This is a genomic window from Rhodobacter sp. P2_H5 (assembly GCF_056403335.1).
Genome location: NZ_JBFUFS010000002.1, coordinates 110012 through 166376 on the forward strand (window position 1 = coordinate 110012; position 56365 = coordinate 166376).

A 56365-nucleotide genomic window follows, 5' to 3' on the forward strand; every position below is an offset into this window, starting at 1 on the left:
GCATGGCGGAAGACGACAAGGGCCATGTCCTCGGATCGCAAATAGCGCGGCTGGTCTGATGCGAAAATCTTGGCGCAAAAGGCCTGGAAATTGTCGCGCCCGCCGGTGAAGCCGGCCTGTTCAAGGGTCTGCAAGGCGGAGATGTTCAAAACCTCGGGCAAGGGGCGCTCCTTGAGTCAGGGAAGGGCTGGCGGGTCAAAGGGCGGGACCGGAAGGCCCCGCCCAAGGTGCTTCACTCGCCGATCGAAATCTCGGCCAGCGGGGTGTTGCAGCAGACGCTGAAGCGCACGCCCGTCACACCCTTGCGATAGGCGAGGATCAGGTCGGGGTTGATCATCGGCAGGAAGATCCCGGTGTTGTCGATGATATCGGCCGCTTCGAACCACTTCTTGGCGGCGGCTTCGGCGGTCGGCGCCGACAGGGCCGCATCCATGATCCCGCGCATGTCGTTGTTCAGGATCGAGGGGTCACGCTCGCCCCCGGCGCGCTTGGCCCAGGTCGAGCCGGGCGCGAGGCCGAAGTAGTCGATGAACTGCGAGGTGCCGTAGAAGTCGGGCGCGTAGAAGACAGCGGTAAGCGGGATGCCGTCGCTGTTGATCACATCGCGCCAGTTCGACAGCGGCATCGGCGCCAGGGTGACCTTGATGCCGACCTTGGACAGATCCTGCTGCACCTTCTGCATCATCAGGCCGAAGTCGACGCCATAGACGTTCATGTCGGGATAGATCGATTCAATCTCGAACCCATCCGGATGCCCGGCCTCGGCCAGCAGCTTCTTGGCCAGTTCGACGTTATATTCCGGCACCTTGTGACCATCCGCCCCCGGGAAGCCCGGGGCCACCGGCACCGCGATCTCATGGCCGGCACCGCCCACCACCAGATCGATCAGCGACTTGCGGTCAATCGCGGCCGAGATCGCCGCGCGGACCTTGGCATCCAGCGGCACCTTGTTGTTCTTGGCCCCGGGCGAAAGCGCCAGATAGACGAAGTTCAACGAGGGCAGGTTTTCGACCACCACGTCAGAGCCGGTCAGGCTTTTCGCCGTTTCGGCATCGATCTGCTGGGCGATGTCGACCGAGCCCGATTGCAGGGCCTGCGCCTGGGCCACGGCATCCTTGATCTGGCGGAACACCACTTCCGGCACCTTGGCCGGGTTGGGGCCCCAGTAAGCGTCGTTCTTCTTCAGGCGCAGTTCGGCGTTCGGCTCGTAGCTGCCCAGAACGAAGGGCGCGGAGCCAGCGGAATGGGTCAGGAACCAGGCCTCTGCCGTGTCCTTGTCAACCGCCGTCGCATCGGCCAGCCCGCCATTCGCGGCCACAAGGTCGCTGTTCAGGACCGCCATGTAGGACGACGCGAGGATCTGCAGATATTCCGAGTTCGGTGCGGCCAGCTTCAGGATCACGGTCGCTGCATCAGGCGTCTCGATCGAGGCGATCGGATCGACCATGAAGGTGGTGTTGGTCTTGAGGTTCTTCAGCCGCTCGAAGGTCCATTTCACGTCCTTGGATTCGACCGGCGAGCCATCGGCGAATTTCGCCGCCGGGTCGAGGTGCAAGGTGATCTGGGTCTGCTCGGGATTGACCTCCCAGGCCTTGGCCAGCAGCGGCTGCAGCTTGTTGTCCTTGTCCAGCGTCACGAGGGATTCATAGGCCGAGGAGTTGAAGATCTGGCAGGTGTCGCACCAGGCGTGCTGCGGGTCGAGCGAGTTGATATCCATGTCGCGCGCGATCACCAGGGTGCGGGCCTCGGCGAAGGCGGTGCCGGACAGGGCCGCGGCAAGGGCCGCCGACAGCACGAGGCTGCGCGGCTGGAACAGTCTGGGTAGTCTCATCATCTGGTCTCTCCACTGTTGCGATTGGCGGGATTCTTTGGCCCGTTCTCTGATCCGGACCCGGCATCGCCATGCGTTCTTCCTGCCGGGGTAACGAGACGTCAAAGCGACTCGACTTTAATATGGAACTTAATTTCACATTTAATCAATCTTTCTCTTGTCGCGCGGTTCATTTCGGCAGGTGGGGTCGCGGGCTTGGTGAAACTGGCATCGTCGGGAAGGGCACGACGGGGGCAGGACGGCCTTGGCGCCCTGCGTCATGGCAATTTTGCTATAGGCGCGGATTCCTTGCGTCAATCGTCCCAAAGGATGGGTTTTGGCCGGATCGTGGCGCTATGCGCTGAATGGCCCGCAGATCGGGGGATGCGCGGATGAAATCCGCCGCGCTGGCGGGTTCAGCCCGCCGATCCTGGGCGGATTTTCGTTGTTTCGATATATGATTTGCGCCACTCTGACCGACAAGGCGAGCGGCAAAAGGGGCGCCACATCCTCCCTGTCGCCGGTCCGCTCCAGAGGTGCACCATGGCATTCGCCCCGCGCGACCTGGGTCGCGACGACACAAGATCGCTCCGCGAGCTTCTGCATTTCGCGATGCAGGCCACCCAGATCTCTTGCGCGACCTTTTACTGGATTGATGAGCGCCAGCAGATCCAGTTCGCCGCCAGCGAAGGCATCCCGGAGGACCGGCTCTCGCTTTATCGGGCGAAGTTCCAGGCCCATGATCCCTGCCGGCCCGCGCGGCTGATTGCCAGGGGCCAGCAGCTCCAGACCCTGACGGGCGCCTGCCTTGCGGCGCAAGAAGACGAGATCGCGCGTTATCGCCCCTATATGGCGCTGAGCGGCATCAAGGATGCGATGGATCTGCTCTTCTGGCACGAGGGCCGCCCGATTGGCGGCCTTGGTGTCATCTCGAAGGGCGATGACAGGGCCTTTGCGCCCGAGACGGTCCTTCTGGCGCAAAGCCTGCGCCGCTACGTCGAGGCAAGCCTCGCCTTCCATCCCCATGTCCAGCGCAGCACGGCGCGGCTGCGGCTGGAGGCGCGCTATGCCCTGTCACGGCGCGAGCTGGCGGTGGCGGAGCGGATAGGGCAGGGTCTGACCAACCAGGAAATCGCCGAAGATCTGACGATTGCGCTGCCCACCGTGAAAACCCATGTGCAAAGCCTGTTCCGCAAGGTCGGGGTGACCAACCGGACGTCTTTGACAGCCGAACTGCAGGGGCCGTCGCCGCTCAGTCCCCCATGAAGAGCCGGCCGTACCCATGGCGCGGCACTGTCGGCGGATTCGGCAGCGCAAGTCTTGCTTGATACCGCCCCGCCCGCCCGCCATGATCCGCCAAGGTCAGGGAGGCCAGAATGGATTTCAAATGGCTCGAGGATTTCCTGAGCCTTGCCGGCACCCACAGCTTTTCGCGGGCCTCCGAACTGCGCGGGGTGACGCAAAGCGCCTTCAGCCGCCGCATCCGCGCGCTGGAGGAGTGGCTGGGCGCCACGCTGGTCAACCGCGACAGCCATCCGGTGACGCTGACCGAGGAGGGCAAGCTGTTCCGCGAAACGGCGGAGGAGACGGTGCGGATGCTGACCGCCCGCCGTGCCGAGTTTCGCCACAGCGCGCAAAGCGGCGGGCCGCAGATCTCGCTCACCGCGCTGCACAGCCTGACGGTGACCTTCCTGCCCGGCTGGCTGATGCGGCTGCAGGGCATCGTCGGGCCGGTGGCCAGCCGCGTGATGCCCGACAACTTCAACCACTGCATCACCGCCCTGACCGAAGGCGGCTATGACTTCTTTCTGACCTACCACCACCCCGGCGTCGAAATCCCGCTCGGCCGCGGCTTTCCGCATCTGGTGGTGGGGCAGGACAGCCTCGCCGCCGTCGCCCGCCCCGGCTGGCCCGAGGCCTGGGGCCGGGTCGGCATGCCCCTGATGCAATACTCGCATGGGTCTTTCCTGGGGGCTCTGGCACAGATCGCCCAGGCCCAGCCCGGCGCGCCGCGGGTCTATGTCGCCCATATCAACGAAGCCTCAATGGCCGAAGCGATGAAGTCGATGGCGCTGGAAGGGCATGGCGTGGTCTGGCTGCCGCGCAGCCTGATCGCCGCCGAAATCGCGGCCGGAAAGCTGGAGGTCGTGGCCCCCGAACTGCCGATGGAAATCCGGCTCTACCGCAATGCCGCGCGCACCCGGGCGCTGTCGGCGCGGGTCTGGGCCGCTGCCGAGAAACTCGCGCAGGATTATGCAAAAACGGAATGACTGAGCCGATCTGGGCATTGGCCAAGATGCGAAATCGGGCGTAAAACGCTCGATATAGGCCCTTTGGCCGCAAACGATCCCTGAACATCCCAGACCATAATCGCATGGCCCCGGCGCTTCGCCGGTTTTGGCCCTATCCGAGGACTGCCCCATGACCCGTCCCATCACCGGCCCGATCACCCGCACCGACCACGACCTGCTTGGCTACCGCGAGGTGCCGGCCGAGGCCTATTGGGGCGTTCACACCCTGCGCGCGGTGGAGAACTTCCCGATCTCGGGGCAAAGCATTGGCCTTGTGCCCGACCTGATCAACGCGCTGGCCGCCATCAAACAGGCCGCAGCCGAAGCGAATGCCGATCTGGGCCTGCTGACCCCCGCCCGCCGTGCCGCCATCGTCGCCGCCTGCGAGGAAATCCGCGCCGGCCGTCTGCATGACCAGTTCGTCGTGGACCAGATCCAGGGCGGGGCCGGCACCTCGACCAACATGAACGCCAACGAGGTCATCGCCAACCGCGCGCTGGAGATCATGGGCCACCCGAAGGGTGCCTACAATTTCCTGCACCCGAACGAGCATGTGAATCAAAGCCAGAGCACCAATGACGTCTATCCCACCGCCCTGCGCCTTGCCGCCTGGCTGGGCATCCACCGCCTGATCGCGGCCATGGCCTCGCTGCGGGGGGCTTTCGAAGAGAAGGCGGCCGAATTTGCCGATGTCCTGAAGATGGGCCGCACCCAGCTGCAGGAAGCCGTGCCGATGACGCTGGGGCAAGAGTTCAACACCTTCGCCATCATGCTTGGCGAGGACGAGGCGCGTCTGGCCGAAGCCGCCAATCTGATCCTGGAGATCAATCTCGGCGGTACCGCCATCGGCACCGGGATCACCACCCACCCGGCTTATGCCGCCAAGGCCTGCGCCCAACTGGCGCGGGTCACCGGGATTCCGGTGGTCGCCGCCGCCGATCTGATCGAGGCGACGCAGGACTGCGGTGCCTTCGTCCAGCTGTCGGGCGTGCTGAAACGGGTTGCCGTCAAACTGTCGAAAACCTGCAACGATCTGCGGCTTCTCTCCTCCGGCCCCCGCGCCGGCTTTAACGAGATCAACCTCCCGGCGATGCAGGCGGGGTCGTCGATCATGCCGGGCAAGGTCAATCCGGTGATTCCGGAAGTGGTCAACCAGGTCGCCTTCGAGGTGATCGGCAACGACGTCACCATCACCTTCGCCGCCGAAGGGGGCCAGTTGCAGCTGAACGCTTTCGAGCCGATCATCGCCTATAGCCTGTTCCGCTCGGTCAGCCATCTGGAGGCCGCCTGCCGCACGCTGGAGACGCGCTGCATCCGGGGCATCACCGCCAACCGTGCCCTTCTGCGCGCCAGCATCGAAAACTCGATCGGCCTCGTGACGGCGCTGAACCCCTATATCGGCTATGATGCCGCGACCAAGGTGGCGCTGGAGGCGCATCACACCGGGCGCGGGGTTTATGAGCTGGTGCTGGAAAGCGGCCTGATGACCAAGGCGCAGCTGGACCAGGTGCTGAGCCCGGAGGCCCTGACCCGCCCGCAACAGCGCATCTGAACAGGGCAGATCGCCTCAGGCAAAGGCGATCTGCGCTTTCATGGCCTGGCTGCGGTCCGAGGCGAGGCGGAACGCCTCCTCGGCCCGCTCCAGGGGCAGGGTCTGGGTGATCAGCGGTTTCACGTCGATCAGGCCCTGCTGCATCAACTGCACCCCGGTTGCGAATTCGGGGTGAAAGCGGAAGCTGCCGCGCAGATCAAGCTCCTTGGCGGTGATCATCATCATCGGCAAGGTCATGTCGCCGCCAAGGCCCAGCTGCAGGATCACCCCGCGTGGCCGCAGCGCCGCGATGCCGCTGGAAAGGGCCGAAGCGACGCCGGTGCATTCGTAAAGCACGTCGAAATAGCCCTTGCCGGTGGCATAATCCGCCAAGGCCCCGGGCGCGCTGCCGGAGTTGACCCCCCGGTCCGCCCCCACCCGCGCCGCGATGGCAAGGGTGAAATCCGACAGGTCCACCGCGACGATCTCCGCCGCCCCGGCCCTGCGGGCCGCAAGGATCGCCAGAACCCCGATGGGTCCACAGCCGGTGACCAGCACCCGCTTGCCCAGCATCTCGCCCGCGCGGCGTGTGGCGTGAAGCGTCACGGCCAGGGGTTCCGCCATCGCGGCCTCGCCGGCGCTCAGGCCTGTGGCATCGACACATTGGCTGGCATCGGCGACCAGAACCTCACGAAAGGCGCCCTGCACATGGGGGAAAGGCATGGCGCTGCCATAAAACCGCATGTTCAGACAATGGTTCGGCAGGCCCTCGCGGCAATAAGTGCAGGTCCCGCAGGGGCGCGAGGGCGACACCGCCACCAGCTGCCCGAGGGTGAAGCCGGTCACCTCCGGCCCGATCGCTTCGACATGGGCCGAAACCTCATGCCCGAGGATCATCGGCTCGCGCAGGCGCACGGTGCCAAAGCCGCCATGGTTGTAATAATGCAGATCCGACCCGCAGACCCCGCCCGTGGCCAGCCGCAGCTTGAGCTGACCAGGGCCAGGGGCTTCCTCCGGGCGCTCCTCGACCCGCAGATCGTGGGCGGCGTGAATGACAATCGCCCGCATGTTCGCGCGCCCCTTCGTGCTTGACGTAAGATGTTAACGATAACATAACCGTCAAAACGGATTTCTGTCGAGAGAAAACGCGGCATTTGCGGCGGGGGGCATCATGGCGCTTACAATATTCGATCTGACCGGCAAGCGAGCACTGGTGACGGGGTCATCGCAGGGCATCGGCTTTGCCCTGGCCAAGGGGCTTGCGGCGGCAGGGGCGCAGGTCGTGCTGAACGGTCGTGATGCGGGCAAGCTGGCACAGGCGGTGGCCGCAATTCCAGGGGCTGAAAGCCTGGCCTTCGACGCCACCGACCATGTGGGCGTGCGCGGGGCGGTGGATGACTTTGAATCCCGGGTCGGCGCCATCGACATTCTGGTCAACAACGCCGGCATGCAGCACCGTGCCCCGCTGGAGGATTTCCCGGCCGAGGCTTTCGAGCGCCTGCTGCAGACCAATATCGCCAGCGTTTTCCATGTGGGCCAGGCCTGCGCCCGCCACATGATCGCGCGGGGGCGGGGCAAGATCATCAATATCGCCAGCGTGCAGACCGCCCTCGCCCGGCCCTCGATCGCGCCCTATACGGCGACCAAGGGCGCGGTGGGCAACCTGACCAAGGGCATGGCCACCGACTGGGCGCGGCATGGGCTGAACTGCAACGCCATAGCACCCGGCTATTTCGACACGCCGCTGAATGCTGCGCTGGTGGCCGACCCGGCCTTTTCCGGGTGGCTCGAAAAGCGCACCCCCGCCGGGCGCTGGGGCAAGGTCGAGGAACTGGTCGGCGCCTGCGTCTTCCTCGCTTCGGAAGCGTCGAGTTTCGTCAATGGCCACATCCTTTATGTCGACGGCGGCATCACGGCGTCGCTGTGATGTTGCGGGCGGTGTTCATGGGCGTGTCGGGCTGCGGCAAGTCCAGCATCGGCGCCGCCGTCTCGGCGCTGATCGGGGTGCCTTATGTCGATGGCGATGACCTGCACCCTGCGGCCAATGTCGAAAAAATGTCCGCCGGCATCCCCCTGACCGACGACGACCGATGGCCCTGGCTCGACCGCGTGGCCGCGACCCTGCAGGACCAAGCGCCGGTGCTTGTGGGATGTTCGGCCCTGAAGCGGATCTACCGCGACCGGATCCGCGCAGGCGCGGGCGGGCCGGTGCGTTTTGTCCATCTGGCGGGCAGCCGTGACCTGATCGCCGCCCGCATGGCCCGGCGCGAGGGGCATTACATGCCGACCTCACTGCTCGACAGCCAGTTCGCCGCCCTGGAACCGCCCGGCCCGGAGGAGGCTTTGACCGTCGACATCGCCCAAAGCACCGATGCTCTGGCGCGGGCAATCGCGGACGACCTCGCCCGCTGGGCCCAAGGCTGAGCGGAAACCGCCATGCAACCGCCCCGCAGACCACCGACCATGAGCGACATCGCCCGCGTGGTCGGCGTCTCGCCCATGACGGTGAGCCGTGCCTTCCGGCAGGACAGCGCGGTCACCGCACGGACCCGCGCGGCGGTGCTGACGGCGGCCGAGGCGCTGGGCTATGTCTTTGACAGCACCGCCGCGACCCTGCGCCTGCAAAGGACGGGCTTTGTCGCCGTCACCATCCCCTCGCTCAACAATGCCAATTTCGCCGACACGCTGGCCGCGCTGACCGAGGGGTTGAAGGATCAGGGCCTGCAGATCCTGCTCGGCTATACCGATTACGATCTGCTGAAAGAGGAAGAGCTGATCGAACAGCTGCTGCGCCGCAGGCCCGAGGCGATCATCGTCACCGGGGGCAGCCATACGGCACGGGCGCGGCGGCTGCTCGCCGGGGCGGGTATCCCGGTCGTCGAGATCTGGGATCTGCCCGAGGCGCCGATTGGCCATGTCGTGGGCTTTTCCAATGCGGCGGCGATGACCGGGCTGGTCGATCTTTGCGTGGCGGCGGGGCGGACCCGCGTCGCCTTTATCGGCGGCGATGCCGAGGGCGACAGCCGGGGTGGCGACCGCCGGCGCGGGTTCGTCGCGGCCATGCAAGCCCACGGGCTGGACCCCTCGCGCCTGATCGACATCGGCCCGCCACGGGCCTCGATGCGGCAGGGCGCCGAGGCCATGGCGGGGCTCTTGGACGGAATGCCTGATACTGAGGCGGTGATCTGCGTCTCGGACCTCGCGGCCTTTGGCGCGCTCAGCACCTGTCAGCGCAGGGGCATCGCGGTGCCCGGGCAGGTCTGGATCGCAGGCTTCGGCGATTACGAGATTGCCGGGGTCTGCGTGCCGGCGCTGACCACCGTTGATCCCTTGCCGCAGCAGATCGGGACCAGCGCCGCCGACCTGATCCGCCGCGCGCTGGGCGGGCAGCTGGACGACGCGCAAAGCATCGCCATCGCGCCGCGCCTGATCTTGCGGCAGTCGACCGGTTAAACCGTCACCTCGGCCACCGCCCGCAGGGGGGCGCCGCTGCCGCCCTCGATCTTCAGGGGCAGGGTGGTGAGCTGGCAGAAGGGCGGCAAGCGGCCCAGATTGGCAAAATTCTCGCCGATCAGCACGCCTGCGGCCAGAAGGCTGTAATGGGCGGGGAACGTCGTGCTGCCGAAGCGGTCGATCGACATGGCGTCGGTGGCCACGATCCGCACGCCCCGCGCGACCAGCAGATCGGCGGTCGCGGCGGACAGGCCGGGCCAGTCGCGGAACACCCGGGCGTCATCGCCCTGCCAGAAGGCATCCCAGCCGAAGTGAAAAGCCACAGCGTCGCCGGGCAGGATCGGGCCATGTGCAGCCTCGAACCCGGTGATCAGCTCGGGCCCCGCCTCGCTCTCCGGCGGCAGATGCGCCTTGATCGTTGCAAGCCGGCCAAAGAAGCGCTCCACCGGGATGGCGTCGATGGTGGTGCCGCCGGCGATGAAATGGGCGGGGGCGTCGAAATGGGTGCCGGAGTGTTCCGACATCTCCAGCGCGTGGTTGCAGGAGATGTCGCCCGCCGCAATCTGCGAGACGGGGCGCTGGGTAAAGACCGGATGGTCGGGCCAGACCGGCATGCCATTGCGCATCGGATGGGTCAGATCAATCAGCATGCCGCGTCTCCTTCTTGGGCAGCGCCCGGAACCGGCGCCAGCATGCGGCCCGGCTGGCCCAAAAACAAGGCGGCGCCCGCACTCAGCCCCGCCAATAGGACCGCGACCAGCGCCGCGCCTTGGAGGAAGACCGCCACGGCGTCAGCAGGTATTCGGTGACCACCACCAGAAGGAAGGCCAGGATGCCAAGCGCCGCCAGAAAGGCGATGGCCGAAAAGGTGCCCGCCGTGTTCAGCCGCGAATTGGCCTGCAACAGATAGGCCCCGATCCCGCCGCTGGTCGATGCAGTCCATTCGGCGATCACAGCACCGGTGACGCTGAAGGTCGCCGACAGCTTCAGCGCGGAAAACAGAGGCGAATATGTCGCGGGCAGCTTCACATGGCGGAAGATGTTCAGCCGCGACGCCCCCATCGAGCGCACCAGATTGAGCACATCGCCATCGACCGAGGCCAGCCCGTCCAGCACATTGACCACCACCGGGAAGAACACGACCAAGGCCACGATCACCAGTTTCGGCGCCAGACCAAAGCCCAGCCAGATCGTCAGCGCGGCCGAGATGGCGATGATCGGGATGGCCTGGCTCAGGATCAGGATCGGATAGAGGATGCCGCGCACCGTTTTCGACAGGTCCATCAGCACCGCCAGCACAAAACCCGTGCCCGCGCCAAGGACAAAGCCCAGCAGGAACTCGATGAAGGTGACGTAAAAGCCGGTGACCAGGGGCTGCCAATCCTCGACGATATGCTGGCCCACATCCATCGGCGAAGGCATCACATAGCGCGGGATCTGGTACCAGGACACCAGCGCCGCCCAGGCCGCGATCACCAGAACCAGGGCGCAGATCGGGTAAAGGATCTTGAGGAACAGCGCCTTGCCTTGCGGGGTTTCAGACATGGTCAAGCGCCTCCTCGGCATCCGAAGTCGTGGTTTGGTAGATCGTGGCAAGGATGCGCTGTTTCAGGGCGACGAACTCCGGGTCGATCAGGCTTGAGACCGGGCGCGGGCGCGGGATCGGGACCGAGATCACCTCGTGGATGCGGCCGGGGCGCGGCGTCATCACCACGACGCGGTCGGCGAGGAAGATCGCCTCGTCGATGTCATGGGTGACAAAGATGATGGTGCGCTTTTCGCGGCGCCAGACCGACAGCAGCCATTGCTGCATCGCAAGCCGGGTCTGCGAATCCAGCGCGCCGAAGGGTTCGTCCAGCAGCATCACGTCACGGTGCATGGCCAGCGTCCGCATCAGGGCCACGCGCTGGCGCATGCCGCCCGACAGCGCCGCCGGATAATGGTTGATGAAATCGCCCAGGCCATAGCGGGTGGCCAGCGCCACGCCCTCGGCCCGTTCCGCCTTGCTGGCACCGCCTTTCAGCAGCGCGCCCAGCACGATGTTGTCCAGCACGGTGCGCCAAGGGAGCAGGAGGTCCTTTTGCAGCATGTAGCCGACATGGCCCGACTTGCCGGTAACATCCTGACCGTCGATCAGAACCCGTCCGCCGCTCGGCGCCAGCACGCCGGCGATGATGTTGAACATCGTGCTCTTGCCGCAGCCCGAGGGGCCCACCACCGAGACGAACTCCCCCTTCGCAACTTCAAGATCCGTGGGCGACAGCGCCAGCACGTCCTTGAAATTGCGCGAGACGGCTTTGAGAGACAGTTTGGCAGGCTTGTCCATGCAGCGGATTCCAGCGTTTTAAAGGGTGAAGCAGCGTTCGCGGCCGAACCAGACGAGGTCCTCGACCTTGACGGCGATGCCACCCCGCGCGGCAAAGGGCTCGATCGCCCAGGCGCCCCACATCGGCGTGGCATTGCCCGCGTCGATGAACTGGTGGAGGTAGGCGGCCCCTGGCGTCAGCGAATGGCCGATGTTGCCGAGTTGATCGAGGAGGATGAACCCCTCGGCGGTCAGCCTCGCGTGACTGAGGCCGAAAAGCTCGTTCGCGGGCATGCCGGGGCGGCATTGGGCGATCGTCTCGTAATGTAGCGCCTCCAGATCGGCGAGCGCCTTTTTCGCCTCCGGATAGTCGCCGATCACCGCACAGCGCGTGCAATCGCCCCAGAAGCCGCTTGCCGTGATCGGGTGGACATCGACCATCAGCACATCCTTCGCGGCGGCCTTCAGCGCGGTCGGCGGGTTGGTGGGAAAACAGATCAGGGTGTTTTCCCCCAAGCCGACGTTGGTGATGGTCCAGACATGGTCGATCTCGTTGGCGATCAGGCTGGCGCTGATTGCAAGCTCAACCTCCTGTTCGCTGACCCCTTCGGCTGCGACGGCAAGCCCGGCCGCCGCAGCCTCCTTGGCGATCCGTTGCGCCTGGACCAGCCCGGGTGGCGGCAGGTCTGCGACATCGGGGCCGGGACGGTAGGTCCAGGCGGGAACAATGCGGCGCAAGGGGCGGGTCGCGGTCATCGGGGCCTCCTGATCTTTACTTGGTCAGATAGTCGTTGGTGAAATAGGCCGTGGGCGCCTCGACCGCCTTGACGACTTCGAACTTGGTCAGCGCGGCGAGGAGCGTGGTCCAGTCGGCCTCGCTGCTGGCCATCAGGTCGGCGTCCATCGCGCCGAACAGCGGAATGGTGTCCTTCCACTGCTGCGAGATGAAGGTGCCGTCATAGGCCTTGGCATAGGTCTCGGCAAAGGCGGCAATGGCCTCGTCGGGGTTGGCCACGGCATATTCGATGCTTTTGCGGGTGGCGCGCAGGAAGGCCTTGGCGAGGTCGGGGTTCGCCTTCAGCCAGGGCTCGTTGGCGGCCAGCATGAAGATCGGCGTGTTGGGCACGCCGTGGTCGGTGGCGGCCATGAATTCGGGTTTCTGATTGCCGGCGGTGACCATCTCGGTCCCTTCGGCATTGGTAATGCCGGTGATCGCATCGACCTTGCCTTGCAAGAGCAGGGGCACGGTGTCATCGGCGGCGGCCACGGTCTGCACATCGTCCAGCGTCAACCCGCCATCGGCGAGCATCATCGACAGCTGCGCCTTGGTCCAGGCGTCGTTGTAGATGCCGATGGTCTTGCCCTTCAGCTCGGCAATCTTCAGCGGCTTGCCCTCGGCGCTGATGATGCCCCAGTTGTTGCCGCGGCCATAACGCCCGATGGCCACGACCGGCGCCTGCTCGCCGCGCGCGAAGATCACGTCCATCACGGTGGTGAAGGCCAGCTGCGCCCGCCCGGTGCCGAGGAATTTCATCGTGTCGGCCACGGTGGGCGGGGTCACCACCTCCAGCTCGATGCCTTCTTCGGCATAGAAGCCCTTCTTGCTGCCCAGGATCCACGGAATCCAGAAGCCATCGGGCACCGGCCATTCCTGAATGAAGGTCAGCTTGGTCAAATCCGCCGCAAATGCCGGGCGGAAGGCGGCGGCGCTGGCGGCGAGGGCGAGGGCGCCAAAGGAGCGGCGGGTCAGGGTCGGGCTCATGGGGATATTCCTCTGTGTTGGGGGGATTATTCGGTCTTGAGGGAGGCTACGGCCGTCTGCGCGGCCTTGGGTTCGGGGAAGGTGAGCGGGCCGCCGGACATGCCGATGGCCCGCAGGGTGGCGTGCAGCAGGACCTCGGCGCCGAGTGCCACATGGTCCGGGGTGACATATTCGCTTTCATTATGGCTGATCCCGTCGCGGCAGGGCACGAAGATCATCGCCGCCGGGGCCACGCGGCCGAGAAACAGCGCGTCATGAAAGGCGCCCGAAACGATGCGCCGGTGTTTGACGCCGCAATCCCGCGCGGCCCCTTCGATGGCCTGCAGCATCGGCTCGGCGAATTTCGCCGGCGCCATGTCGAAGAGCTGGCCCACGGTCATGGTGCAGTCATGGGCCACGGCTGCGGCGCCCAGTACCGCCCGGACCTGCGCCTCGATGGCGTCGATCTTGGCAAGGGCCGGGTGGCGAATATCGACCGTGAAGCGGACGGCAGCGGGGATCGCGTTGATGCTGCCCGGCTCTGCCGCGATCCGGCCGACGGTCATCCGGGCATCGGGGTCTGCGGGCATCACCTGCGTGAAAAGGGCTGCGAGGCCTGCGACCGTGGCCATCATCGGGTCGCGCCGCGCCGCAAAAGGCGTGGTGCCGGCATGTCCGGCCTGCCCGGTGATCACCACCTCCAGCCAGCGGGTGCCCTGCACGGCGGTGACGACGCCGATCGGGATGTTCTCGCGCTCCAGGATCGGGCCCTGTTCGATATGCAATTCCAGATAGCCGCTGATCGGCTGGCCGAGCGGTCGCCTGCGGGCCGAGGGCAGGGCGCGCAGGGTGGCGGCAAGTTCCCTGGCAAGGGTCGCGCCATCGGCGGGGCTGACGGCGGCCAGCGTCGCGGCCGGGATGGTGCGCGACACGAAAGCCTGCGAGCCCATGCTGCCGGGGGCGAACCGGCTGCCCTCCTCGTTGGTCCAGGCCACAAGCTCGATGGCGGCCTCGGTCTGCAGCCCCGCATCTTCCAGGCTTTCAAGCACTTCAATAGCGGCCAGAGTGCCAAGCGCCCCGTCAAAGCGGCCGCCGTTCGGCTGGGTGTCGAGATGGCTGCCGATCAGGAATGGCGGCAGGTCGGGCTTGCGACCCTTGCGGCGGATGAAAAGGTTGGCGATGTCATCCTGATAAACCTCAAACCCGCGGGCTTTGGCCAGACCGGCCAGCATCCCCCGCGCCTCGCGGTCCAGCGCGGTCAAGGCCTGGCGATTGACGCCCCCCGCCGGCGTCGCCCCAATGGCAGCGAAAGCTGCCATGCGGGCGAGAAATCTGGTCCGGTTGGTCTTTGGCATCAGGGGCATGACAGCGGGAGGTTTCCCTTTTCCGGCAGCGCGCCGGCGTGGATTTTCAGGTCAGGTGGCTACATATTCAAGTAACTTGAAAATCTGTCAACACATATTGCATTCCGTTCGGTTTTCCTGAAAACTGCGGCAGGCCGGTTGGCGCGACGCGCGGCCCCCGCGTGCCGCGCCTGTTGAAGCATGGATGAAGATGAAGAGCAGTGACCTGCGGCCAAGCGCCGAACCCGACCATCATCCCAATGCCGCCGTCCTGGGCATGCGGCTGCGGCTGGCGCGACAGACGCGCGGCCTGACGCTGAAGGCGCTGGCCGAGGGGGCCAACTGCTCGGAAAGCCTGCTGTCGAAGATCGAGAACGGCAAGGCCACGCCCTCGCTGCCGATGCTGCACCGGCTGGTCAAGGTTCTGGGCACCAATATTGGCTGGATGTTTGAGGAAACCGATGCCGAAGAGGGCATTGTGTTCCGCAACGGCACGCGGCCCCTGATCACGCTGGACCCCTTGCGCCGGGGCGAGGGGATCTCGCTGGAGCGGATCATTCCCTATTCGCCGGGGCACCTGCTGCAGTGCAACATCCACCACATCGAAGAGGGTGGCGCCAGCGCCGGGCCCATCGAACATGCCGGCGAAGAGGTCGGCTATATCCTGGCCGGCGAGATCGAGCTGATCGTGGAGGACAAGATCTTCCAGATGAAACCGGGCGATGCCTTCGTGTTCAAATCCGATCTGCCGCACCATTACCGCAACATCGGAACCGACCGCGCCAGCATCTTTTGGGTCAACACCCCGCCGACTTTCTGATCCGAAGCCGGGGCAAGGTGATTAAAATTCAAGTGACTTGACAGAAGGGCTGTCGATTTGCATTGATGGCCCATCCCCGGTTCGCGCCCATCCGCGCGCCCCCTGATTTCGGAGAGTTGCATGTCTAAATACAAGGTTCTGCTGGCCGGGGAATCCTGGGTGACCACGGGGATCCACACCAAGGGGTTCGACCAGTTCGCGACCGCCACCTACCACACCGGCGCCGATGAGCTGCTGGCCGCCTTCAAGGACGGCCCGCTGGACGTGCGCTTCATGCCCTCGCACGAGGCGCAGGCGCAGTTTCCGCAATCGCTGGAGGCATTGCGCGCCTATGACGCGATCGTGCTGTCCGACATCGGGGCCAATACGCTGCTTCTGCATCCCGACACATGGCTGCGGTCCAAGCCGACGCCGAACCGCCTGCGCCTGTTGCGCGACTATGTGCAGGAGGGTGGGGCCTTGCTGATGTACGGCGGCTATTATAGCTTTCAGGGCATCAACGGCGGCGCGCGCTATCACAAGACCCCGGTCGAGGAGGTGCTGCCGGTGACCTGCCTGCCCTTCGACGACCGGGTGGAGGTGCCCGAATCCTTCAAGCCCGTCGTCAGCGGCAATCCCGCGCACCCGATCCTCGCCGGGCTTGGCACCGATTGGCCGGTGCTTCTGGGCTTCAACGAGGTGGTGGTCAAGGCGGGGGCCGAGGTGCTGGCGACCGTCTCCACCGACTATGGCGCGCTGCCTTTGCTGGTCTGCGGCACCTATGGCAAGGGGCGAACCGTGGTCTGGACCTCGGATGTCGGGCCGCATTGGCTGCCGCAGGATTTCATCGCCTGGAAGGGCTACAAGACGCTCTTCGAACAGCAGGTGCTTTGGGCGATCGGCCGCGACTGAGCGGGGCATGACAGGGGAACGGCGCGCATGACGAAACGTGGACAGGAAGCCGGGGTGACGGTCGCAAGCCTCCAGATGGAGCCGCTTTTCGGGCAGACCGCGAGAAACGTCGCCCATTCGATCACGCTGATCGAGCAGGCGGCGGCCAAGGGGGCGAAACTCGTCGTCCTGCCGGAGCTGTGCAACACCGGCTACGTCTTCCAAAGCCGGGCCGAACTGCGCAACCTGGCCGAGGTGATCCCCGAGGGCCCCTCGACCCAGGCCTGGATCGAGGCGGCGGCCCGGCTCGACCTTTACATTGTGGCCGGAATTACCGAGCGCGATGGCGAGCGCTTCTACAACTCCGCCGTTCTCATCGGTCCCTCTGGCCTGATCGGCCGCTACCGCAAGATCCACCTCTGGGGCGAGGAGGCGCTGTTCTTCACGCCGGGTGATCTGGGCATTCCGGTGTTTGACACCGCGCTTGGCCGGATCAGCTGCATCATCTGCTATGACTGCTGGTTCCCCGAGACCTTCCGTCTGGCCGCGCTGCAGGGGGCGGAGCTGATGTGCGTGCCGACCAACTGGGTCCCGATCCCGGGGCAGGACCCCAAGCGCGAGGCGATGGCGAATATCCTCGTCATGGCGGCGGCGCACAGCAACTCGCTGTTCATCATCGCCGCCGACCGGGTTGGCACCGAACGCGGCCAGCCCTTCATCGGCCAAAGCCTGATTGTGGGCCACGCTGGCTGGCCGATGGCCGGACCGGCCAGTTATGACAAAGAAGAGGTTCTGCTGGCCGAGATCAACCTCGCCGATGCGCGGCGCAAGCGGAACTGGAACGACTTCAACCAGGTGTTGCGCGACCGGCGGACCGATGTCTACGACCGGATGCTGGGGACCGATTACAAGCCCGGCTGGTATTGAGGCCTCTGACTCTCAAATGACAAAGGGCGCGGTCCGCAAGACCGCGCCCTTTATCCGGTGTGGAAAGCCTTACTGGCCGCGCAGTTCCAGCCGCTTGGCGAAGTGCAGGGCGATCATGGTGCCGATGGCGCCGGACAGCAGGTAAAAGCCCGAGGCGAACAGGCCCAGTCCCGCCGCCAGGGTCAGCGCGGCCAGCGGTGCAAAGCCGGCGCCAAACAGCCAGGCGAGGTCCGACACCAGCGCCGAAGCGGTGTAGCGATGGACGCTGGCGAACAGCGAGGCGACGGCGCCCGAGGATTGGCCAAAGCTGAAGCCGAGGATGGCAAAGCCGTAGAACATGAAGATCGCCTCGCCGATCTGACCGGCGCCCAGCAGCACCGGGGCCAAGAGGCTGAAGGTCGCAATCGCGAAAGCGCCCCAGAACAACAGGCTGCGCCGCCCGATCTTGTCGGACACGAGGCCCGACAGGAAGGTCGCCACGATGCCGACGACCGCGCCCATCGACTCGATCAGAAGGAAACCGACCGGCGACTGGTCGGTGTAAAGGAACACCCAGGAGAGCGGGAACACCGTGACCATGTGGAACAGCGCAAAGCTGGCCAGCGGCACGAAGGCGCCGGTCAGGATGCCGCGGCCCTCGGCTTTGACGGTGGCGCGCACCGTGGTCGGCTGCAGGTCGCGGGTCTCGAACAGGCGCTGGTATTCCGGGGTCACCACCATGCGCAGGCGGGCGAACAGCGCCACCACGTTGATCGCAAAGGCCACGAAGAAGGGATAGCGCCAGCCCCATTCCAACAGATCGGCGGCAGAAAGCGCGGTCAGCAGATAGGCAAACAGCAGGCTTGCGACGATCAGCCCGACCGGCGCGCCCAGCTGCGGCACCATCGCGTAAAACCCGCGCCGCCCCTCCGGCGCGTTCAGGGCCAGAAGCGAGGCGAGACCGTCCCACGACCCGCCCAGGGCCAGACCCTGACCGATGCGCAACGCGCCCAGCAGCACGATCGCCCAGCCGCCCAGCACGTCATAGGCCGGCAACAACCCGACCGCCACGGTCGAGGTGCCCATCAGAAGCAAGGCGCCAATCAGCTTGGCGTTCTTGCCGAAGCGGCGATCAACGGCGGTGAAGATCACCGTGCCGAAGGGCCGCGCCAGAAACGCCAGCGCGAACAGCGCGAAGGACCAGAGCGTGCCCTCCAGGGGCGAGGCGAAGGGGAAGAACTGCTTCGGGAAGATCAGCACCGAGGCAATCGCATAGACGAAGAAGTCGAAGAATTCCGAGCTGCGCCCGATGATCACGCCAACGGCGATGTCCGAGGGCGAGACGTGTTCGCCATCATGGGCGGTATGTTCTGCAAGGGCCGGGCTTTGCATCGAAGGGAGGCTCCACTGAAGACAGGGCAAGGCTGAAGACAGGGCAAGGCCCACGCGTGGACCGATCCCTAAGCCTTGCTGCGCTGCAGCGGCATTGGACAAATTGTCCAATCCCCTCTGCGGCGCAAACCTTTAGACAGAGCAGCGTGGCGACGGCGGCCCCGCGGACGGAGACCGGAAAAAATGAGCAAATCCCTAAAGTTGCAGGCATCCTTCGCGATGATTCTGCTGTTGTCTGCCTGCAAGTTCGACGTGCTGGCCCCGGCTGGCGACGTTGCTGCAAAGCAGCGTGATTTGCTGGTCATCTCGACCGGGCTCATGCTGCTCATCATCGTGCCGGTGATGGTGCTGACCGTGGTCTTCGCCTGGCGCTACCGCGCGCAGAACGACAAGTCGAACTACCAGCCGGAGTGGAACCACTCGACCAAGCTGGAGCTGGTGATCTGGGCCGCGCCCTTGCTGATCGTGATCTGCCTTGGCGCGCTGACCTGGGTCGGCACCCATCTTCTGGACCCTTACCGCCCGCTCGACATGGCGGGCGGCGTCAAAGCCGAGACGCGCCAGGCGCCCCTGCGGGTCGAGGTTGTGGCGCTCGACTGGAAATGGCTCTTCATTTACCCCGACCAGGGCGTGGCCTCGATCAATGATCTGGCGGTTCCGGTGGACCGCGAGGTGGAATTCACCCTGACCTCGTCCACCGTGATGAACGCCTTCTACATCCCCTCGATGGCCGGGATGATCTATGCGATGCCCGCGATGGAGACCAAGTTGCACGGCGTCTTCAACGTGAAGGGCGATTATCAGGGCCTGTCCTCGCATTACTCGGGCGCCGGGTTCTCGGGGATGCGGTTCAAGGCCCATGCGGTGGACGACGCGGGCTTTGCTGCCTGGGTCGATGCCGCCAAGTCGAGCGGCCAGTCGCTGGACCGCGCCCGCTATCTGACGCTGGCCGTGCCGAGCGAGAATGACAAGCCCGCCTTCTTCTCCGCCGTCGAGCCTGACCTGTACGACCGTGTCGTCAACCTTTGTGTCGAAGAGGGCAAGATGTGCATGGCCGAAATGGCGGCTTTGGATGCCAAGGGCGGCACCGGTCTGGCCGGCGCCTACAACATCGCGGCCCTGACCTATCAGCCGGGTAGCCGGGTGCGCATTCCGGCGCTGGGGGGCCTGCCCTTCATGGTGACACAGATCTGCTCGCCGCAGGAGGCCGCGAAGATGTTCGGCACCGATCCCGTCACCCGCGCCGCTGCAGCCCCCGACATGTCCCCGCTGATGGGACACGGCCTGCCGCAGCCCACGGGCCTCATGAGCCTCATTCCGCCCCATATGTCGATCGCTGCGGCGCAGCCTGTCGCCCCGTCTGATCTTTAAGGAACCTCGCCATGGCAACTGACCTGCCCGCCACCTCTTTCCTTCTGGGGCGCCTGACCTGGGAGGCGATCCCGACCGAGCCGATCGTCATGGCCACCTTCGCCGTCGTGGTGCTGGGCGGCATCGCATTGGTCGGCGCGCTCACGTATTTCCGGCTTTGGGGTTATCTCTGGACCCAATGGTTCACCTCGGTCGACCACAAGAAGATCGGCATCATGTATATGGTGCTGGGGTTGGTCATGCTGGTGCGCGGCTTTGCCGATGCGGTGATGATGCGCCTGCAGCAGGTGATGGCCTTTGGCGGCTCGGACGGTTACCTGAACGCCCATCACTATGACCAGATCTTCACCGCCCATGGCGTGATCATGATCTTCTTCGTGGCGATGCCCTTCGTGACCGGCCTGATGAACTTTGTCGTGCCGCTGCAGATCGGCGCGCGCGACGTGTCTTTCCCCTTCCTCAACAACTTCTCGTTCTGGATGACGGTGGGCGGCGCGGTGATCGTCATGGCCTCCTTGTTCGTGGGCGAGTTCGCGCAGACCGGCTGGCTGGCCTTCCCGCCGCTGTCGGGGATTGCGGCGAGCCCCTATGTCGGCGTCGATTATTACATCTGGGGTCTGCAGGTTGCGGGCGTCGGGACTACGCTGTCCGGCATCAACCTGATGGTGACCATCATCAAGATGCGCGCCCCGGGGATGACCCTGATGAAGATGCCGGTCTTCGTCTGGACCTCGCTTTGCACCAACATCCTGATCGTGGCGTCGTTCCCGGTGCTGACCATGACGCTGATCCTGCTGACGCTGGATCGCTATGTCGGCACCAACTTCTTCACCAATGACCTTGGTGGCAACCCGATGATGTATGTGAACCTGATCTGGATCTGGGGCCACCCGGAGGTTTACATCCTGATCTTGCCGCTGTTCGGGGTCTATTCCGAAGTCACGGCGACCTTCGCGGGCAAGCGGCTGTTCGGCTACACCTCGATGGTCTATGCCACCGTCTGCATCACGGTGCTGAGCTACCTTGTCTGGCTGCACCACTTCTTCACGATGGGGTCGGGGGCGAGCGTCAACTCGTTCTTCGGGATCACCACGATGATCATCTCGATCCCGACCGGGGCGAAGATCTTCAACTGGCTGTTCACCATCTACCGCGGAAGGCTGCGCTTTGAGCTACCGATCCTGTGGACCCTCGCCTTCATGCTGACCTTCACCGTGGGCGGCATGACCGGTGTGCTTCTGGCCGTGCCGCCGGCGGACTTCGTGCTGCACAACTCCTTGTTCCTGATCGCGCACTTCCACAACGTCATCATCGGCGGCGTGCTGTTCGGGATCTTTGCCGCGATCAGCTACTGGTGGCCCAAGGCTTTCGGCTTCACCCTGAACCGCTTCTGGGGGCTGGTGTCCTTCTGGCTTTGGGTGGTCGGCTTCTGGTTCGCCTTCATGCCGCTTTACATTCTGGGCCTGATGGGCGTCACCCGCCGGGTGCGGGTGTTCGACGACCCGAGCCTGCAGATCTGGTTCGCCATCGCGGCCTTCGGCGCCCTGCTGATCGCGGGCGGGATCGGCGCCTTCTTCCTGCAGATCGCCGTGTCGATCAAGGACCGCGCCAAGAACCGCGACCTGACGGGCGACCCGTGGAATGGCCGCACGCTGGAATGGGCGACCTCCTCGCCGCCGGCCGAGTACAACTTTGCCTTCACGCCGGTGGTCCATGACCTCGACGCCTGGTGGCAGATGAAATCGGCGGGTGCGACCCAGCCGCAGACCGGCTTCCTTGCGATCCACATGCCGAAAAGCACCGGCGCCGGTGTGATCCTCGCAGGCTTGGCCACGGTCTTCGGCATGGCGATGATCTGGTATGTCTGGTGGCTGGCCGCGCTGTCCTTTGCCGCACTGGTGGTCGGGGCCATCGTCCACACCTTCAACTACAACCGCGATTATCACATTGCCGCCGACACGGTGGCATCGGTGGAAACCGCGCGCCAGACCAGCCTGACAGGAGCCATGTGATGTCCGCTTCGACCAATACCTTCTGGGAGACCGAGCCGCATGACCACCCCGAGGGGGCGTCGACCGCGCTGGGCTTCTGGATCTACCTGATGAGCGACTGCCTGATGTTCGCCGTCCTCTTCGCCGCTTACGGAGTGTTGGGCGGCAATCTGGCGGCGGGGCCGGGGCCGAAGGATCTGTTCGATCTGGACCTCGTGGCAGTCAACACCGCCATGCTTCTTCTGTCGTCGATCACCTATGGCTTTGCGCTGCTGGCCGCCTATGCCGGCAAGAAAGGCGCCACGCTGGTCTGGCTGCTGGTCACCCTCGGCTTTGGCCTCGCCTTCCTCAGCATCGAATTGTTCGAGTTCCACCACCTGATCGAGGAAGGCGCCGGCCCGCAGCGCTCGGCTTTCCTCTCGGCCTTCTTCTCGCTGGTCGGCACCCATGGGTTGCACGTCGCCTTCGGCTCGATCTGGCTGGTGACGCTGATGGTGCAGGTGATGCGCAAGGGCCTGGTCGGGGCCAACCTGCGGCGCCTGATGTGCCTGTCGATGTTCTGGCACTTTCTGGACGTGGTCTGGATCGGCGTCTTCACTTTTGTCTACCTTGTCAGGATGATCTGAGCCATGCAGCAAAGCCAATCGCACAGCCCGAATTCTGGCCACACCGCTGACGCAGCACATGGCGACATGGGCCATGACCATGGCAGCCACGCCTCCTATGCCAAGGGGTTCCTCCTTTCGGTGATCCTGACAGCGATCCCCTTCGGCATCGTGATGATGGGCGGCTTTGCCAGCCCGGTCGTTACGGCCCTGATCGTGGTGGCCTTTGCCATCGTGCAGATCGTCGTGCATATGGTCTATTTCCTCCACATGACCTCGCGCGCCGAGGAGGGGTGGTCGATGCTGGCCATGATCTTCACCGTGGTTGTGGTGGTGATCATGCTGTCGGGGTCGATCTGGGTCATGTACCACCTGACCACGAACATGATGCCGCAGATGAGCCACGATCTGGAATCCGCGCCGTGACACGCCGCTTGGCCCTGACGGTTGCGATCGCCCTTGCGGTGATGGCACTGGTGGGTCTGGGCATCTGGCAGGTCGAACGGCTGGCCTGGAAGAATGCGCTGATCGCCGAGGTCAACGCGCGGCTGGCGGCGGCGCCGGTGGCGGCCCCCGGCCCGCAGGCGGGCGCGCTGTCCGCCTATACAAGGGTCACGGCGACCGGCAACTTTGATTTCGCCCATGAGGTTCTGGTTCAGGCCGTGACCGCACGCGGCGCGGGCTTCTGGGTGCTGACCCCCCTGACCACCGCCGAGGGTTGGCGCCTGCTGGTCAACCGCGGCTTCGTGCCAGGCGACCAGCGCGACCCGGCGCAGCGCCAGAACCCGGAAGGCCCGCAAACCGTGACCGGTCTTTTGCGCCCGACCGAACCCGGCGGCGCCTTTCTGCGCGCCAATGATCCCAAGGCCGGCCGCTGGTATTCCCGCGATACCGCAGCCATTGCCGCCGCACAGGACATTGGCCCGGTTGCGCCCTATTTCATCGACGCCGCCGCAGGCCCTGACCCGCAGGCCCTGCCGGTCGGCGGCCTGACCGTGGTCAGCTTCCGCAACGCCCATCTGGTTTACGCGCTGACCTGGTTCAGCCTCGCGCTGGTGCTGGCTGTGACCGGTTTCCTTGCCCTGCGGCCGAAACGCTGACCCCGCACCCGGCCCCCGATACCGGTCCACTTTGCAATCGGGCCAAATCGGCCTAGATTGACGGGGAGGCCTGTGCCCCGGAACCGCGCGATGAACCTGCCTTTGCCCCAACAGGCCGCCACCGGCCTGTCCCTGCTGATTGTCGAGGACGATCCGCGTCTGGCCGCCACGCTTGCGGCCAGCTTCACGGCGCGTGGCTATCGCGTCACGCGGGCGTCCGGGGTGGAGGAAGCCGGCGCCTATCTCGCCGGTCAGAATATCCCCGACCGCGCTTTGGTGGATCTGAAACTGGCAGACGGCAGCGGGCTCGATGTGGTGACCGCCCTTGCCAGGCTCGACCCGCCGCCGCAGGTGGTGGTGCTGACCGGCTATGCCTCGATCGCCACGACGGTCGAGGCGATCAAGCTTGGCGCGACGCAATACCTCGCCAAACCCGCCACGGCCCGCCAGATCGAGGCCGCCTTCAGCCATGAGGCGGGGCGCGATGTGCCGGAGCTTGTCGCCCCCCGGGTTTCCTCCTTGCGCACGCAGGAGTGGGAGACGATCCAGCGCGTTCTGGCCGAGACCGAGTTCAACATCTCGGAAGCGGCGCGGCGGCTCGGGATGCACCGCCGCACGCTGGCGCGCAAGCTGGCCAAGCAGCCGGTCAAATGATCAGCCGATAAAGGGCAGAAGCAGGGTCGCCCGCGCGCCGCCAGTGTCGAGGTTGGACAGGCTCAGATCGCCGCCCATCCGGCGCAGCACCGATTGCACCAGAAACAACCCCAACCCGCGCGAGGGGCCAAGGCTCGTCACCGGATTGCCGCTTTGGAACGGCGCAGGGCCAGAGGCGAGCAGAGCCGCAGGAAACCCCGGGCCATTGTCGCAGATCGAGATCTTGACCCTGAGCCCGGCCGAGCGGATCGCGATGCTGATCTCCTCCGCCCCGACCTCGGCGGCGTTGTCCAGAAGGTTGTCCAGCGCCTTGCGCAACAGGACATCCGCCACGATCCGACACGGACGACTGCGCAGATCGGCGATGCTGACCCGGACCCTTGCGTGCCCGACCTGCCAGCCCGCCACCACCTGTTCGACAAAGGCGGCCACGTCCTGCGGCACCGCCTCGTCCAGCCGGGCGGCGCCTGCGGCCTGCAACATGCCCGAAATGGTGACACGGCAGGTCTGCACCGCCTCTTGCATCAGCTCGACCTGGCGCCGGGTTTCATCAGGGGCGGGCATCCCCAGATCGACCCAGTCGTCCAGAATGACAGCGAGGTTCGTCAAGGGCGTGCCCAGATCATGCGCCGCAGTCGAGGCGAGAAGCCCGATCCGCAGGATCATCGCCTCTTCGGTGATCTGGCTTTCCGCGCGGGCCAGTTCCTCGTTGCGCCGGTTGAGAATGGCGCGGATGCCCATGATGAACCAGGCGGCCAGCAGGGTGCAGATCACGAAGCTGAGGTAGGTGCCGACCAGAAACAGATCGTCAAAGCCTGGCCCGTCTTCGCTGCGGCGGGGCAGGTGCAGGGGTTGGCCGTATTGCAGCAGGAACAACCCGGCGAGGATGGTGGAGCCGATCACCAGCCCCGCCTGCGCCGGCGGCAGCAGGACGATGGCGACGATGCCCTGCAGGATCAGCAGGCTGGTGAAAGGATTGGTCGCCCCGCCCGACAGGTACAGCAACAGCGTCAGTGCCAGCACGTCGATCAGGATCTCGATGGTCAGCAGCCCGCCCTTGATCCGCTCCGGCGTTTTGCTGCGCGCCCGGGCCAGAAGGTTGATGCAGGCCAGAAAGGACAAGATTGCCAGCATGTTGAACAAGGGCATGGCGATGCCAAAGCCGAAATGCGTGGCCAGAATGGCCAGGGCCTGTCCGGCAATCGCCACCCAGCGCAGCCGCACCAGCAGGGCGAGGTTCTGGCCATCCGTACGCGAGAACTTTCCGGCAGGGCGTGACATGGCGCGGTGACCTCTGGGCTTTCGGCCTTTTTGACCGGTCAGGCCGGAAAGGTCCAGTCCAGCGCGGCCGAGGCCCCCGCTAGAGCCCCTCGTTCAGGAGAAGACCCTCGATGAAGGCCAGCTTTTCCGCCCCGAGTTCCGCGCTGACGCCAATCTGCTCCAAAAGCTCGAAGCCTTGCGAGGCGGCGATCAGGCGCAGGGCGGCCTTGCGGGTTTCGGTGCCCGGCGGAAAGAGGCCAGCTTCCATGCCCTGCTCCAGCGCACAGATGATTTCACTGTGCAACTTGGTCATCCCCTCGCTGAGGGCGGCGCGCACGGCGGGGTCCTGGCGGATGTCCCAGGCCTCGTGCCAGAGCCGTTCGGCCAGGTCCATCACCGGATCAAGCGCGCCGAGCGAGCGCAGCTTGCAGCCGGCCAGCATCGACAAAAGCCGCTCGCGCGGGGGGAGGCGGCGCAGCGCCTCCAGCATCTGGGGTTCGATGCGGCGCCAGACCTCACGCACCGCTTCGGCGCGCAGCGCCTCGGCCGAGGCGAAGTGGTGGTGGATCTGGCCGGGCGAACACTCCAGTGTCTGGGCGATGCGCCGCACGGTCGCGGCCGACAGCCCTTCGCGCGAGACGATGTCGATGACCGCGTTCATGATCTGCTCGCGTCTTGCGTCGCGTGCCAAATATGCCACGTCCTTGCCCCCCGGATTCGCATTCTGTGGTCTGTAACACAAAAATCCCGGGAATAAAACTGGACGCGCGACCAAGTTGGTCATATGCCCAGATTTGACCTGTGATACCGCAACCACCCTTCTTGCAACGGATTGCCCATGACCCTGCTGTTTCGGCGCTTCACCCTCTCTGCGGCGATGGCGCTGCTGGCTTTGTCCACCGGTGCGACCTTTGCACAGGGGATGCCCCCTTCGGGAGTGGGCGTGATCGTGCTGCAGCCCGAGACGATTCCGGTGATCTCGGAACTGCCGGGCCGCGTCAGCGCCACCCAGATCGCCGAAGTGCGGCCGCGGGTCGGCGGCATCATCGAGAAGCGGCTCTTCGAACAGGGCTCCCTGGTCAAAGAGGGGGACGTTCTGTTCCAGCTCGACAAGGCCAGTTACGAGATTGCGGCCGAAGCGGCGCGCGCCAATGTCGCCCGCGCCGAGGCTGTCTTGCTGGAGGCGCAGCAAAACGCCGGGCGGCTTGCCGCGCTGAATGCGCGCAACATCACCAGCAAATCCGATTTCGAGACCGCCACCGCCACGCGCCTGCAGGCCGAGGCGGGCCTCGCCGAAGCCCGCGCCCAGGTGCGTGCCGCTGAGCTGAACCTCAGCTACGCCGACATCAAGGCGCCGATCTCGGGCCGCATCGGCCGCGCGCTGATCACCGAAGGCGCCCTGGTTGCGGCGCAGGGCGATGTGCTGACCACGATCCAGCAGCTGGACACGGTCTACGTCGACATGCAGCAGCCGGTCTCGGAACTTTTGCGCCTGCGGGCCGCGCTGGCCAAGGGCGAGCTGGTGATGGTGGAACCCGATGTGGCGCGGGTCGTGCTGCATCTCGATGACGGCTCACAATATCAGCACCCCGGCAGGTTGCTGTTCGCCGAGGCCTTCGTGGAACGCTCCAGCGGCCAGGTCACCCTGCGCGCCCAGTTCCCGAATGCCGAAGGGGTGCTTTTGCCCGGCATGTATGTCCGCGTGATGGTCGAACAGGCGACCGAGGCCAATGCCCTCGCCATCCCGGCGCAGGCGGTGCAGCGCGACGCTTCGGGGGCGGCCTTGGTCTATGTCGTCACCGACAAGCAGGCCGCCGACCTGCGACCGGTGACGCTGGGTCGCAGCGTCGGCAACCGGGTCATCGTCCTGTCGGGGCTGGCGGCAGATGACATGGTGATCGTGGACGGCTTCCAGAAGATCGGCCCCGGCGCGCCGGTGTCCCCGGTCTGCTGGTTCGACCCGTCGCAGGCACAGGCTTCGGCGCCCGAGGTCTGCACCAAGCGCCTGCCCCCTGCGGCACCTGCCGCAGACCCTGCGAAGAATTGAGACCGGCACAATGGCAAAGTTCTTCATCAACAACCCGGTGCTGGCCTGGGTCATCGCCATCTTCATCGTGCTGGCCGGTGCCCTGTCCTTGCCCCGCCTGCCGGTGTCGCAATATCCCGATGTCGCACCGCCCCAGGTGACGATCTCGACCCTGTTCGCCGGGGCATCGCCCGAGGATCTGTACCGCCAGGTCACCCAGCCGATCGAAGAAGAGCTGAACGGGTTGCCGGGGCTGTTGTACTTCGAATCCACCTCCGAGGCGACGGGGTCGGTCACGATCAACGTGACCTTCAAGGCGGGTACCAAGATCGCGCAAGCGGTGGTGGACACGCAGAACCGTCTGCGCCGGGTTGAAGCTGCCCTGCCGCAGCAGGTGCAGCAGCAGGGTGTGCTGGTCGAGGAGGCCTCTTCCAGCTTTCTGATGTTCATCGCTTTGACCGCCACGCCCGACTCCGGGCTCGACGCGGTGGACCTTGGCGATTTCGTCTCGCGCAACGTGATCAACGAGGTGCGCCGGGTGCCCGGGGTGGGACGGGGCCAGCTTTTCGCCACCCAGCGCGCGCTGCGGGTCTGGATCGACCCGGCCAAGCTGGTCGGGCTCGATCTGTCGGTCACCGACGTCACCGCCGCGATTGCCGAACAGAACGCGCAGGTGGCGGCTGGCTCGATCGGGGCGGACCCGGCGCTGCCCGGCCAGCAGGTGCAGGCCTCGCTTCTGGTCACCGGCCAATTGGGCACGCCCGAGGAGTTTGGCAATATCGTGCTGCGCGCCAAGGATGACGGGGCCTTGGTCCGCCTGTCCGATGTCGCAAGGATCGAGATTGATGCCGAGCTTTATTCCTTCAAATCCTTCCTGAACGGGCAGGAAACCGCCGCCATTGGCGTCCAGCTGTCGCCGACCGGCAATGCGCTGGACACCGCCAAGGGCGTCCGCGCGGTGATGGAGCGGTTGTCGCCGCTGTTCCCCAAGGGGGTCACCTACACGATCCCCTATGACACGACGCCTTTCGTTTCCGCCTCGATCGAAAAGGTGCTCCACACGCTTCTGGAGGCCGTGGCGCTGGTCTTTGTCGTGATGTTCCTCTTTTTGCAGAACTTCCGCTACACGATCATCCCGACGCTGGTGGTTCCCATCGCCCTGTCGGGCACCATGGCGGTGATGCTGGCGGCGGGCTATTCGATCAACGTGCTGACGATGTTCGCGATGATCCTGGCCATCGGCATCCTGGTCGATGACGCGATCGTCGTGGTCGAAAACGTCGAGCGGATCATGTCGCAGGAGGGGCTTTCCCCCAAGGCCGCCGCGAAAAAGGCCATGGGGCAGATCTCGGGCGCGATTGTCGGCATCACGCTGGCACTGATCGCCGTCTTTGTGCCGCTTGCCTTCTTTCCGGGCTCGGTCGGGATCATCTATCAGCAGTTTTCGCTGACCATGGTGGTGTCGATCGCCTTCTCGGCCTTCCTCGCGCTGTCCCTGACACCGGCGCTGTGCGCCACGCTGCTAAAGCCGGTGCCGAAGGGCCATGCCCATGGCAAGAAGGGGATGTTCGGCTGGTTCAACCGCAACTTTGACCGCGCTTCGAAGGGCTATTCGGGGCTGGTCGGCGGGTTGGTCCGGCGCGCGGGGCGGATGATGGTGGTCTATCTTGCGCTCGTGGTGGGGCTCGGCTGGGTCTATATCCAGATCCCGGCGGCCTTCCTGCCGCAGGAAGATCAGGGCTTCCTTCTGGCCAATCTCCAGGCCCCGCCCGGCGCCACCAGTTTCCGCCTGCGCGAGGTTACCAAACAGGCCGAAGCGGCGGCACTGGCGATGCCGGGGGTGGACAGCATGGTCACGATCCAGGGCTTCTCCTTCTCCGGTCAGGGGCCGAACTCGGGTCTGGCCTTCGTGACGCTGAAGGATTGGGAGGAGCGGCGGACGCCGGACCTTTCGGCCACGGCGCTGGCGGGGCAGCTCTCGGGCAAGATCTTTGCGATCCGCGATTCCGTCGCCTTCGCCCTGTCGCCGCCGCCGATTGCGGGGCTGGGCACCAGTTCGGGCTTTGCCTTCCGGCTGCAGGACCGCGCCAACCTGGGCAATGCGGCGCTGCAGGCGGCGAGCCAGCAGCTGATGGGGGCCGCCGCCGCCAGCAAGGTCCTGGGCCAGATGTATACCGAGGGCCTGCCCCCCGGGCCCGAACTGGCCCTGAAGATCGACCGCGAGAAGGCCAACGCCTTTGGCGTCACCTTTGGTGAGATCAACCGCACCATCTCGGTCGCGCTGGGGTCCGGCTATGTGAACGACTTCCCCAACAATGGCCGGATGCAGCGCGTCATGGTGCAGGCCGAGGCTTCGGCGCGGATGAACATCGAAGACGTGATGAAGCTGAACGTGCGCAATGTGCAGGGCGGCATGGTGCCATTGTCCGCCTTCGCCTCGGCGGAATGGGGCTTTGGGCCGACGCAGATCGTGGGCTACAACGGCTATTCGTCCGTCCGCATCAACGGCGCCGCGGCGCCGGGCCACTCCTCCGGCGAGGCGATTGCCGAGATGGAGCGGTTGGCCGGCCAGCTGCCGCCGGGCTTTGCCTTTGAATGGACCGGCCAATCCTTGCAGGAGATTGACAGCGGATCACAGGCGCCGATCCTGATTGGCTTGTCGGTGCTGTTCGTATTCCTGTGCCTTGCAGGTCTCTACGGCAGCTGGTCGATCCCCCTGTCCGTGATGCTGATCGTGCCGATGGGGGCGATCGGGTCGGCCTTGGCGGTCAAGTTCGCGGGCCTGTCCAATGACGTGTTCTTCACGGTGGGCCTGATCACCATCGTCGGCCTTTCGGCCAAGAACGCAATCCTGATCGTCGAGGTCGCAAAGGACATGATCGCCGAAGGCGCGGAGCTGATCCCCGCCACCATCCAGGCCTGCCGCCTGCGGTTCAGGCCCATCCTGATGACTTCCCTCGCCTTCACCATGGGCGTGCTGCCGATGGCCATGGCGCATGGACCTTCCGCCGCCAGCCAGAATGCCATCGGCGTCAACGTGGTGGGCGGCATGATCTCGGCCACCGTGCTGGGCCTGTTGTTCGCACCGGTGTTCTTCGTCTTCGTGATGAAGCTGACCGGCACCCACCTCAAACTCGGGCAGGGGGAGGAGGCGACGCCCTCGATCCCTGCCGCGACCCCTCCGGCGGCTTAGGCCGCCCGACCACAGCAAGACCGCAAAAGAGAAAACCATGAGCAGACCCTTCTCCCTCGACATGCATGGGCGCCTGGCCCTGACCCTGCCGCTTTTGGCCCTGCTGCTGGCGGGATGCATGGCCATGCCCACCACGCAGCCCTTTACGGCGCCGAAGGCCGACCTCGCCGCGAGCTTTGCTTCCCCGGCCCCCCAACGCAGCGCCGGCGGCGCCTGGTGGGCCAGTTTCGGCGACAAGAGCCTGAACCAGCTGATCGCCCAGGGGCAGGCGCGCAACCTGACGATCCAGCAGGCGCTTGCCGCGATTGACGAGGCCGAGGCCGGCTCTCGCCTCGCAGGCGCCGCTTCCTTGCCGTCGCTGCAGGCCGGGGCAGGGGCCACGCGCGGCGATGCGCAGGGCACGGGCATGTCGCAAAGCACCTCCGCCTCGCTGTCGGGAACCTGGCTGATCGACCTGTTCGGGGCCAACAGCGCGGAACGCACCGCGACCCTTGCCGAGCTGGATGCCGCCAAACTGTCGGCCGAAGCCTCGCGCCGGGCCGTCTCCGGGGCCATTGCTACCGCCTATATCGACATGCGCGGCTATCAGGAAAGCATCGCTCTGACGCGCAAGAGCATCGACAGCCGGCGCGAGACGCTGGAGCTTATTCGCTGGATGAAGGATGCGGGGCAGGTCAACCAGCTGGATGTCTTGCAGGCCGAACAGGCGGTGGCCCAGGCCGAGGCGGGGATGCCGGCCCTGCAGATCGGCTTTGACCAATCGATCAACCGGCTGGCGACGCTGACGGCGCTGCGCACCGCAGACCTGCGCAGCCAGCTGCAGAAGGGCAGCGCGCAGCCCGTCGCCCGCTTCCGCCCCAGCGTGGGCATCCCGGCCGACGTGATTCGCGCCCGCCCCGACGTGCAGATCGCCGAACGCAAGCTGGCCGCCGCCACCGCGCGCATCGGCGTGGCCGAGGCCGCCTTCTGGCCCTCGGTCACGCTGTCGGGTTCGATCACGCCGACCAACATCCACCGGGGCGGGGCGCCGACGCTCTGGGGCTTCGGGCCGCAGATCAACCTGCCGCTCTTTACCGGCGGCGCGAACAAGGCGCGGTTGAGCGCCGCCGAAAGCCGCGCTGTCCAGGCCGAGGCCGCCTGGCGCGCCAGCGTTCTGGACGCGGTGCAGGACGTGGAAGACGGCCTCAGCGCCTATAACCGGGGCGCCTCCAACGTGGCGGCGCAGCGCAAGCTGGTGTCGCTTGCCGAACAGACCGTCACGCTGGCGCGGGAATCGATGCGCGGCGGGCAGGCCGATATCCTGACCGTGCTGGAGGCGGAACGCTCGCTTCTGACCGCCCGCATCGCCTATGCCTCTTCCGTGCGCGACTATGCGACGAGCTATGTCAACGTGAGCCTCGCCGCCGCCGCCCCGCTGCAATAACACGCGGTGCCGCGCGCGACCGCCTTGCGCGCGGCACGAATTGGCAGGTGGCGCCAAACCATCCATTGGAGGCGCGCCCCGGCTGTGGCAAGAACGGGGCTGCAGCAGGGAAAGGATCGCGCGTGACGGGCCTGAGGAAGATTGAACGCGGCAACCTCTCAGAACAGGTCTACGCGGCCATTCGCGACACGCTGATCGAGGGGAAATACGAACCCGGCGCGCGGCTTCGGATCAACCCCCTGGCCGAAGAGCTGGGTGTCTCGATCACCCCGGTCCGTGAGGCGATCTTCCGGCTGGTCAGCGAACACGCGCTGGAGATGAAGGCCGCCACCGCCATCCATGTCCGCAACCTGACCGCCGATGAGTTGCGCGAGATCCTTCTGATGCGGCACCTTTTGGAGGGCGAGGCTGCGGCGCTGGCCGCCGGGCGGATGACCCCCGCCGAGGTGCAGGCGCTGGAGGATCTGCAGGAGCAGTTCCGCAAGGCCGCCGCCGTCGACCCGCAGCAGGCCGCCTCCCTGAACCGCCAGTTTCATTTCGGTCTGGTGGCCGGCGCGCGGATGCCGCTGATCTTTGCCACGGTCGAGACCATGTGGGTGCTGATGGGCCCCTTGCTGCGGACCTTTCACATGACGGTGCCGGTGCGCGACCTTACCAGCGGCACGCATCAGCATTACGCGGTCCTGCGCGCCCTGAAAGCGCAGGACGGCCCCGCCGCCAAGGCCGCCATTCAGGCCGATATCGCCTGGAGCCAGGTTCTGGTCGACTGGCTTGCCGCCAAGGCGCTATAGGCTCTCGGTCACGATCCGCCGCAGATCCTCGCGCGCGGCGGGGCGCTGCGAACAGGCGATGTCAAAGCCGTAGTTGGTCTCGGCCACGTCGAGCAGCCGCTCAACCTCATCCCGCCGCAGACCCAGGGCACCAAAGCCGCCGGTCAGACCGATGCTGGCGCAAAACTGCGCAAGCGCCTCGGGCAGGGCCTGCGCCTGCGCCACTTGTGACAGGGCGGCAAGCTCGGGGCGGAAGATCGTGGCGACCCTGGCCAGACGGTCCTGCGCATGGGGCATGGTCCAGCGGACGGTCGGGATCAAGCAGGCGGCACAGCTTTCGCCATGCGGCGTGTCCTTCAAGGCGCCCATCGCCTGACCCAGGGCATGGGGGATGCCGACGCCAATCGTGCCCAGCGTGATCCCCGCCATATAGCAGGCCTCCGCCATCCTCGTCCGCGCTTCCAGATCGCCCGGGTTGTCGCAAGCTGCGGGCAGATGCGCCGCCACCAGCTCCATCGCGCGGATCGAGAAGAGGTCGGTCCAGGTGTTGGGTCTGGTCCCGATGAAGCCTTCAAAGGCGTGCAGGAAGGTGTCCACCCCGGTCGAGGCGGTCAGCCGGCGCGGCTTGGTCAAGTGCAAGGCGGGGTCCACGATGGCCAGATCGGGGAAGCAGAAGGGGTGGATGATCGTCGCCTTCAGCTTGAGGTCCGGGTTGGAAAGGACGGCAAAGGGCGTGACCTCCGCCCCGGTCCCGGCATTGGTCGGGATGGCGATCAGCGGCCGGCCGCGCTTTTCAGGGCTGCGCACTTCGGCATTGGCGCGGGCGGTGAAGCTCCAGCTTTGCCCGCCGTTGGTGGCGACCAAAGCCACCGCCTTGGCCGCATCCATGGTCGATCCGCCGCCGATGGCGATGATCATCTCGGCCCCAAAAGCCGCCGCCGCCGCCCTGTCACAGGTTTCCGCCCGCGGGTTCGGCACGATGTCATGCCAAAGGGTGGTTCGGATCCCCGCCGCTGCCAACTGGCCCAGGACCGAAGCCTCCAGCGCCGAGCCTTTGAGGAAAGGGTCGATCATCACGAAAGCCGCAGCGCCAAAGGGCCGGGCCAGATCGGCCAGCCGGGCCAGACTCCCGGCCCCGAAGATCACCTTGGTCGGCAGGGCGATGGTATAGTCGGACAGGTTGGTCACGGAAATGCTCCCTTGTTTGGAGCAAAGATATATCATATATGAAATGACAGCAACGGCGAATCCAGAAGATGAGAAGGCGGGCGGATGCGGAAGAATGACTTTGACCCGACGGCAGAGCAGGTCGCCCATTTGCGCGACCGCGCCCAGTTCATCCGGCTGGAAACCATCCGCCTGATCGAGATTGCCAAGGTCGGGCACTACACCTCGGTCTTCTCGGCGGCCGAGATCTTTGCGGCGCTGTACTATGACGTGATGCGGCTCGGGCCGGACCCGAAATGGCCCGACCGCGACCGCTTCCTCATGGGCAAGGGCCATGCGGCGGTGGGGCTTTTCCCGATATTGGCCGAGCGCGGCTATATCCCGGTTGAGGTGCTGAACGGCTATACGCGGCTGGGCAACCCCCTGGGTGACCACCCGGATATGCGCAAGGTGGCGGGGGTGGATTTCTCCTCCGGCTCCATCGGCCATGCCCTGTCGAACGGGGCGGGGATGGCGATGGGTGGGCGGATGCAGGGGCGCGACTTCACCACCTTCGTCATGCTCGGCGATGGCGAGATGCAGGAGGGTCAGGTCTGGGAGGCGGCACTTTTCGCCGCCCACCACGGCCTGTCGCGGCTGGTGGCGATCGTCGACCGCAACGGCTTTCAACTCGATGGCGCGGTGGATGACGTGATGGGCGTCGAGCCGCTGGACGCCAAATGGCGCGCCTTTGGCTGGGAGGTGCATGTGGTCGACGGCCACGACATTGCAGCACTCACCGCCCTCTTGCGGCAGGTCAAGGCGGACGCCGACCGTGCCACCCCCTGCTGCATCATCGCCAGGACCGTGAAGGGCAAGGGCGTCTCCTATATGGAGACCGAACCCGGCTGGCACCTTGGCTATCTTGACCCCACCGACGCCGAAGCCGCGCGTCAGGAAATTCTGGCGCAGGTGATCTGAATGAGCAAACCCTTGTCCCCCAACTCCTGGCACTACCGCGAATTGAACCAGAAGAATCCCGGGCTGGACCATCTGTCCAACGGGCTGATCGCGCTGACCGAGGCGGGCTATCCGATTGTCGCAGGATCGGCCGATTTGCAATATTCCAACGGGCTGAACCGTTTTGCGGCGCGGTATCCCGACCGCTATATCCAATTTGGCATCTCCGAGCAGAACATGGTCTCTGCCGCGGCGGGCTTGGCCACGACGGGAATGATGCCCTATGTCGCGACCTTCGCCTCGTTCATCGGCCTGCTGACGGTCGAGCAGATCCGGATGGATGTGGCCTATTGCGCCCTGCCGGTGCGGATGATCGGGCATCACACCGGGATTGCGATGGGCTTTTACGGCACCTCGCACCATGCGACCGAAGACATCGGCACCATGCGCTCCATCGCCGATCTGACCGTGGTCTCCACCGCCGACGGCCCGCAGCTGGAGTCTGCCATCCGCGCCTCGGTCGACCATGACCGGCCGATCTATTTCCGCACCGGGCGGGGGCGCGAGCCGGACCTTTACGACCCGGCCCAGAGCTTCACCTTCGGCAAGGCCATCGAACATGCGAAGGGTGAGGAGCTGACCATCATCGCCTGCGGCATGCCGGTTCATCCAGCGGTGCAGGTCGCCAGAAGGCTGAACGCGGCGGGGCGCTCGGTTGGCGTGATCGACATGGCCACTGTCAAGCCGATTGACCGCGAGGCGGTGTTGGAGGCTGCCTCCCGCACTGCCAAACTCATGACAATCGAAGAGCACAACATCATCGGCGGCCTTGGCGCGGCTGTGGCCGAGGTTCTGGCCGATGAAGGTGTGGGCAAGCGCCTGATCCGCCACGGCATCCGCGACGAATTTGCCCTGATCGCCCCGCCGAGCCATCTTTACGCGCATTACAAGCTCGACGAAGCCGGGATCGCCGAGGTGGTCCTCGCGGCCATCGGCGGGTGAGCCTGGCGTCAGGCACCGCAGTCAAACCAAACCGGGAAAGGTCCGCAGGATGAGCCAGACGAAAACCGCATTGATCACCGGGGGCGGCACCGGCATTGGCCGCGCCGTGGCCGAACGCCTGCTGAAAGAGGGCTGGCGCGTCATCGCGGCGGGGCTGGACCGCGACGCCGACCTTGACCCCGCGATCACCTTTCACCAGGCCGATGTCACCGACACCGCCCTGGTCCTGCAGGCGCTGGAGGGGATCGAAAGGCTGGACGGTCTGGTCAATGCCGCCGGCATCCTGCGTCATGGGCGCGAATGGCAGACCGAGGATTTCGAGGCCGTGCTGCGCGTCAATGTCACAGCGGGCTTCGCCCTGTCGACCGCGCTTCTGCCAAGGCTGGAGGCGGCGGGAGGCGCTGTGGTGATGTTCGCCTCGATGTGGTCGATCTTCGGCTCGGCGGGGGCGCCGGCCTATACGGCGAGCAAGGGCGCCGTGGCGGCGGTCACGCGGTCAATGGCGGTGGCCTGGGCGTCCAAAGGTGTGCGGGTCAACGCGGTGGCGCCGGGCTGGGTCGAAACCGCGATGTCCGCCCGTGCGCGCGAGGATCTGGCCCGCGTGGCCAAGATCAACGTCCGCATCCCGATGGGGCGCTGGGCGCAACCGGCCGAGGTGGCCTCGGTCATCCGCTTTCTTCTGTCCGCGGATGCGGCCTATGTGACCGGCGTCGTCCTGCCTGTGGACGGCGGCTACGCGGTCTGCTGAGGGCTTTCCTCTTCTTTCCCCGCCAATTCCGGCCTGGGCCGGGGGCCGCGCCTGAACGTTCAGGCGCGGCCTTTCGTCATCTGACGCCGACTTTCGCCCGCCCTTGCCGTCATGCAGGGCCCGGCGCCGCCGCAAGGAAGTTTTTCCGCTTTTTCGATGGCAGGAAATTTTTTCCGTTGCAATTTGCGCGCAGAGAAATTACTTCTATGGCTCAAGAGAGCGGAGATTCTCTGAACTGCCTGAAAGGGGCTCCCGAAAAACCCGCGGCTTGGCGGGTGCTGACCAAGGTCAGACGGGGAGGCCGGGAGAGAACATGGAACAGGGCTGCAGCGGCACCAAGGGGCCGCACCGGGTGCGCCTGCGCAAACCGGCTTGGCCGGCCTGCGGCGCAACTGCGCCAATGTCACTCTTTTCGGTGGGCTTCTGATCCGGGTGGAGCACTCCGCACCGCATGTGACCTTTTGCCGAAAGCTGACCTGACCCATGGCCAACCTGCACATCCAAGACCTGAGGAAAAGCTTCAAGAACGGGAGTGCCGCGCTGCAGGGGATCTCCTTCGATGTGGCCGACCGTGAGGCGATGTTCCTTCTGGGGCCGTCGGGGGCGGGCAAGACCACGACCCTGCGGCTGGTGGCGGGACTTGAGGACCCTTCGGCCGGTCGCATAAGGATCGGCGGGCGCGATGTGACCGACTTCACCCCGCGCGAACGCAATCTGGCGATGGTCTACGACAAGCACTCGCTGTTTCCGCATATGACGGTGTTTGAAAACCTGGCCTATCCCCTGCGCATCCGCAAACTGCCGGAAACCGCCATGAAGGCGCGGATCCAGTCGGTGGCCGAGACCTTGCAGCTGGAAAAACTGCTGGAACGGCTGCCCAACCAGTTGTCCGGCGGGCAGATGCAGCGGGTGGCGATTGGCCGGGCGTTGGTGCGCGAGGCGGATGTGTTTCTGCTCGACGAGCCGATCTCGCACCTTGATGCGCAGCTGCGCGCCCGCATGCGGGTGGAATTCAAGCGCCTGCAACGCGATTTCAAGGCGACGATGCTTTACGTCAGCCATGATCAGCTGGAGGCCATGACCATGGCCGACCGCATCGTGCTGATCAACAAGGGAAAGATCGAACAGATCGCCCCGCCGCAGGTGATGTTCGACCGCCCCGCCACGCTTTTCGCCGCGACCTTTCTGGGCGAACCTGCGATGAACACGATCCCGGCGCGTCTGGTCCGGCAGGGCGGCGCCCTGACCATCGGCATCGGCGCCTCTGCCATCCGGATGGGCGCGGACTGGGCCGATGCGGGGGCCACCTTGCGACCCGAGGCCACCTATACGCTGGGCATCCGTCCGCAGCATCTGACCCTCGCCGCCCCCGGCAGCCCGGAGGAGGGGCGTGTCGATGGCGTGGTCTTCGCGGTCGAAACCCTTGGCTCGCGGGTGGTTTATGACATCGAGGTGGCGGGACAGATGGTCCGCGTCATGACCTCGGTCGATGCGGCGCGGGGTTACCCGCGCGAGATCGGCGCTGCGATCAGCTTCCGGGTCGATCCGGCCTTTGTCTACCTTTTTGACGCCACCACGGGCGAGACGGTCCGGCAGGCCTGTTTCACCCGGAAAGCGTCCTGAACTCTGCTCCGCATGGGGGCGGTCACGTGCCGTGGAAAAACCAATAGAGGAGGAACACATGTCCACACTGCACAGAACACGTGCCCTGGCCGCGATGCTCTTGTCATCGTTGCTGGTCGCACCCTCTGCTTTCGCGCAGACCGATGCGCAGAAAGCCCTGTCCGGAACCGAGCTTCACTTCCTTGCGCCCTCGATGCCGCAGTTCGCGGCGCTGGAGAAATTCTTCCCCGAGTTCGAGCAGAAATTCGGCATCAAGGTCGTGGTCGACGAAGTGCCCTTTGACCAATACCGACAAAAATCGCTGGTCGAGATGCAGCAGGGCACCGGCACCTATGACTTTTACGCGGTAGACGTGATGTGGCTGGCCGAATATGCCGCTGCGGGCTTTCTTGACCCCCTGATGCCCTACGTCAAGAACCCTGACCTGACCGCCGCCGACTACAACATCGACGATTTCCTGCCGCGCGTGATCAGCGGCGCCGGGGTCTATAACGACACGCTCTACACGATCCCGATTGGCGCCGGCCCGGTGGGCACCACCTTCCGCAAGGACCTCGCCGATGCGGCGGGTATCCAGATGCCCGAGCGTTTCTCGCCCGAGTTCACCACCGACTTCATGTTCAAGGCGGCGGACAAGGTGAACAAGCCCGAAAGCGGCATCATGGGCTTTGCCAATATCCCGGGCCGCTGGTTCTGGGGCGTCACCTATCTGCCCTATCTCTACGCCTTCCAGTCCAAGGACAGCGTGGGCGACGAATACCTCGACAAGGACTGGAAAATCTCGATCAACAACCAGCATACGGTTGATTCCATCGACTATTTCGTCAGCCTGAAAAAGTTCATGCCCGCCGACAGCGCGAACTGGGGCATCGGCGAGGCCACTGCCGTCTACCAGCAGGGCAAGGCCTTCGGCACCTGGAACTACATCGACTTCGTGAACGGTTTCTTTGAGGACCCGGCCGCGCAAGCCACCGTGGCGGGCAAGAACATCCACCTGCACACGCCGGCTGGCCCGGATGGCCGGATCGACCCCTTCTTCGGCTCGTGGAGCCTTGGCATTTCCAAGGACAGCCAGAAGAAAGAGGCGGCCTGGGTCTTCATCCAGTGGCTGACCTCGGCCGATGTACAGGCGCGGGCGACGCAGTTTGGCGCCGGGCCGTCGCGGCATTCGACCTTCAAGTCGGAAGAGCTGGCCAAGTACGAACCCTGGTGGCTGCCGGTCTATGACTACATGCTGAAGACCACCAACCCGGATGAACGGGTGCGGGTGCCGGAATGGGCCGAGATTTCCGACATCATGGGCGAGGAAGGCAACAAGGTCTGGATCGGCCAGATCGACGCCAAGACCGCTGCGGCCAATATGGAAACCCGCATGACCGAGGCGATGAAAAAGGGCGGCTACTACATCCCTGGCCGCAAGGATCTGCCCAAGCAGCAATGGCGCGACCTGAGCTATTACGACCGGCTGCCCTCGGCCTGGAACTGAGCTGAGTTGAGCCCCGGTCCGGGCGCCCGCCGCCCGGACCCCATCCCTCGCATCCTTCGGAACCCATCATGTCAGACGCAACCCTTCCGGCCCGGGCCCCGTCCCGCCGGGGCCTTCTTGCCAAGTTCGGCCCCTCCAACAAGGCGGTCTTCCCCTGGGTTCTGATGGCACCGACGCTGATCATCCTGTTTGGCATCGGCATCTATCCGTTCCTCTATGCGCTCTTTGTCGCCGGACAGAATTTCGTCCTGTCCAAGCCCTATATCCCGCGCTTCTTCGTTGGACTCTATCAATACCAGAGCGTCATCCAGGACCCCGAGGTCTGGCACTCGCTGAAGGTCACGCTGATCTTCACGCTGGAGGCGGTGTTCTTCGAATTCTGGCTCGGCCTTGGCCTGGCCCTGCTGTTCCAGCGCAAGATCAAGGGGCAGGGGGTGCTGCGGATCTTCATCCTGATCCCGATGATCCTGCCGCCCTTGGTCGCGGCGCTGATCTGGCGCTACATGTTCTACCCCGGCGCGGGGCTGGCCACCTACTACATCGGCGGTATCACCAATTTCTTCGGCTGGGGCGAGATCCCCTTCCTGTCCGACCCGACCATCACCCTGCAAACGCTGATCTTTGTCGATGTCTGGGAATGGACGCCCTTCATGTTCCTGATGCTGTCCGCCGGCCTCGCCTCGATCCCGCGCCAGCCCTATGAGGCGGCCGAGATTGACGGCGCCGGGGCCTGGAAGGTGTTCTGGTCGATCACCATGCCCCTCTTGCGCCCCGCCATCATGATCGCCGTGGTGATCCGCACGATGGACGCCTTCCGCACCTTCGAGCTGATCCTCGTGATGACGCGCGGCGGGCCGGGCAATGCCACCACCACCCTGAACGTGCTGCTGACCAAGACGGGGCTGGAATTCTTCGACGCCTCCAAGGCGGCGGCGCTCTCGCTGATCATGATGATGGTGATCATCGTGATGAGCTTCATCTTCATCCGCGTGTTCCGCTCGCGCACCGAAGTCGCGGAATAGGAGGCTGCCATGAACATCAACGACGCGCAGAAGATGACCTCGCCCAAGGCCCCGGACGTGCAGCGCAACTGGTGGGTCTATCTGGTGATCATCGCGGTCTGCCTGATCAACTTCGTGCCCTACATGTGGATGGTGATGACCGGCTTCATGGACGGCGGGGCCGCAGGTTCCCCCACGCCGGAGTGGTTCTTCACCCCCACGTTGGAGGCGTTTCGCTATCTGATCGTGGAAAAGGGGATCCTGAAGAACTTCTTCAATTCCACCGTGATCGCGCTGGCCTCGACCTTCTTTTCGGTCACGATCGGCATGTTCTGCGCCTATGCCTTAGCGCGGTATGATTTTGTCGGCCGCGATGACGTGTCCTTCTGGGTGCTGACCAACCGGATGATGCCGCCGGTCGCGATCCTGCTGCCGATCTTCGTGACCTTTCAGACCATGAAGCTTCTGGACACCAAGGTTGGCTTGATCCTTCTGTATACGGCCATGCAACTGCCCTTCGTGGTCTGGATGCTGACCGGCTATTTCCGCGACATTCCAAGACGCTATGAAGAATCCGCGATGGTCGATGGCGACACCTGGGCCGCGGCCTTCCGCAAGGTGACGCTGCCCCTGATGATGCCTTCGGTCACCGCCACGGCGATCTTCGTGATGATCCTGTCCTGGAACGAATTCGCCTTCGCGACCTTCCTGACCTCGGTCAAGTCCAAGACGATGCCGCCCGCCATCATGGCCTATTCGATCGGCGCCGATATCCAGTGGAATGTGCTCGGCGCCGCTGTCGTGCTGATCACGGCCCCCCTGATCCTGTTCGTGCTGATCCTGCAACGCCAGCTGATCAGCGGGCTAAGCCAGGGTGTGGTGAAAGAATGACCCGTTTGATGGGAGGAAAAACCAATGGCTGAGATCAGGATCAACCAGCTCGCCAAACGCTTTGGCAAGTTCACCGCCGTCTCGGATGTGGATATTGCGGTGAAGGACGGCGAGTTCGTCTTTCTTCTGGGACCATCGGGCTGCGGCAAGACCACGACGCTGCGGATGATCGCGGGCCTTGAGATGCCGACCGATGGTGAGATTGCCATCGGCGGGCGCAACGTGACCTTCCTGCGCCCGCGCTACCGCAATGTCGGCATGGTGTTTCAGGATTACGGGCTTTACCGCCACATGACGGTTTTCGGCAATGTCGCCTATCCCCTGGAGGTGCGCCGCATGGCCAAATCCGCCATCGACACCAAGGTGCGGGCGGTGGCGCAGACCATGCAGATCACCGATGTCCTGGACCGCAAGCCAGATCAGCTTTCCGCAGGGCAGCTGCAGCGCGTGGCTATCGCCCGGATGCTGGTGCGCGATGCCGATGTCTTCCTGATGGATGAACCGATGTCGCATCTTGACGCGCAACTGCGCGGCCAGATGCGGGCCGAGTTGCGGCATATCCAGAAAACCGTTGGCGTCACCACGATCTTCGTCACCCACGACCAGCTGGAAGCCATGACCATGGCCGACCGCATCATCGTGATGAAGGACGGCAAGATGCTGCAATTCGCCACCCCGCGCGAGATCTTCGAACGCCCGGCGACGGAGTTTGTGGCCAGCTTCGTGGGTGAGCCGCAGATGAATGTCTACGATTGCAAGCTGCGGCGCTCGGACCAGGGTATGGTGGCCGAGGTCGATGGCTTCACCGTGCCGCTCGACCCCGATTGGGTCAAGGCCAACCGCTTGGAGCGGTATCTGAGCGAAACCCTGCGGCTTGGGGTGCGGCCGGAACATATCTCGATCCGCGACCGGGCGGACGCCGATCACGGCATCGCCACCACGCTTTATTCCTTCGAGCCGACCGGGGCGGAGAACCTCTATATCCTCCACTGCGGCACATCGCTGATCACCACCCGCACCTCGACGACCGAAACCGCGCATCTGGGCAAGACCGAGGGCACGGGCTTCTTCCTGCGCTTCGATCCCGCGTGGCTTTACCTGTTCGACAAGACCACTGGCGAGACGCTGGCCCATGCCGCCGCCAGCACTAAGGAGGACTGAATGAAATCCTGGATGGTTCTCTTGGGGATACTGGCGTTTCTCCTCTCCTCCTGCACGGTGATGGCGGGGGATTTCTCGCCCTGGCCGGCCTGTCTGGTGGCCGTGGTGCTGATCGTGCTCGCCAAGATCGCCAATGACCGCTTCAAGCTGCTGGCCTGGCCGATGGAGTTCCTTCTGGCCGCTGGCGTCACGATGATCGTGGTCAACCTGATCCGGCTGGCGATCATCCCGATGCCGGTCTGAGCCATGGACGCCCTGACCCTCAGCGGCCTGAGAAAATCCTTCCGGGACAAGCGGGCGGTCGATGGGGTGGATTTCGTGGTCCCGCAGGGTGAGATTGTGGGGTTCTTGGGCCCCAATGGCGCGGGCAAGACCACGGTGATGAACATGATCACCGGGCTGCTGGCGCCTGACGCCGGGCAGATCACGCTGCTGGGGGTGCGCGATGGCGCAAGGCTGAAGGCGGTGCGGGCGCGGATCGGCTATCTACAGGAAAAGCCCCGCATCTACCCCGAAATGACCGCCCGCGACTATCTGACAATGTTCGCGCGGCTTTACGCCGTGGCCCAACCGCAGGCGCGGGTGGATCAGGTCCTCGAGCGGGTCGGCCTGACCTCTGCCGCCCATCGCGTGATCGGGGCCTTTTCGCGCGGCATGCAGCAGCGCGTCTGCCTCGCCCGGGTGCTGCTCCACGAGCCGGAGTTTCTGGTGCTGGACGAGCCGACGCTTGGCCTTGACCCCAACGGTGTCGCCGACATGCGCCAGATCTTCCGCGCGATGAAGGCCGAGGGGGTGACGCTCCTCTTCTCCTCGCACCAGCTGGCCGAGATGGAGCGGGTCTGCGACCGGGTGATCTTCATGGACCGGGGCAGGGTGGTGGCCCAAGGCCGGCAGGAGGACATCCTGCCAGCGCTGGGCCTGAACGACGCGCTGGCGGTGGAGGTCTTTGAACCCTTGGCAGGCCATCTGGCCGCCATTCGCAGCCTGCCCGAAGTGCAAGGTGCCGAGGCGGCGAGCGAATATTCGGTGAATATCGTCCTGCGAGACATCACCCCTGCGGACCCTCGCGCCCGCCGGGCGCTGGTGGCGCAAAGGCTGGGTGGGCTGGGTTTGACGGTTCTGTCGGTGGGGCAGGGCCACCGATCCCTGGAAGACGTGTTCCTGGCGCTGACGGCGCAGGGCAAAGCAAAGGAAGACTGAGATGGATCTACATTACAAAGGCAAACGCTGCCTGATCACCGCCTCGACCGGGGGGCTTGGCTTTGCCATCGCCAAGGCCATGGCGGCGGAAGGGGCCAGCGTCATCCTCAACGGCCGTTCGGCGGCCACCCTCGACAAGACCGTGGCGCGGCTGAAGGCTGCGGTGCCCGGCGCGGATGTGACGGGCGCCTTGGGCAACAGCGGCACGGCGGAGGGTTGCGCCGAGCTGATCGCCAATTGCCCCGATGTCGATGTGCTGATCATCAACCTCGGCATCTATGAGGCGATGGACATCTACAAGGCGGGCGATGACCGCTGGCACGAGCTGATCGAGGTCAATGTGATGAGCGGCGTGCGTCTGAGCCGCCACTATATCCCCAAGATGCTGGCCCGCGATGCCGGGCGCGTGGTCTTCATGGCCTCGGAATCCGGGATCAACCCGGCGCCGGAAATGCCGGCCTATTCGGCGACCAAGACCATGCAGCTGTCGCTCGCGCGCAATCTGGCCGAGACGACCAAGGGCACCAAAGTCACGGTGAACTCGGTCCTGCCCGGCCCCTGCCGCACCGAAGGCGTGGCCGAGCTGATCAAGGGCCTGTATCCCGGGGTCGAAACCGCCGAGGCCGAGCGCCGGTTCGTCGCTGAAAACCGCCCGACCTCCTTGATCCAGCGGCTCTCCCTGCCCGAGGAAGTGGCGGATTTCGTGACCTTTCTCGCCTCGGACCGCACCGGGATCGTCAATGGCGCCGCCCTGAAGATCGACGGCGGCCTGATCCGCACCGTGGTGTGAGATGACACGCCCGCTGCCCAGAAACCTGCCCGGCGTGCTGAGCGTGACCTTGCTGCTGACCGGGCGGGAGGTCTGGGCCAAGCTCACCTCGGTCTGGTTCTTTCTGGTGGCCTCCGCCGTCTGCCTGATGGCCCTCGCCTACGGCAGCGGCTTTCAGCACAGTTTTGAAACCGAAACCGTGGTGGTCACCGCCGACCCCCTCCAAGTGCTGAACGTGCTCGTCGTGGTGTTTCTGGGGCTGGTGCTGGGCCTGCGCCTCGCCTCCGCGCTGGCGTGGGAGAAGGAGCACCGCACGCTGGAGGTGCTTCTGGTCGGCCCGGTCACGCAAGCCCCGGTGGTCATGGCGAAATTCCTGGCGGAGCTTTGCGTGCTGGCCGTGCTCATCGCCCTTTATTGGGCCTATCTCTTGCTCGGCCAGCCTCTGGGCGCCGGGGTGATCGGTCTGGCCGATACGGCGCCGGTCTGGCGGCTGGTGGTCATGGTGCTGCCGGTGATGGCGCTAGGGCTTCTGGTGTCGTCCTTCATGGCCTCGGTCCGGGGGGCGGTCGTGGTGTTTCTGGCGCTCGCCGGGGCGCTGATCGCGTTCGAGGCGGTTCTGGCCTGGCTCACCCTCTCGCCGCCGCAGGATCTGAGCCTGACGATGCTGTACCTGCGCGCGGGGATGCAGAAGGTGGCGCTGGTCACGCATCTGATCTCGGCCGTGGCCTGTCTGGCCGATCTGGCGATGCAGATCGCCAACCAGACCGCGTTGACCTTGCGCGATGTGGCGCAGGCGGCGGGTCTGACCTTGGCTACACTGGCGGCCTCGGTCCTTGTCTTGAAACTGCGGGGGTCAGAGGGATGAAGCGCATCTGGATCGGGGCCGCGCTGGCCGCAAGCCTGAGCCTGCCCGCCCGGGCGCTCGAGCCGGAGCGGCGCGAGGTCATCGTGACCTCGAACCGGGTCTGGGATGGCTATACCTATCAGGAGAACTTCGTCCCCTCGGCGCTGCCCGCGATGGCGCTTCTGGCGGGCAAGGACAATGCGGTCAGCTTCGTGAAAACGCAGGAGTATTACTGGCCCCTGTCGCGCCAGACCTATGTCGATTTTGACCGCGAGAAGGACCCGGTGCCGGGGCGGCTGCAGATCACCCAGGCCGGCAAGGTTGTGGCCGAGGTCGATGTGGCGCCCTATGCGATGGTCTATCCCAAAGGGGCGGCCAATGGCGGCGGCACTCTTCTGTGGGGCGATGCCGCCCTCGCCGCCTTCGCGCAATATCAGGCCGATGAGCGCGCCTTTGCCGTGGCCTTCTCGGCCAGCCAGCAAGCGGAAGCCGCGTATGAGCGCCGGCTGAAAGAGGCCGGCATGGCGCGGCTGGCGGGCAAGGGGGTGCAGGAGGTGCCCGCTCCTCCACCGCCGCCGGAGCCGAACCTGCGGCTGGTGACCCAGCCCGTTCAGGGCCTGAAGGTCAACCTGCCGGAGGGGGCCTATCAGATGCAGCTGATGCAGGATGGAAAGCCGGTGCCGGGCACGCAAAAGGCGCTGCAGGTCCTTTCGGCCGATGAGCACGACGTGATCACCGCCGACATCATCCCCGAGGAGCGCTGGACCCGGCCCCTTTCGGCCAATGATGCCGCCGAAAAAGTTTATGCCCGGCCGGGGACGACGTTTTACATGACCCTCGCCTATGCCAGCCGGTTTGATGCGGCGGCCTACCTGAGTGTGGTGCAGCCGCAGGTCGAGGCGGTGGCGGGGCGGCAAACCTGGGTCCGGCGCCGGTCCGCCGATGCCAGGGTGGTGAAATTCGGCTGGAACGATGGTGCCCCGTTTCAGGATCTGGCCCTGACCGCGCTGAAGGTGCAGCAGACGGAGGGCGCGGGCTTTGGCTATGTCGTCCGTCCCGCCAAAGCCTCCGAACAACCCGACCTGACCGCCTTTGCCGTGACGGTGCCGCAGGATGCCCGCCTGTCGCGCGGCGCCTTCGCGGCCGAGGATACCACGGGGGCCTCTCTCGCCCGGCAGGTGGTCGTGGTCCAGCCGCGCCGCGATGGCATCGCCTGGACCCTGGCTTTGTTGCCCGCGCTGGCGGGCTTTGCGCTGATGCTTTACCGCCGCAGGGCCCTAGCCTAGCAGCGCCAGAAGGTCGGACATCCGGGCCAGCGGGATTGTCCCCTGCGGCGCTGTCCCGATGGCATGGGGCACAAAGGCCGTCCGCATCCCGGCGGCGAGCCCAGCCGCCGCGCCGCTGGCGCTGTCTTCGACGACTATGGCCTCCGCAGGGTCCACCCCCAGAAGCCATGCGGCGCGCAGGTAGCCTTCCGGCGCGGGCTTGCCCTGGCGCACATCGTTGCGGCTGATCGTCACCAGACCCGGCCGCGCCAGCCCCACGGCGCGCAGGTTGGCATCCACGATCGCCCGGTCGCTGTTGGAGACGACGGCCTGCGCGATCCCCAAAGCCTCGGCCTGCCGCCAGACTGCGAGCGAGGGGGCAAAGCCGCGCAGGGCGGCGATGCCCGCGAAGTAGTGGTGATGCTTGCGCATCTCCCACGCCACCGGGTCCGTCTTCAGGCCCAGATCGGCGCAGAAGCTGCGGTAAAGGTCGTCGGCGGCGCGGCCCATGACGCGTTCCATCATGTTGTCGGGCACGGCCAGGCCAGCCTCGGCCATCGCCAGCTGCAACGCCTCCACCGCGATATGCTCGCTGTCGACCAGCGTGCCATCCATGTCCCAGAGCAGGGCTTTGATCATGTCGAAGTCTTTCCTATCAGGTCGCCTACCGGCTCCATGGCGCTGCGGAGGCGGGAGAAAAGGGCGGAGAGGTCGGCATAGCGCGCGACCTCGGTGGGTTCGGGGAGGATCGGCTCGCGGTGGCGGACCAGCTGGCTTGCGGCCTCGACCGGGCTTGCGAAATGGCCCATCGCGGCGAAGCCCAGGCAGGCACAGCCGATCAGGCCGGATTCGGGCTCCACGGTGGGCAGGATGGCGGTGTTGAAGACATTGGCCTTGATCTGCAGCCAAAGGTCCGACCGCGCCCCGCCTGCCGCCGCGATGATCTGTGCGGGCGCGCCGAAAGCCGCGCGGATCGGGCGATAGGCGTCGTGCATCGCCAGCACCACGCCCTCCATCACGGCGCGGTGTAGATGGGCGGGGCCATGCGCCGCCGTCAGGCCGAGGAACCCCGCGCGCGAGGCTTCGCCCCGGCCCAGACGCTCACCAGTCAGATAGGGCAGGAAGATCAGGCCATCGGCACCAGCGGGGACAGTGGCGGCCTCGGCCGACATCGCGGCATAGTCGCGCTGACCGCGGTCAAGCGCGCGGGCGGCCCAGCGGATCGCGTCGCCCGCGGCGTCGATCACCGCGAAAGCGCCCCAATGCGCAGGGGTCATGGCAAGGTTCATCACCTCGGGGTGGCAGAGCGGCTCGCGGGTCAGGGTGGTCAGCAGGAACGAGGTCCCGGTAATGTCGCTGACCTGCCCCGGTTCAGTGACGCCCGAGCCGAGAAGGGCGCAGGGGTAATCCCCGGTTCCGGTCAGCACGGGCAGGCCCTCTGGCAGGCCGGTCTCGGCCGCAGCCGTGGCGGTGACCTTGCCAAGGAGGCTTTCGGCAGGGCGCAAGGGCGGCAAAAGGCCAGGGTCCAGCCCCAAGAGGACCGCCGCTGCCGACGACCATGCGCCTTGCGCAGGGTCGGAGAGGAAGGACGACCCCGCCTCGCTCCAATCCATCGCGCGTGCGCCGGTCAGGCGCAGGTTGATGTAATCCTTCGGCATCAGAAGGCTGGTGGCGCGGGCAAGTGCCTGTGGGTCGTGGCGCGCAAGCCAGAGGAGCTTGATCCCCGGCCAGGCTGTTGTGGCCGGGTTGATCGCGGGCGGGAAGGTACCGGCGGCGATGCGGGCGTTGATCTCGGCCGCCGTTGAGAAAGCGCGCTTGTCGTTCCAGAGCGGCACGCGGTCCTGCACCGGATCGCCCGTGGCATCGACCAGAACCGGCGCATGCATCTGGCCGCAGCAGACCAGGGCCTGCACCGACCCCGCCGGATGTTGCGCCAAAAGCAAGCGCAAGGCCGCCTTGACCCCCTCCCACCAATCAGACGGGGCCTGTTCCACCCAGCCGTGGCGCGGGAAATGCGTGTCATGCGCCACCGAGCTGCTGGCCACGATCCGCCCGCGCAGGTCGATCAACCCGGCCCGCACCGATCCCGTGCCGATGTCCAGCGCAAGGATCAGAGGCGTCATCCCTGCCATGAAATTCCCTTCCTTCCGCGCATTTTTTCTCCCGCCCTTTGAAATTCATTTCGATGTCTCTTGTAAGCGAGGAAAATAACTTCTACAACAGAATCGTGGAATCAAATTCGAAACCGCCGCGATGACCCTGGGGAGGGGAGCCTGATGGGACAGACTGACATCGAAGCCGCAATCGGCGCCGCGCGCCTTCTGCCCGTCGTGGTGCTGGACCGGCCCGAGGACGCCGTGCCCCTGGCCCGCGCCTTGGTGGCGGGCGGGCTGCCGGTCGCCGAAGTGACTTTCCGCACCGAAGCCGCCGCGGAAGCGATCCGCCGGATGGTGGATGAGGTGCCGGAAATCCTCGTCGGCGCGGGCACGGTCCTGAGTGTGGCGCAGGTCGATGCGGCCTATGCGGCGGGGGCGAAATTCCTTGTGACGCCGGGCTTTAACCCGGCGGTCGTGATGCGGGCGCAGGAACTGGACCTGCCCATCGTGCCGGGCATCAACAATCCCACCGGGGTCGAACAGGCGATGTCCTTTGGCCTGTCCCTCGTGAAATTCTTTCCCGCCGAACCGACCGGCGGCGTGCCCTTCCTCAAGGCGCTAAGCGGCCCCTATGGCGCGATGCGCTTCATCCCAACCGGGGGCGTCGGGCCGAAGAACCTCGACAGCTATCTGGCGCTGAAACCCGTTCTGGCCTGTGGCGGGTCCTGGATGGTGGACCCCGACCTGATCCGCGCCGGCGATTTCGCCCGCATCACCCAATTGACCGCAGAGGCCGTGGCGCTGACCCGCAAGGCCTGACTGCATCCCAAAGAACAGTCTAACGGAGGACTTGGAATGTCGAACAACACCCTGTCGGAGGGATTGTCCCTTAAGGGCAAGACCTGCATCGTGACCGGCGCCGCCTCGGGCATCGGCGAGGCCGTGGCGCGGATCTATGCGCAGAACGGCGCCAATGTGGCGATGATCGACTTCGACCGCGAGCGGCTGGCCCGCATCTCGGCCGAGATCGCGGCTGATGGCGGCATCGTGCTGCCGATCTTCGCCGATGTCTGCGAGGAAGACACCGTGCGCGCCTTTTTCAAGCAGACCAACGATGCCTTTGGCTCGATCGATGTGGTGGTGAATTCGGCCGGGCGCGACAGCCTGGCGCCGCCGGTCACGCAGGTGACGCTGGAAGAATGGAACAAGACCATCGGCCCGAACCTGACGGCGGTGTTCCTGTGCTGCCGCGAGGCCTTTCTTTACATGGAAAAGCAGGCGAGCGGCGGGCGGATCATAAACATGGGCTCCTCTTCGACCCGCGTGGCATCAGGCCCCGGGCACAGCCCCTACCGTGCGTCAAAGCACGGGATGCTGGGGTTTTCCAAGAACATCCTGCTGGAGGGGGTGGGCAAGAACATCGGTGTCACGGTGCTGAACCCCAGCCATGTGAAGACGCCGATGACCGAGATCATCGACAAGGGCCTCTATGACGGCAACCTGGAGGCCTATACCGATGGCTGGCTGGACGAGAAGGAGCTGAAGGAAGGCATCCACGCCTCCTGCATCGAGGTCGACAGCGTGGCCTGGCTCGCGCTCTTCGTCGCCACCCGCACCCCGGATGTGACGATCCCGACCATCGCGCTGTACCCGACGCACAAGGCCCACCGCTACGGCATGGAGGTCTGAACGATGGAGGCCGCCGTCTATCACGGCATAGGCAAGATCACCGTGGAGCGCCGGGAAATCCCGGCAATCCGCGAGGATGAGCTTCTGGTCAAGGTGCGCGCCGCCTCGATCTGCGGGACGGATCTGAAGATCCAGCGCATCGGGCATTTCAAGATCCCCGACCCGGCGAATGTCGTTCTGGGCCATGAGGTTGCGGGCGAGATCGTGCAGGTCGGGGCTTACGTCTCGGGCTGGCAGGTGGGGCAACGCATCGCCGTGGTGCCCAATGTCGGCTGCGGGCGGTGCGAGATGTGCCGCCACGGCTTCAACAACATGTGCCCCGATTATGAAGCCTTCGGCATCAGCATCGACGGCGGCTTTGAAGACTACATGCGGGTGCCGGCCACAGCCCTGTCAGGCGGCAATATCGTCGAAGTGCCCGATGGCATGGGATGGGAAGAGGCCGCCGTGGTCGAACCGCTGTCCTGCTGTTTCAACGCCTGGAATGGCTTGCAGGTGACGCCGGAGGATACGGTCCTGATCATCGGCCCCGGCCCGATCGGCGCCTGTTTCGTGCAACTGGCCAAGGCCTGGGGCGCCAAGCAGATCCTGATGGTCGGCCGCCGCGAAAGCCGCCTGCGCGAGGCGGAGCGGTTTGGCGCGGATATCCTGATCGACAGCAGCAAGGTCGATGTGCTGACCGAGGTGATGCGCGTGACCAAGGGGCGTGGCGTCGATGTGGTGGTGACTGCCGCCTCGACCCCCGACCTGCAACCGCTGGCGATCCAGTGTCTGGCGCGGCACGGGCGGGTCAACTTCTTTGGCGGGCTGAAGAAGGGCACGCTGGTCGAGCTGGACACCAACCGCATCCATTACTGGGGGCTGAAGGTTCTGGGCACCACCGGGTCCTCGGTGCAGGACTACGACCGCTCCATGCGGCTGGTGGCCGATGGCCAGATCAACGTGAAGGACATCATCAGCCATCGTTTCGCGCTGGCCGAGATCAACGCCGCCTTCGACTTCGCCCGTTCGGGCGAGGGGATGAAAACCGTGATCCTGCCGGGAGAAGCCGCATGAAAGCCGCCGTTCTGCATGCCCCGGGCGACCTGAGGGTGGAAGAGGTCGCAATGCCCGAGATCGGCCCCGATGACGTGCTGGTGCGCGTCATGGCGGCGGGGATCTGCGGGTCGGATATTGGCCGGGTGATGGTGACGGGGACCTACCACTTCCCCACCATTCCGGGCCACGAGTTTGCCGGGCTGGTGGCGGGCGTAGGGGCCAATGTCGCCCACCTCGCCATCGGCGACAAGGTGGCGGTGGCCCCCCTGATGCCGTGCTTTCATTGCGAATGGTGTCAGGCGGGCAAATTCTCGCTTTGTGATACCTATGATTTCATGGGCTCGCGCAGCGATGGCGCCTTTGCGGAGTATCTAAAGGCACCGGCACGCAATGTGCTGAAAGTGCCGGAGGGCGTCAGCCTGGATGCTGCCGCGATGATCGAGCCCGCGGCGATCATCCTGCACGGCATCCACAAGCTGAACCTTTCCTTGGGGGATGCGGTGGCGGTGGTGGGCTGCGGCGCTTTGGGCGCCTTTGCCCTGCAGTTCGCCAAGCTGTCGGGCGCGCAACCTCTGATCGCGATCGACGTGGACGAGACCAAGCTGGACCTCGCCCGCGAGATGGGGGCGGATCTGTGCATCAACCCCGCCAAGGTCGATGCCGTGGCCGCGGTTCATGCCGCGACCGGGGGCAGGGGCGTCAGGATCGCACTGGAATGCGCGGGCTCTGCCCCGGGGCGCGATCTGTCCATTCTGGTGACCGCCAAACAGGGCAAGGTCATGCTTTATGGCACCGCATACGGCGACGTGACTTTCGCTGAAAAAGCCTTCGCCCGCATGGTGCGCGAAGAGCTGGAGGTGGTGGGTTCGTGGAACTCTTACTCCCTGCCGTTTCCGGGCAAGGAATGGTTTGACATCATGGAGCTTCTACGCACCAATCGGTTACTTATGGAGCCGCTGATCTCCCACCGTGCGACGCTTGAGGAGGCGCCGGGGATCTTCAAGGCCCTGAAGGGCCGCAGCTTTGGCCCATACCACAAAATCCTGTTCAAGCCGAACGGCTGAGCGACCTGAGGGGGGGAGACTATGGCACAGACCTATGTGATGGCGCTGGACGAGGGGACGTCGAGCGCGCGGGCCATCCTGTTTGACAAGGCGGGCAACATCGCCTCGCTGGCGCAGCGCGAGTTCCGCCAGATCTATCCCAAGCCCGGCTGGGTCGAACATGACGCGACCGAGATCTGGCAGGTCCAGCTTTCGGTGGCACGCGAAGCGATGCAGAAGATCGGCGCCGTGGCCGCCGACATCGCCGCCATCGGCATCACCAACCAGCGCGAGACCAGCCTGATCTGGGACCGCAAGACCGGCCAGCCATTGCACAACGCCCTAGTCTGGCAGGACCGCCGCACGTCGGGCACCTGCGACGGGCTGAAGGAAAAGGGGCTGGAGGCTTACGTCAAGGACAACACCGGCCTGGTGATCGACGCCTATTTCTCCGGCACCAAACTTGCCTGGGTGCTGGACCATGTGCCCGGCGCGCGGGAGCGGGCCGAGCGCGGCGAACTGGCCGCGGGGACCATCGACACCTGGCTGATCTGGAACCTGACGGGGGGCCAGGCCCACGTGACCGACGCCTCCAACGCCTCGCGGACCTTGTTGTTCAACATCCGCACCGGCGCATGGGATGAGAAGCTTTTGGAGGCGCTGCGGGTGCCGCGGGCGATCCTGCCCGATGTGTGCAACTCCTCCGAGGTCTACGGGATGACCGACCCGGATCTGTTCGGCGGGCCGATCCCGGTGGCGGCTTCCTGCGGCGACCAGCACGGCGCGCTGTTCGGCCAGTCCTGTTTTGAGGCGGGGATGGTCAAGGCGACCTATGGCACCGGCGGCACGCTTCTGATGCACACAGGCGACAAGATGATGCGGTCGGAAAACGGGCTTCTGACGGTGGTGGCCTGGCAGCTGGACGGCAAGATCGAATACGCGCTGGAGGGCACGCTCTTCACCGTGGGTTCGGTCGTCCAATGGCTGCGGGATGAGCTGAAGCTGATCCACTCGGCCTCCGAAACCGAAGGGGCGGCGCTGGAGGTGCCGGACACCAATGGCGTCTACGTGGTGCCCGCCTTCACCGGCCTTTCGGCGCCGTGGTGGGACCAATATGCGCGCGGCGCCATCGTCGGCATCACGCGGGGGGCCAACCGCAACCACATCATCCGCGCCTCGCTGGAATCGATGGCCTATCAGATCCGCGACGTGATCGACCGGATGCGCGCCGATTCCGGCATCGAGTTGGCCGAGCTCAAGGTCGATGGCGGGGCGGTTATGAACAACTTTGTCCTGCAATTTCAGGCCGATCAGCTGGGCGTGCGGGTACTGCGGCCCGAGGTGGTCGATACCACGGCGCGCGGTGCGGCCTTCCTTGCCGGCCTCGCCGTCGGCTTCTGGAAGGACAAGGCGGAACTGAAGGACGCCTTCGCGCTGAACCGCGAATTCATCCCCTCGCCCGACCGGGCCGGGGCGGACAGGCTTTACGCCGGCTGGACCCGCGCGCTCGACCGGGCGCGGGACTGGGCCGAACATGATTGAGGATGCGATGACCTATCAACCTGCCACGCAACGGACGATGTATTTCATCGGGGTGACCACCCAGAAATCCTCGATCATGAAGGTGTTTCCGGCCTGGTCGGCCCATCTGGGGCTGAACGCCGTGATGCAGGGTATCGACTTTGCCCCGAACTCCCCGCCCGAGGCCTATCGCGGGGCGGTCGAATTCATCAAGGGCGATCCCCTGTCGCTGGGCGGTCTGATCACCACGCACAAGGTCAACCTTTTGAAGGCGTCAAAGGACCTCTTCGATACCCTCGACCCCTATGCCCAGACGCTGGGTGAGATCAGCTCGATCTCCAAGCGCGGTGGGAAGCTGATCGGCCATGCGAAAGACCCGATCAGCGCCGGGGCGAGTTTCGAGGCCGTCGTGCCCCCGGGCCATTGGGTGGGGAATGCGCAGCTTTGCATCCTCGGCTCGGGCGGCTCGTCGCTGGCGCTGACGCTTTACCTGCACAACAAGAAACTGGCCGGGGGCGAGGTGCCACAGCGCATCATCGTCACGGCCCGGCGCGAGGCCTCCTTGGCCGAGATGCGCCACGTCCATTCCCAGATCGGTTTCGGCATTCCGATCGACTACCGACTGGCGGCCAGGCCAGAGGATGCCGACATGGTGGTGGGTGCCCTCCCGGCCCGCTCCATGGTGGTGAACGCCACGGGGTTGGGCAAGGACGGTCCGGGGTCTCCTCTCACCTCGGCTGTCCGCTTCCCCGAAGGCGGGCTGATCTGGGAATTCAACTACCGCGGCGATCTGGTCTTTCTGGACCAGGCCCGCGCGCAGGCAACCTCCCGCGACCTGACCGTGCATGACGGCTGGGTCTATTTCATCCACGGCTGGACCCGCGTCGTGGCCGAGGTCTTCGACATCGAGATTCCGATGTCCGGCCCCGCCTTCGATGCGCTCAGCCGGATCGCCAAAGACGCAACCTCCTGAACAGGTGCCCAAATGACCGACATGACCCCGACCAAGTTTGACTTCAACACCGTGACCGGCGCTTCGACCTCGGCCAAGCCGATCCCGCGCCCTTTGTCCACGCTGAAGGGCTATTTCAGCGATGAAGCCGCCTTTGAGGCTGCGATGGCCCAGGGCGACCCGATGGTCTACGAATATTTCGACATGGGCGTGCCCGAGACCGATGGCAATGTGGCCTATGGGACGACCTCCATCCGTCCCGGCAAGATCGGCGACGAGTATTACATGACCAAGGGCCATTTCCACACTGTGCTGGACACGGCCGAGGTCTATTACTGCCTTTCCGGCCACGGCGGCATGATGATGGAGACGCCCGAGGGCCGCGTGGAATGGCGCGAGATGAAGACCGGCGATGTGGTCTATGTGCCCGGCCGCTGGGCGCATCGGTCGATCAACATCTCCAAGACCGAGAGTTTCGTGATGTTCTTCGCCTTCCCCGGCCATGCCGGCCATGATTACGGCACCATCGCCACCAAGGGCTTCCGCAAGCTGATGGTCGAACGCGACGGCAAGCCGGTCATGGTCGACAACCCGCGCTGGCACGGCTGAAGCCAGATGTCAGGCAAAATCGCCATCACCCCGCGGTCGCTGTCGGCTGCGGGCCATCCGGCGCTGTCCTTGCTGACCGACCGGGGCTACGAGATTGTCTACCCCGCGCCGGGCAAGACGCCTTCGGAGGATGACCTCTTGCGTGCCGTGCCCGGCTGTGTCGGCTGGCTCGCCGGGGTGGAGCCGATCAGCCCCCGAGTGCTGGAGGCGGCGCGGGGCTTGCGGGTGATCAGCCGCAATGGCACCGGGGTCGACAACATCGACCTTGGCGTCGCCCGGGCGCAAGGCATCGCGGTCGAACGCGCCATGGCCGCCAATGCGCGCGGCGTGGCGGAACTGGCGATCACGCTGATGCTTTCGGCCTTCCGCTCGGTCCCATGGTCGGCGGGCCAGCTGCGCCAGGGCGACTGGCAGCGCCGCATCGGGATCGAGGCGCAGGGCCGCACCCTCGCCGTGATCGGCTGCG

The 56365-nt window shown here is 65.4% G+C and carries 55 protein-coding genes (2 of these 55 cut by a window edge); 40 read left to right on the top strand and 15 right to left on the bottom strand.

What is annotated here, in order from left to right; all coding sequences use genetic code 11:
* Nucleotides 1-161, bottom strand: partial view of a cytochrome P450 gene (locus AC1DVR_RS02705; RefSeq protein ID WP_477998978.1) — the 5' end (the start) only. The gene continues 1117 nt to the left of window position 1, outside the view; the window shows 161 of its 1278 coding nt (coding positions 1-161); the start codon lies at nt 159-161; its stop codon lies beyond the left edge, outside the window.
* 71 nt (nt 162-232) lie between these two features.
* Nucleotides 233-1831 carry an ABC transporter substrate-binding protein gene (locus AC1DVR_RS02710; RefSeq protein WP_477998979.1) on the bottom strand — a complete coding sequence of 533 codons (1599 nt, stop codon included), beginning with the start codon at nt 1829-1831 and terminating at the stop codon, nt 233-235.
* A 522-nt stretch (nt 1832-2353) separates the two neighbouring features.
* On the opposite strand from AC1DVR_RS02710, the gene AC1DVR_RS02715 reads away from it, so the two are divergent.
* From AC1DVR_RS02715 to aspA, 3 genes are all read left to right on the top strand, one after another.
* On the top strand, nt 2354-3076 hold the full coding sequence (locus tag AC1DVR_RS02715) for a helix-turn-helix transcriptional regulator (protein ID WP_477998980.1): 723 nt from the start codon (nt 2354-2356) through the stop codon (nt 3074-3076).
* A 110-nt stretch (nt 3077-3186) separates the two neighbouring features.
* Complete coding sequence (locus AC1DVR_RS02720) at nt 3187-4080, top strand: LysR family transcriptional regulator (protein ID WP_477998981.1); 894 nt, start codon at nt 3187-3189, stop codon at nt 4078-4080.
* A gap of 151 nt (nt 4081-4231) precedes the next feature.
* The gene (gene aspA / locus AC1DVR_RS02725; RefSeq protein WP_477998982.1) at nt 4232-5653 is read left to right on the top strand and encodes an aspartate ammonia-lyase; all 1422 of its coding nucleotides are present in this window, start codon (nt 4232-4234) and stop codon (nt 5651-5653) included.
* Between the two features lie 15 nt (nt 5654-5668).
* Here aspA and AC1DVR_RS02730 read toward each other — a convergent pair whose 3' ends face one another.
* The gene (locus AC1DVR_RS02730) at nt 5669-6700 is read right to left on the bottom strand and encodes an L-idonate 5-dehydrogenase (RefSeq protein ID WP_477998983.1); all 1032 of its coding nucleotides are present in this window, start codon (nt 6698-6700) and stop codon (nt 5669-5671) included.
* Between the two features lie 103 nt (nt 6701-6803).
* Here AC1DVR_RS02730 and AC1DVR_RS02735 point away from each other — a divergent pair, with 103 nt between their 5' ends.
* Genes AC1DVR_RS02735 through AC1DVR_RS02745 form a run of 3 tightly spaced genes read left to right on the top strand, consistent with a single transcriptional unit; the run spans nt 6804 to nt 9085 of the window.
* Entirely contained in the window at nt 6804-7559 is a 756-nt protein-coding gene (locus tag AC1DVR_RS02735) for an SDR family oxidoreductase (RefSeq protein WP_477998984.1), read from the top strand.
* Entirely contained in the window at nt 7559-8056 is a 498-nt protein-coding gene (locus tag AC1DVR_RS02740; protein WP_477998985.1) for a gluconokinase, read from the top strand. Before AC1DVR_RS02735 ends, AC1DVR_RS02740 begins: the two co-directional genes overlap by 1 nt.
* A gap of 12 nt (nt 8057-8068) precedes the next feature.
* Nucleotides 8069-9085: a LacI family DNA-binding transcriptional regulator gene (locus AC1DVR_RS02745; protein WP_477998986.1), complete on the top strand. Its 1017-nt coding sequence runs from the start codon at nt 8069-8071 to the stop codon at nt 9083-9085.
* Here AC1DVR_RS02745 and AC1DVR_RS02750 read toward each other — a convergent pair.
* The 6 genes from AC1DVR_RS02750 to AC1DVR_RS02775 all read right to left on the bottom strand — a co-directional run bounded on the left by AC1DVR_RS02750 (nt 9082) and on the right by AC1DVR_RS02775 (nt 14450).
* Nucleotides 9082-9735, bottom strand: coding sequence for a cyclase family protein (locus tag AC1DVR_RS02750; RefSeq protein ID WP_477998987.1), 654 nt, complete (start codon nt 9733-9735; stop codon nt 9082-9084). The two genes, AC1DVR_RS02745 and AC1DVR_RS02750, sit on opposite strands and share 4 nt — an antisense overlap.
* An 82-nt stretch (nt 9736-9817) precedes the next feature.
* The gene (locus AC1DVR_RS02755) at nt 9818-10630 is read right to left on the bottom strand and encodes an ABC transporter permease (RefSeq protein WP_477998988.1); all 813 of its coding nucleotides are present in this window, start codon (nt 10628-10630) and stop codon (nt 9818-9820) included.
* Nucleotides 10623-11411 (bottom strand): ABC transporter ATP-binding protein, encoded by a 789-nt coding sequence (locus AC1DVR_RS02760; RefSeq protein ID WP_477998989.1) that lies wholly within the window; start codon nt 11409-11411, stop codon nt 10623-10625. Before AC1DVR_RS02760 ends, AC1DVR_RS02755 begins: the two co-directional genes overlap by 8 nt.
* Nucleotides 11412-11429: 18 nt before the next feature.
* Nucleotides 11430-12146 (bottom strand): M24 family metallopeptidase, encoded by a 717-nt coding sequence (locus AC1DVR_RS02765; protein WP_477998990.1) that lies wholly within the window; start codon nt 12144-12146, stop codon nt 11430-11432.
* 16 nt (nt 12147-12162) lie between these two features.
* Nucleotides 12163-13152 carry an ABC transporter substrate-binding protein gene (locus tag AC1DVR_RS02770; RefSeq protein ID WP_477998991.1) on the bottom strand — a complete coding sequence of 330 codons (990 nt, stop codon included), beginning with the start codon at nt 13150-13152 and terminating at the stop codon, nt 12163-12165.
* A 26-nt stretch (nt 13153-13178) separates the two neighbouring features.
* Nucleotides 13179-14450 carry a Zn-dependent hydrolase gene (locus AC1DVR_RS02775; protein ID WP_477998992.1) on the bottom strand — a complete coding sequence of 424 codons (1272 nt, stop codon included), beginning with the start codon at nt 14448-14450 and terminating at the stop codon, nt 13179-13181.
* A 235-nt stretch (nt 14451-14685) separates the two neighbouring features.
* Between AC1DVR_RS02775 and AC1DVR_RS02780 the strand changes: the two genes are divergently transcribed.
* The 3 genes from AC1DVR_RS02780 (at nt 14686) to AC1DVR_RS02790 (ending at nt 17091) form a co-directional block, all read left to right on the top strand.
* Nucleotides 14686-15294: a cupin domain-containing protein gene (locus tag AC1DVR_RS02780; protein ID WP_477998993.1), complete on the top strand. Its 609-nt coding sequence runs from the start codon at nt 14686-14688 to the stop codon at nt 15292-15294.
* 120 nt (nt 15295-15414) lie between these two features.
* Nucleotides 15415-16185, top strand: a complete 771-nt coding sequence (locus AC1DVR_RS02785) for a glutamine amidotransferase (protein ID WP_477998994.1) — start codon at nt 15415-15417, stop codon at nt 16183-16185.
* Between the two features lie 27 nt (nt 16186-16212).
* Nucleotides 16213-17091, top strand: coding sequence for a nitrilase family protein (locus AC1DVR_RS02790; RefSeq protein ID WP_477998995.1), 879 nt, complete (start codon nt 16213-16215; stop codon nt 17089-17091).
* Nucleotides 17092-17160: 69 nt separating this feature from the next.
* Here the strand turns inward: AC1DVR_RS02790 and AC1DVR_RS02795 are convergent, their stop codons facing one another.
* The gene (locus AC1DVR_RS02795; RefSeq protein WP_477998996.1) at nt 17161-18462 is read right to left on the bottom strand and encodes an MFS transporter; all 1302 of its coding nucleotides are present in this window, start codon (nt 18460-18462) and stop codon (nt 17161-17163) included.
* A 183-nt stretch (nt 18463-18645) separates the two neighbouring features.
* Between AC1DVR_RS02795 and cyoA the strand changes: the two genes are divergently transcribed.
* From cyoA to AC1DVR_RS02825, 6 genes are all read left to right on the top strand, one after another.
* Entirely contained in the window at nt 18646-19833 is a 1188-nt protein-coding gene (gene cyoA, locus AC1DVR_RS02800) for a ubiquinol oxidase subunit II (RefSeq protein WP_477998997.1), read from the top strand.
* Nucleotides 19834-19844: 11 nt separating this feature from the next.
* Nucleotides 19845-21845, top strand: a complete 2001-nt coding sequence (gene cyoB, locus AC1DVR_RS02805; RefSeq protein ID WP_477998998.1) for a cytochrome o ubiquinol oxidase subunit I — start codon at nt 19845-19847, stop codon at nt 21843-21845.
* Complete coding sequence (gene cyoC / locus AC1DVR_RS02810; RefSeq protein WP_477998999.1) at nt 21845-22450, top strand: cytochrome o ubiquinol oxidase subunit III; 606 nt, start codon at nt 21845-21847, stop codon at nt 22448-22450. The genes cyoB and cyoC overlap by 1 nt, the downstream gene beginning before the upstream one ends.
* A 3-nt stretch (nt 22451-22453) precedes the next feature.
* Nucleotides 22454-22855, top strand: coding sequence for a cytochrome o ubiquinol oxidase subunit IV (gene cyoD, locus AC1DVR_RS02815; RefSeq protein ID WP_477999000.1), 402 nt, complete (start codon nt 22454-22456; stop codon nt 22853-22855).
* Nucleotides 22852-23529 (top strand): SURF1 family protein, encoded by a 678-nt coding sequence (locus AC1DVR_RS02820; RefSeq protein ID WP_477999001.1) that lies wholly within the window; start codon nt 22852-22854, stop codon nt 23527-23529. The genes cyoD and AC1DVR_RS02820 overlap by 4 nt, the downstream gene beginning before the upstream one ends.
* 90 nt (nt 23530-23619) lie before the next feature.
* On the top strand, nt 23620-24183 hold the full coding sequence (locus AC1DVR_RS02825) for a response regulator transcription factor (RefSeq protein ID WP_477999002.1): 564 nt from the start codon (nt 23620-23622) through the stop codon (nt 24181-24183).
* Here the strand turns inward: AC1DVR_RS02825 and AC1DVR_RS02830 are convergent, their stop codons facing one another.
* Complete coding sequence (locus AC1DVR_RS02830) at nt 24184-25464, bottom strand: ATP-binding protein (RefSeq protein WP_477999003.1); 1281 nt, start codon at nt 25462-25464, stop codon at nt 24184-24186. It lies immediately after the preceding gene.
* Between the two features lie 79 nt (nt 25465-25543).
* Nucleotides 25544-26143 carry a TetR family transcriptional regulator gene (locus tag AC1DVR_RS02835; protein ID WP_477999004.1) on the bottom strand — a complete coding sequence of 200 codons (600 nt, stop codon included), beginning with the start codon at nt 26141-26143 and terminating at the stop codon, nt 25544-25546.
* A 138-nt stretch (nt 26144-26281) separates the two neighbouring features.
* Here AC1DVR_RS02835 and AC1DVR_RS02840 point away from each other — a divergent pair, with 138 nt between their 5' ends.
* The 4 genes from AC1DVR_RS02840 to AC1DVR_RS02855 all read left to right on the top strand — a co-directional run bounded on the left by AC1DVR_RS02840 (nt 26282) and on the right by AC1DVR_RS02855 (nt 32876).
* Nucleotides 26282-27490 carry an efflux RND transporter periplasmic adaptor subunit gene (locus AC1DVR_RS02840; protein ID WP_477999005.1) on the top strand — a complete coding sequence of 403 codons (1209 nt, stop codon included), beginning with the start codon at nt 26282-26284 and terminating at the stop codon, nt 27488-27490.
* A 10-nt stretch (nt 27491-27500) separates the two neighbouring features.
* A complete protein-coding gene (locus AC1DVR_RS02845; RefSeq protein WP_477999006.1) occupies nt 27501-30662 on the top strand; it encodes a multidrug efflux RND transporter permease subunit in 3162 nt (1053 codons plus the stop codon).
* A 37-nt stretch (nt 30663-30699) separates the two neighbouring features.
* Complete coding sequence (locus AC1DVR_RS02850; protein WP_477999007.1) at nt 30700-32085, top strand: efflux transporter outer membrane subunit; 1386 nt, start codon at nt 30700-30702, stop codon at nt 32083-32085.
* A gap of 122 nt (nt 32086-32207) precedes the next feature.
* Nucleotides 32208-32876 carry a GntR family transcriptional regulator gene (locus AC1DVR_RS02855; RefSeq protein ID WP_477999008.1) on the top strand — a complete coding sequence of 223 codons (669 nt, stop codon included), beginning with the start codon at nt 32208-32210 and terminating at the stop codon, nt 32874-32876.
* Here AC1DVR_RS02855 and AC1DVR_RS02860 read toward each other — a convergent pair.
* Entirely contained in the window at nt 32871-34043 is a 1173-nt protein-coding gene (locus AC1DVR_RS02860; RefSeq protein ID WP_477999009.1) for an iron-containing alcohol dehydrogenase, read from the bottom strand. The genes AC1DVR_RS02855 and AC1DVR_RS02860 overlap by 6 nt on opposite strands.
* Before the next feature lie 84 nt (nt 34044-34127).
* Between AC1DVR_RS02860 and AC1DVR_RS02865 the strand changes: the two genes are divergently transcribed.
* From AC1DVR_RS02865 to AC1DVR_RS02925, 13 genes are all read left to right on the top strand, one after another.
* A complete protein-coding gene (locus AC1DVR_RS02865; RefSeq protein WP_477999010.1) occupies nt 34128-34982 on the top strand; it encodes a transketolase in 855 nt (284 codons plus the stop codon).
* Entirely contained in the window at nt 34983-35963 is a 981-nt protein-coding gene (locus AC1DVR_RS02870; protein ID WP_477999011.1) for a transketolase family protein, read from the top strand.
* A gap of 49 nt (nt 35964-36012) precedes the next feature.
* Nucleotides 36013-36711, top strand: coding sequence for an SDR family NAD(P)-dependent oxidoreductase (locus AC1DVR_RS02875; RefSeq protein ID WP_477999012.1), 699 nt, complete (start codon nt 36013-36015; stop codon nt 36709-36711).
* Nucleotides 36712-37194: 483 nt separating this feature from the next.
* Complete coding sequence (locus AC1DVR_RS02880; RefSeq protein WP_477999013.1) at nt 37195-38334, top strand: ABC transporter ATP-binding protein; 1140 nt, start codon at nt 37195-37197, stop codon at nt 38332-38334.
* Nucleotides 38335-38392: 58 nt separating this feature from the next.
* Nucleotides 38393-39820, top strand: coding sequence for an ABC transporter substrate-binding protein (locus AC1DVR_RS02885; protein ID WP_477999014.1), 1428 nt, complete (start codon nt 38393-38395; stop codon nt 39818-39820).
* Nucleotides 39821-39888: 68 nt separating this feature from the next.
* Nucleotides 39889-40842: a carbohydrate ABC transporter permease gene (locus AC1DVR_RS02890; RefSeq protein ID WP_477999015.1), complete on the top strand. Its 954-nt coding sequence runs from the start codon at nt 39889-39891 to the stop codon at nt 40840-40842.
* Nucleotides 40843-40851: 9 nt separating this feature from the next.
* Nucleotides 40852-41712 carry a carbohydrate ABC transporter permease gene (locus AC1DVR_RS02895; protein WP_477999016.1) on the top strand — a complete coding sequence of 287 codons (861 nt, stop codon included), beginning with the start codon at nt 40852-40854 and terminating at the stop codon, nt 41710-41712.
* 24 nt (nt 41713-41736) lie between these two features.
* On the top strand, nt 41737-42873 hold the full coding sequence (locus AC1DVR_RS02900; protein ID WP_477999017.1) for an ABC transporter ATP-binding protein: 1137 nt from the start codon (nt 41737-41739) through the stop codon (nt 42871-42873).
* Nucleotides 42874-43116 carry a hypothetical protein gene (locus tag AC1DVR_RS02905; RefSeq protein WP_477999018.1) on the top strand — a complete coding sequence of 81 codons (243 nt, stop codon included), beginning with the start codon at nt 42874-42876 and terminating at the stop codon, nt 43114-43116. It begins immediately after the preceding gene.
* Nucleotides 43117-43119: 3 nt separating this feature from the next.
* Nucleotides 43120-44073 (top strand): ABC transporter ATP-binding protein, encoded by a 954-nt coding sequence (locus tag AC1DVR_RS02910; protein ID WP_477999019.1) that lies wholly within the window; start codon nt 43120-43122, stop codon nt 44071-44073.
* Nucleotide 44074: 1 nt separating this feature from the next.
* Nucleotides 44075-44863: an SDR family NAD(P)-dependent oxidoreductase gene (locus AC1DVR_RS02915; protein ID WP_477999020.1), complete on the top strand. Its 789-nt coding sequence runs from the start codon at nt 44075-44077 to the stop codon at nt 44861-44863.
* A gap of 1 nt (nt 44864) precedes the next feature.
* The gene (locus AC1DVR_RS02920; protein ID WP_477999021.1) at nt 44865-45707 is read left to right on the top strand and encodes an ABC transporter permease subunit; all 843 of its coding nucleotides are present in this window, start codon (nt 44865-44867) and stop codon (nt 45705-45707) included.
* Entirely contained in the window at nt 45704-46972 is a 1269-nt protein-coding gene (locus AC1DVR_RS02925; RefSeq protein ID WP_477999022.1) for a hypothetical protein, read from the top strand. Before AC1DVR_RS02920 ends, AC1DVR_RS02925 begins: the two co-directional genes overlap by 4 nt.
* Here AC1DVR_RS02925 and AC1DVR_RS02930 read toward each other — a convergent pair.
* Together AC1DVR_RS02930 and AC1DVR_RS02935 are read right to left on the bottom strand one after the other, a co-directional pair.
* On the bottom strand, nt 46964-47590 hold the full coding sequence (locus tag AC1DVR_RS02930) for an HAD family hydrolase (RefSeq protein WP_477999023.1): 627 nt from the start codon (nt 47588-47590) through the stop codon (nt 46964-46966). The two genes, AC1DVR_RS02925 and AC1DVR_RS02930, sit on opposite strands and share 9 nt — an antisense overlap.
* A complete protein-coding gene (locus AC1DVR_RS02935; RefSeq protein WP_477999024.1) occupies nt 47587-49083 on the bottom strand; it encodes a xylulokinase in 1497 nt (498 codons plus the stop codon). Before AC1DVR_RS02935 ends, AC1DVR_RS02930 begins: the two co-directional genes overlap by 4 nt.
* A 144-nt stretch (nt 49084-49227) precedes the next feature.
* On the opposite strand from AC1DVR_RS02935, the gene AC1DVR_RS02940 reads away from it, so the two are divergent.
* The 8 genes in view from AC1DVR_RS02940 to AC1DVR_RS02975 are tightly spaced (at most 36 nt apart) and all read left to right on the top strand, a layout consistent with a single transcriptional unit that may run on beyond the window.
* A complete protein-coding gene (locus tag AC1DVR_RS02940) occupies nt 49228-49866 on the top strand; it encodes a bifunctional 4-hydroxy-2-oxoglutarate aldolase/2-dehydro-3-deoxy-phosphogluconate aldolase (protein ID WP_477999025.1) in 639 nt (212 codons plus the stop codon).
* Between the two features lie 36 nt (nt 49867-49902).
* Nucleotides 49903-50736 carry an SDR family oxidoreductase gene (locus tag AC1DVR_RS02945; RefSeq protein WP_477999026.1) on the top strand — a complete coding sequence of 278 codons (834 nt, stop codon included), beginning with the start codon at nt 49903-49905 and terminating at the stop codon, nt 50734-50736.
* Nucleotides 50737-50739: 3 nt separating this feature from the next.
* Entirely contained in the window at nt 50740-51792 is a 1053-nt protein-coding gene (locus AC1DVR_RS02950) for a zinc-dependent dehydrogenase (protein ID WP_477999027.1), read from the top strand.
* Nucleotides 51789-52838 carry a galactitol-1-phosphate 5-dehydrogenase gene (locus AC1DVR_RS02955; protein ID WP_477999028.1) on the top strand — a complete coding sequence of 350 codons (1050 nt, stop codon included), beginning with the start codon at nt 51789-51791 and terminating at the stop codon, nt 52836-52838. The genes AC1DVR_RS02950 and AC1DVR_RS02955 overlap by 4 nt, the downstream gene beginning before the upstream one ends.
* A 21-nt stretch (nt 52839-52859) precedes the next feature.
* Complete coding sequence (gene glpK, locus AC1DVR_RS02960; protein WP_477999029.1) at nt 52860-54359, top strand: glycerol kinase GlpK; 1500 nt, start codon at nt 52860-52862, stop codon at nt 54357-54359.
* 7 nt (nt 54360-54366) lie between these two features.
* Entirely contained in the window at nt 54367-55311 is a 945-nt protein-coding gene (locus AC1DVR_RS02965) for a shikimate dehydrogenase family protein (RefSeq protein ID WP_477999030.1), read from the top strand.
* A 12-nt stretch (nt 55312-55323) separates the two neighbouring features.
* Nucleotides 55324-55899 carry a glucose-6-phosphate isomerase gene (locus AC1DVR_RS02970; protein WP_477999031.1) on the top strand — a complete coding sequence of 192 codons (576 nt, stop codon included), beginning with the start codon at nt 55324-55326 and terminating at the stop codon, nt 55897-55899.
* Between the two features lie 6 nt (nt 55900-55905).
* Nucleotides 55906-56365, top strand: partial view of a phosphoglycerate dehydrogenase gene (locus AC1DVR_RS02975; protein WP_477999032.1) — the start only. 461 nt of this gene lie beyond the right edge of the window; the window shows 460 of its 921 coding nt (coding positions 1-460); it begins with the start codon at nt 55906-55908; its stop codon lies off the right edge, out of view.

Coding starts and splice junctions, on each gene's coding strand:
- AC1DVR_RS02710 (WP_477998979.1), bottom strand. CDS start 1,831: ATGAGACTACCCAGACTGTTCCAGCCGCGCAGCCTCGTGCTGTCGGCG.
- AC1DVR_RS02715 (WP_477998980.1), top strand. CDS start 2,354: ATGGCATTCGCCCCGCGCGACCTGGGTCGCGACGACACAAGATCGCTC.
- AC1DVR_RS02720 (WP_477998981.1), top strand. CDS start 3,187: ATGGATTTCAAATGGCTCGAGGATTTCCTGAGCCTTGCCGGCACCCAC.
- aspA (WP_477998982.1), top strand. CDS start 4,232: ATGACCCGTCCCATCACCGGCCCGATCACCCGCACCGACCACGACCTG.
- AC1DVR_RS02730 (WP_477998983.1), bottom strand. CDS start 6,700: ATGCGGGCGATTGTCATTCACGCCGCCCACGATCTGCGGGTCGAGGAG.
- AC1DVR_RS02735 (WP_477998984.1), top strand. CDS start 6,804: ATGGCGCTTACAATATTCGATCTGACCGGCAAGCGAGCACTGGTGACG.
- AC1DVR_RS02740 (WP_477998985.1), top strand. CDS start 7,559: ATGTTGCGGGCGGTGTTCATGGGCGTGTCGGGCTGCGGCAAGTCCAGC.
- AC1DVR_RS02745 (WP_477998986.1), top strand. CDS start 8,069: ATGCAACCGCCCCGCAGACCACCGACCATGAGCGACATCGCCCGCGTG.
- AC1DVR_RS02750 (WP_477998987.1), bottom strand. CDS start 9,735: ATGCTGATTGATCTGACCCATCCGATGCGCAATGGCATGCCGGTCTGG.
- AC1DVR_RS02755 (WP_477998988.1), bottom strand. CDS start 10,630: ATGTCTGAAACCCCGCAAGGCAAGGCGCTGTTCCTCAAGATCCTTTAC.
- AC1DVR_RS02760 (WP_477998989.1), bottom strand. CDS start 11,411: ATGGACAAGCCTGCCAAACTGTCTCTCAAAGCCGTCTCGCGCAATTTC.
- AC1DVR_RS02765 (WP_477998990.1), bottom strand. CDS start 12,146: ATGACCGCGACCCGCCCCTTGCGCCGCATTGTTCCCGCCTGGACCTAC.
- AC1DVR_RS02770 (WP_477998991.1), bottom strand. CDS start 13,152: ATGAGCCCGACCCTGACCCGCCGCTCCTTTGGCGCCCTCGCCCTCGCC.
- AC1DVR_RS02775 (WP_477998992.1), bottom strand. CDS start 14,450: ATGGCAGCTTTCGCTGCCATTGGGGCGACGCCGGCGGGGGGCGTCAAT.
- AC1DVR_RS02780 (WP_477998993.1), top strand. CDS start 14,686: ATGAAGAGCAGTGACCTGCGGCCAAGCGCCGAACCCGACCATCATCCC.
- AC1DVR_RS02785 (WP_477998994.1), top strand. CDS start 15,415: ATGTCTAAATACAAGGTTCTGCTGGCCGGGGAATCCTGGGTGACCACG.
- AC1DVR_RS02790 (WP_477998995.1), top strand. CDS start 16,213: ATGACGAAACGTGGACAGGAAGCCGGGGTGACGGTCGCAAGCCTCCAG.
- AC1DVR_RS02795 (WP_477998996.1), bottom strand. CDS start 18,462: ATGCAAAGCCCGGCCCTTGCAGAACATACCGCCCATGATGGCGAACAC.
- cyoA (WP_477998997.1), top strand. CDS start 18,646: ATGAGCAAATCCCTAAAGTTGCAGGCATCCTTCGCGATGATTCTGCTG.
- cyoB (WP_477998998.1), top strand. CDS start 19,845: ATGGCAACTGACCTGCCCGCCACCTCTTTCCTTCTGGGGCGCCTGACC.
- cyoC (WP_477998999.1), top strand. CDS start 21,845: ATGTCCGCTTCGACCAATACCTTCTGGGAGACCGAGCCGCATGACCAC.
- cyoD (WP_477999000.1), top strand. CDS start 22,454: ATGCAGCAAAGCCAATCGCACAGCCCGAATTCTGGCCACACCGCTGAC.
- AC1DVR_RS02825 (WP_477999002.1), top strand. CDS start 23,620: ATGAACCTGCCTTTGCCCCAACAGGCCGCCACCGGCCTGTCCCTGCTG.
- AC1DVR_RS02830 (WP_477999003.1), bottom strand. CDS start 25,464: ATGTCACGCCCTGCCGGAAAGTTCTCGCGTACGGATGGCCAGAACCTC.
- AC1DVR_RS02840 (WP_477999005.1), top strand. CDS start 26,282: ATGACCCTGCTGTTTCGGCGCTTCACCCTCTCTGCGGCGATGGCGCTG.
- AC1DVR_RS02845 (WP_477999006.1), top strand. CDS start 27,501: ATGGCAAAGTTCTTCATCAACAACCCGGTGCTGGCCTGGGTCATCGCC.
- AC1DVR_RS02850 (WP_477999007.1), top strand. CDS start 30,700: ATGAGCAGACCCTTCTCCCTCGACATGCATGGGCGCCTGGCCCTGACC.
- AC1DVR_RS02865 (WP_477999010.1), top strand. CDS start 34,128: ATGCGGAAGAATGACTTTGACCCGACGGCAGAGCAGGTCGCCCATTTG.
- AC1DVR_RS02870 (WP_477999011.1), top strand. CDS start 34,983: ATGAGCAAACCCTTGTCCCCCAACTCCTGGCACTACCGCGAATTGAAC.
- AC1DVR_RS02875 (WP_477999012.1), top strand. CDS start 36,013: ATGAGCCAGACGAAAACCGCATTGATCACCGGGGGCGGCACCGGCATT.
- AC1DVR_RS02880 (WP_477999013.1), top strand. CDS start 37,195: ATGGCCAACCTGCACATCCAAGACCTGAGGAAAAGCTTCAAGAACGGG.
- AC1DVR_RS02885 (WP_477999014.1), top strand. CDS start 38,393: ATGTCCACACTGCACAGAACACGTGCCCTGGCCGCGATGCTCTTGTCA.
- AC1DVR_RS02890 (WP_477999015.1), top strand. CDS start 39,889: ATGTCAGACGCAACCCTTCCGGCCCGGGCCCCGTCCCGCCGGGGCCTT.
- AC1DVR_RS02895 (WP_477999016.1), top strand. CDS start 40,852: ATGAACATCAACGACGCGCAGAAGATGACCTCGCCCAAGGCCCCGGAC.
- AC1DVR_RS02900 (WP_477999017.1), top strand. CDS start 41,737: ATGGCTGAGATCAGGATCAACCAGCTCGCCAAACGCTTTGGCAAGTTC.
- AC1DVR_RS02905 (WP_477999018.1), top strand. CDS start 42,874: ATGAAATCCTGGATGGTTCTCTTGGGGATACTGGCGTTTCTCCTCTCC.
- AC1DVR_RS02910 (WP_477999019.1), top strand. CDS start 43,120: ATGGACGCCCTGACCCTCAGCGGCCTGAGAAAATCCTTCCGGGACAAG.
- AC1DVR_RS02915 (WP_477999020.1), top strand. CDS start 44,075: ATGGATCTACATTACAAAGGCAAACGCTGCCTGATCACCGCCTCGACC.
- AC1DVR_RS02920 (WP_477999021.1), top strand. CDS start 44,865: ATGACACGCCCGCTGCCCAGAAACCTGCCCGGCGTGCTGAGCGTGACC.
- AC1DVR_RS02925 (WP_477999022.1), top strand. CDS start 45,704: ATGAAGCGCATCTGGATCGGGGCCGCGCTGGCCGCAAGCCTGAGCCTG.
- AC1DVR_RS02930 (WP_477999023.1), bottom strand. CDS start 47,590: ATGATCAAAGCCCTGCTCTGGGACATGGATGGCACGCTGGTCGACAGC.
- AC1DVR_RS02935 (WP_477999024.1), bottom strand. CDS start 49,083: ATGGCAGGGATGACGCCTCTGATCCTTGCGCTGGACATCGGCACGGGA.
- AC1DVR_RS02940 (WP_477999025.1), top strand. CDS start 49,228: ATGGGACAGACTGACATCGAAGCCGCAATCGGCGCCGCGCGCCTTCTG.
- AC1DVR_RS02945 (WP_477999026.1), top strand. CDS start 49,903: ATGTCGAACAACACCCTGTCGGAGGGATTGTCCCTTAAGGGCAAGACC.
- AC1DVR_RS02950 (WP_477999027.1), top strand. CDS start 50,740: ATGGAGGCCGCCGTCTATCACGGCATAGGCAAGATCACCGTGGAGCGC.
- AC1DVR_RS02955 (WP_477999028.1), top strand. CDS start 51,789: ATGAAAGCCGCCGTTCTGCATGCCCCGGGCGACCTGAGGGTGGAAGAG.
- glpK (WP_477999029.1), top strand. CDS start 52,860: ATGGCACAGACCTATGTGATGGCGCTGGACGAGGGGACGTCGAGCGCG.
- AC1DVR_RS02965 (WP_477999030.1), top strand. CDS start 54,367: ATGACCTATCAACCTGCCACGCAACGGACGATGTATTTCATCGGGGTG.
- AC1DVR_RS02970 (WP_477999031.1), top strand. CDS start 55,324: ATGACCGACATGACCCCGACCAAGTTTGACTTCAACACCGTGACCGGC.